We start from the raw sequence: 56,910 nt of genomic DNA, 5'->3' as shown, positions 1-56,910 counted from the left end.
GCTGGTTCCGGATGCCGCGGCCGCCGGTGTGACGCTCGCGATCGAGCCGCTGCATCCGATGTACGCCTCCGACCGCTGCGTCGTCTCGACGCTCGGCCAGGCGCTCGACATCGCGGCGGACTTCGACCCCGCCGTCGTGGGAGCGACGGTCGACACGTTCCACATCTGGTGGGACCCGGACGTGCTCCCGTCGATCGAGCGCGCGGGCCGCGAGGGCCGCATCGCCACGTACCAGGTCTGCGACTGGAAGACGCCGCTCCCCGCGGACGTGCTCCTCGGCCGCCACTACCCGGGCGACGGCGTCATCGACTTCGCATCGCTCACGCGCGCGGTCGAGGCCACCGGCTACGACCGCGACATCGAGGTCGAGATCTTCAACGAGGAGATCTGGGCCACCGACCCGCTCGTCGCCGTGCAGCGCACGGCCGCCGGGTTCGCGGCATCCGTCACTCCTCACCTGCGCGCTCGCGTCGCGCACTGACGCGCCGCATGGGCACCGGAGCGCTCGCGGGGTACGCCGATTGGCCGGCCTACCTCGCGGGCGCTTCCGTGCTCTCGCCGGCCGATCCGCGCCGTCGGGCGCTGGCCGAGGTGCTCGGAGTGCGGGTCGCGCCCGCCCGCGACGTCCGTGTCGAGCGGACCTGGACCGCCGCGGGTGTGGAGGGACGCGAGCTCACGTGGTGGCTCGGGTTCGGCCCGCGCACGCGTGCGTTCCTGCTGACTCCCGTCGGGGCGCATGGGCCGCTCCCCGGGGTGCTGACTCTTCACGCGCACGGCGGGGTCCGCTCCACCGGAGCCGAGCAGCTCGTCGACACGGGGCACGCTCCGAGCCCGTCGGCCGCGCGCATGCGTGCGCGCTGCTACGCCGGCCGCACCCCCGCGAACGATCTCGCTCGTGACGGCTTCGCGGTGCTCGCGCCCGACGCCTTCTCGTGGGCGAGCCGGGCATTCGACCTGTCGTCGCCTCCCGCCGTGCTCGCGCGTCTCGGTGAGGCACTGGACGCGCTACACCGCGAGCGGGGCGAGACCCTCTCCCCCGACGAGCGCTTCGACGAGCTGTCGTCGCTGCACGAGTACGGCCTGGCCAAGGCCGCGGGTGCGCTCGGCACGAGCTTCGCGGGAGCCGTCGCCACCGACGACCTGGCTGCGGCCGGGGTGCTCGCCGGGCTCCCCGAGGTCGACGCGTCGCGGCTGGGCGTCGTCGGGTTCTCAGGAGGCGGCGGTCGTGCGCTGTTCACCGCCGCGCTGGACGACAGGTTCGCGGTGACGGCGATCGCCGGCATGATGGCGACGTCGGCGTCGCTCGTGCCCGATTATCTGGAGACCCACTCGTGGCTGCTGCACAGTCCGGGACTGGCCGCACGCTTCGACCTGCCCGACATCGCCGCGCTCGGGCAGCGTGTGCTCGTGCAGTACGGCGCACGTGACGAGCTGTTCCCCCGTGAGGGGATGACGGATGCCGACACCCGCCTGCGCGCTCTGCTCGGGTCGCGCTACACCGGCGCGTGGCATGACGCACCGCACGAGTTCACGGCTGCGATGCAGGACGAGGCGCGGGGGTTCCTGCGGTCCGCTCTCGCGGTCTGACGCCTACCCGGCGACGGCCCGCGCGGTGATCCGCTCACCGGGCGCACCGTGATCGGCGGGTCGCGTCTTCGGTGATCGCGGGCGGCCGCGTGGCTGTGCGGCCGCTGCGGTCAGCGGTCCGACGCCGCGGCGAGCGCGCGGAGCTCGGTCAGACGCGGGGTGGCCGAGCCCGCCGCCTCGATGCGCACCGGCAGATCCAACGCGCCGGTCGCGTCGCCGAGCGGCACCTCGCGCGTCCCGTCGCTCGACGACGCCGGCACGACCTCGTCGAGCACCACCGCGCCGCCCACGACGACACACACGCGGGAGTCCTCGTCGCCGCCGAGCCACGACAGTCGCAGCGTGTCGGCCGTGCCGCTCCAGTCGCGTAGCGTCACCGCGATCGTGCCGCGGGTCCGACGCCAGCGGGTGTCGCCGCGCACGCCGATCTCCTCGTCGGTGGCCGAGAGGGCGTGGTCGGACTCCGGCTGCTGCTCACCGAATGCGACGACGTCCCGGGTGCGGGCTTCGAGACCGAGCGAGGCGGTGTCGATCCGCTCGAGCGCCGCCCGCCGGGCCGGCACGTCCCGGGGGTCGGCGGCGAGCGGCCACGCCACGATGTAGCGGGCGTCATGGACCCCGGCGAACGGCTCGAGATCGACGCTGCCGCCGTCCGCGGTGGGCACGCGCACCGAGCCCGGGCCGAGCCGGACGGCGTGCTCGAGGGCGTCGGCTGTCAGCACCGGTGCGCCGGCGAGCGGGCGGAGCGGGCCGACCGCGATGTGCCCCATGCGTGCGCCGGTGCCGCGGTAGGCGACCGCGTCGTCGGGCACGCGGTGCGCGAGCACATCGGGGCCGTCGACGATCCACGCCCAGTCCGACCCGTCCGCCGCGCGCTCCCAGCGCAGGCAGCGCGCGAGCGACAGCTGCACGACCGTCTCGCCCTCCGCCGCGTCGAACTGCAGCCGCGAGCCGGCGGGCGCGCGCCGCGGGGCGGCATCCGTCATCCCCTCGGCGATGGTCGCGAACGCGTCGCCGTCGACCCAGCCGGGGACCAGCACGGCCACGCGGGTGGGGCGGGCGGCCCGCACGCGGAGCGTGACGTCCACGGCCGCGGCGTCGGAGCGGTCGTCGACGGCGATCACGACCTCGGCCCCGTCGGACTCGAACCGCGACGGCACGAGCGCGTTGACGCGCACCTCGTCCGGTGCGGCGGAGTAGACCAGCGCGGCGTGGCGCGACTGCGCCTCGAAGCCCGAGCCCATGCAGCACCAGAATCCCTCGGCCTCGGGCGAGTAGACGCGGTAGTGCGCGGGCCGCTGCGGCGTGAAGTACACGAGTCCGCCGTGGACCGGATGCTGCGCTGAGCGCAGGTGGTTCACGCGGGCCCGCTCCGCCCACAGCACGTATGCGTCGTCGCCGGTGAGCTGATGCAGCTCGGCGGCGAGCTTGACCATGTTGTGCGTGTTGCACGTCTCCGGCCCCTCGCGCGCCGTGAGCATGCTGGAGAGGTCCTGCGGGAAGTGCTCGCGCACGCTGTTGCCGCCGATTGCGGCGCTGCGACGGCGGGCGACGCGCTCGAAGAAGAAGCGGGCCGCGGCACCCTCGCGCGCCTCGATTACGGTCAGGAGCTCCGGCGCGAGCTCGCGGGCCGCACGCTCGATGGTGGCGAATCCGACGACCACCGGGATCTGCGTGTTGGCATGCAGCCCGTCGAGCTCGTCGCGTCCCGCAGCCAGCGGCTCGACCAGCCCGCGACGCACGAAGCGGCGGGCGAGATGCAGATGGGCGGGCTCGCGCGTGAGCAGCGCCAGCCGCGCGAAGGCCTCGGTCATGCCCCCGAACTCGCAGTCGAGGATGCGCTCGAACGTGTCGTCCCCGAGCTCGCCGGTCACGCGGAGCCACCACGCACCGAGGTCGTCGAGCGTCGCCCGCGCGTCGGGGTCGCCGGTCAGCTCGGCGGCGTCGATGAGCCCGGCGAGGGTCTTGTGGAGGTTGTACAGCGGCACCCACCGCCCGTTGAGGTGGAAGGCGCCCGCCTCCACCCGGCCGGCGCGCAGCTCGTCCCACAGCGCCTCTCCGTCCGGCACGCCGCCGACGTAGCCGCTGCCGCGCGCGAGCTGACAGTGACGGATGCCGCGCACCAGCGTTCGTGCGAGCTGTGCGGGGGCCTCATCCCCCGCGGCGGCCAGCGTGCTCGCGGCCGACAGGACGTGGCCGGCGGTGTGGCCGTCGAGCCCATCGGACTCCCACCCTCCGTACGGCTCGGCGTGCTGGGCGAGGCCGGCCTCCCGACGGAACGGGGCGAGGAGCCGCTCGGGATCCAGTCGCTGCAGCGTCGCGCTCGCGGTGCGCTGCGCGTCGAGGTCGAGGCCGGGCGCGAGGCGCACGCGCGCGGGTGGTGCGAAGGGAACGGTGGCGGGCGGCGCGACGCTCGATGCGGCGGGTCGTGTCATGGTGCTCCTCGGGGACCACGCTGTTGCCGAGAGGATCTCGAGCCGGATTGGGAAACCGCTTCCCAATCTAGTGCTCGAACCGGACACAGGGCCTAGACTCTGGCTCGTGAGCGACATCATCGCGCCGACCCGAGGCGCCGCCACCCTTCACGACGTCGCGCGCGAGGCCGGAGTCTCGCTCGCGACCGCGTCGCGTGTACTCAACGGCTCGACCCGCAAGGTCGCCGAGAGCTACCGCGAGCGCGTCCAGGCCGCCGCCGACAAGCTCGGCTACACGGCGAACCTGTCGGCGCAGGCCACCGCGCGCGGCACGGCCGCGATCGTCGCCCTCCTCGTGGCCGACATCGCCGACCCCTACTTCGGCCAGCTCGCGTCCGGCGTGGCGCGGGGTGCCGACGAGGCCGGCCTCGTGGTGACCATCGCCATCACCGAGCGCGACCCGCAGCGCGAGGTCAAGCTCGTCCGCGCGCTGCGCGGCCAGCGCCCGCGCGGCCTCATCCTCGCGGCCTCCCGCGTGGAGGGCCCCGACGCGGTGGGACTCCAGGGCGAGCTCGACGCCTTCTCGCAGATGGGCGGGCGGGTCGTCGTGGTCGGGCCCGGCGGCGGGTCCGCCCGGTCGGTCGCCGTCGACAACCGCGGCGGCTCGGCCGCGCTCGGCGCCCAGCTGGCGGGCGTCGGCTATCGCGACGCGATCGTGGTCGCAGCATCCGAGGGCATCCGCACCTCGGACGACCGCATCGCCGGCTTCACCGAGGGCTTCACGTCCGCCGGCGGCACCGTGCGTGAGGTGCGCCGCGGGGGCTTCACGCGCGACGCGGGCTATGCCGCCGCCACCGAGCTGCTGCAGGGCGACGTGCCCGCCGGCACCCTGATCTTCGGCATCAGCGACGTCGTGGCCATCGGCGTCATGTCCGCCGTGCGCGACGCCGGGCGCAGAGTCGGCGACGACATCGCCGTCGCCGGCTTCGACGACATCGCGACCGGCCGCGACATCCGCCCCGGGCTCACCACGGTCCGCGTCCCGCTCGAGGACCTCGGCTACCGCGCCCTGCACGCCGCGACCGACGCGGACTGGGAGGACGACGAGCCGTCCCTGCCCCTCGAGGTGATCCTCCGCGGCAGCACGCCGCCGCGGGCCTGACCCCGCCGGGCGACGCGCCGCCGGGCGCCGCGTCGCCGGTTCGCGGGGCCGCCGGTCGCCGGTTCGCGGGGCCGCCGGGCGCGGGTCGCGGGGTCGCCGGTTCGCGGGGTCGAGGCATCCGTCGCCCGTCTTGCGCCGCTGTGGCGCCTGCGCGCACGATCCGAGATTCGGAGAATCCGCTGGTTCTCGGATCCAGATGCCGCGCGCGATCCGGAAAACGGCGCAAAGTCCGAATTCCGGATCCGCGAAAGGGCACGCGCGCGAGACCCGAGCCCGCGACAGGGCACGCGCACAGCGTCGAGCTTCCGGAAGGGTGTGAGCCCCGAGTCCGCGAACGGCAGGGCCCACAACCCCCAGAGTGCGCGACCCCTCCCCACCGCGGGCGGGGAAACGTTTCCGGGTAGGCTGAGCGCGCCCCGGACCGAAGGAGCACCCGATGCCTCGCCCGCCACGCGCCGACGGATCGCGCGTCACCATCGCCGACGTCGCCGCTCGCGCCGGCGTGTCGCTGTCGACGGTGTCGCGCGCGCTGAACGGCAACCCGACCGTCGATCCGGCTCTCGCGGAGCGGGTGAAGGATGCCGCGGCCGCCCTCGACTACACCGCGAGCCCCGTCGCGCGCAGCCTGGTGCTCGGGCGCACGCAGACGGTGGCGGTGATCGTTCCCGACCTCGGCAACCCCACGTTCCAGGCGATCCTCCGCGGGCTCAGCCGCGCCGCCGCCGCTGACGACTACCACGTGCTCGTCGCCGACTCGGCGGAGTCCGTCGACGAGGAGCGCGTCCTCGCCGGCGCGACGCGGCGCCGCACCGACGGCGTCATCCTGTGCTCGCCGCGCCTGCCGCAGGACGAGCTCGACCGCCTCGTGGGGGGCCTGCGCCCCGTCGTGCTGATCAACCGCGCGTCGGGCGACGTGCCGAGCGTGCGTGCGGACTACCGCAGCGCGCTGGCCGCCGAGCTCGCGCACCTCCACGCACTCGGTCACCGCCGCATCGTGTTCCTGGCGGGCGCCCCGCGCAGCGTGGCGAACGCGGCCCGGCTCGAGGCGATCGCCGGCTTCGTGGCCGCGCACCCCGACACCGACGTCACCGAGATCCCCTGCGGCGTCGACTTCGAGTCGGGCGCCGCCGCCGGCGACGACGTGCTCGCCTCGGGTGCGACGGCCGCGCTCGCCTTCAACGATCTCGTCGCGATGGGTCTCTTGAGCGCCGTGCAGGCCCGCGGATGCCGCGTCCCGGCCGACCTGTCGATCGTGGGCTTCGACGACATCCCGTTCGCCCGGTACACGACTCCGCCCCTGACGACGGCGGCCGTGCCCGCCGCCGAGCTCGGCGCACAGGCATGGGCGCGGATGCGGCAGCTGCTGGAAGGCGCGGAGCCGGGGCATCCGCTCACCCTGCTCCCCGAGGTCACCGTCCGGGGAACGACGGGACCCGCCGCCGCGTGACGCCGGCACCGCGGCACTGATCCGGGTTCCGAGGACGGCCCCACTGGCCCCGTGCTATCCTGAGAAAACGTTTCCTGAAGGAGAGAGATGAGCCACCGCCGGTATGCCCTCGTCGGTGCGGGACACCGCGCTCAGATGTACGTCGACGCGATCATCGGGCGCTACGCGGACGACGCGGCGCTCGTTGCGATCTGCGAGCCCAACCCGGTGCGCGCGCAGTACTACGTCGACCGCGTCACCGAAGCGGGCCTGCCCGCGCCCGCGGTGTACGGCCCGGACGACCTCGAGGCGATGGTCCGCGAGCAGCGGGTGGACCGCGTGGTGATCTGCGCGCGCGACGACCTGCACGCGCCGTTGATCGTCAGGTCGCTGGATGCCGGCGCCGACGTCGTCGTCGAGAAGCCGCTGACCATCGACGGGCCGTCCGCTGCGGCGATCGAGGACGCCATCGACCGCACCGGCCGCGAGGTCGTCATCACCTTCAACTACCGCTACTCCCCGCGCAACTCCGCGCTGCGCCAGGTCATCCAGGACGGCGTCATCGGCGAGGTCACGAGCGTGGACTTCTCGTGGGTGCTGGACACCAAGCACGGGGCGGACTACTTCCGCCGGTGGCACCGCGAGAAGGAGCACTCCGGCGGCCTGCTCGTCCACAAGGCCAGCCACCACTTCGACCTGGTGAACTGGTGGATCCGCTCCGCGCCCCGGCGCGTCTACGCGTCGGGCGGCCTCCGCTTCTACGGGGCCGACAACGCCGCGGCCCGCGGCATCGGGAACCGTCCCGCCCGCGGCACCCACGACGGTGCCGACGCGTTCGAGCTGGACCTGCGCGACGACGAGCGCCTGAAGGCGCTCTACCTGGACGCGGAGCAGCACGACGGCTACCTGCGCGACCGGGACGTGTTCGGCGAGGGCATCACCATCGAGGACAACCTCGCCCTGGTCGTGGACTACGCCTCCGGTGCGACCCTGTCGTACTCGCTGAACGCCCACGCGCCGTGGGAGGGCTACCGGGTCGCGGTCAACGGCACGCTCGGCCGCGCCGAGCTGGAGGTCGTCGAGCGCGGTGCCGTGCTCGCCGACGAGGGGCTGCACCCCGTGCTCGACCCGTCCGCCGTCCACGCCGGCGCATCCGGATCGCTCCGCCCCGAAGGCGAGCGGCTCATCGTGCAGCGGCACTGGGAGGCGGCCCACGAGGTGCCGCTCGAGGGCAACAGCGACGGCCACGGCGGCGGCGACGCCCTGCTCCTGGCCGACGTGTTCGAAGGTCCCGGCGACGACCCGCTGGCCCGCCCCGCCGACTGGCGCGACGGCGTCCGCTCCATCGCCGTCGGCATCGCCGGCAACCGCTCGCTCGAGACCAGGCTCCCCGTCCAGGTCGCCGAGCTCGGCATCCGCCTCCTCACCACGCCCGCCGCCGAAGCGGCCGCGGTCCGCGCATGAGCCGGATCGCCGTCACCGGCGGCGCGGGGCGCCTCGGCCGCAGCCTCGTCGCGGGACTCGCGGCGGCGGGTCATGAGCTGGTGTCGCTCGACCGCGCCGTGTCGGATGCCCCCGAGCTGGGCGACGTCGAGCAGGTCGCCGTGGACCTCACCGAGACGGATGCCGCCGCCCGCGCGATCGCCGGCACGCGGGCGGACGCGCTCATCCACCTCGCCGCCATCGCGGTGCCGTTCAGCGCACCAGAGGATGTGATCCTCCGCACGAACGCGACGATGGCGCTCAACGTGCTCTCGGCCGGAGCGCACGCGGGCATCCGCAGGATCGTGACCGCGTCGAGCCCCACGGTGCTGGGCTACGGCGCGCCCACCGGGTGGCTGCCCGAGCGGCTCCCTCTCGACGAGGGGTCGACGCCGAAGCCCTGGAATGCCTACGCGCTGTCCAAGCACCTCGCCGAGCAGACCATCGCGATGCTCGCCCGCCAGACCGGCGACGCCGTCCGCTTCGCGGCCTTCCGCCCCTGCTACGTCATCGCGCCCGAGGAGTGGCAGGGCGCCCTCACGCAGCAGGGCCACACGGTGCACGAGCGGCTGGCGGATCCGGCGCTGTCGGCGCCCGCCCTCTTCAACTACGTCGATGCCCGCGACGTCGCCACGTTCGTCGACACGCTGCTGCTGGCCCTGCCCGAGATCCCGAACGCCGAGGTGTTCTTCGTCGGCGCCGACGACGCGCTGGCGCGCAGGCCGCTCGCCGAGCTGCTGCCCCGGTTCGTCCCCGGCACCGAGGACCTCGCCGCCGAGCTGACGGGCACGGCCCCCGCGTTCTCCAACGCCAAAGCGCGTCGCGTGCTCGGCTGGCGTCCCGCGCACACCTGGCGCGGCGAGCTCGGCGAGCCCGCGTACGACCCTGCCCCCTCTTCCGACCTCGCCCGAAAGGACGTGCTGGCGTGAACTTCGACGGCATCCTCTTCTTCCCCGTCACGCCGTTCGACGCCCAGGGACGCGTCGACGAGGACCTGCTGCGCACGCACGTCGCCACGACGCTCGAGCACTCCCCCGGCGGCGTGTTCCCGGCGTGCGGCACCGGCGAGTTCCACGCGCTTTCCACCGACGAGGCGACACGCGTCGTGCAGGTCGCGACCGAGACCGTCGCCGGCCGCGTGCCCGTCGTCGCCGGCACCGGCGGCCCGCTCGGCCACGCGACGACGCTCGCCCGCGCGGCCGCCGATGGCGGAGCAGATGCGCTGCTCGTGCTGCCGCCCTACCTCGTCGGCGGCCCGCAGGCGGGACTGGTGGCGTATGTCGAGGCGGTGGCCGCGGCATCCGATCTCCCCGTCGTGATCTACCACCGCGGCAGCGCCCAGTACTCCGTCGACTCGGTGCGCCGCCTGGCGCGCAACCCGAAGGTCGTCGGCTTCAAGGACGGGGTCGGCGATGTCGGCCTCGCGCAGCAGATCGTGCGCGCGGTCGCCGCGGAGGGTCGCGACGACTTCGCCTTCTTCAACGGCCTGCTGACCGCCGAGCTGACGCAGGGGGCGTACCGGGGCATCGGCATCCCGCTGTACTCGTCGGCGGCGTTCGCGATGATCCCCGAGGTCGCGGGGGCGTACTACCGCGCGTACGTCGACGGCGACGAGGTGCGCCGCGCGGAGCTGCTCGACGGCTTCTACTCGCCCCTCGTTCAGCTGCGTGATGAGACCCCGGGCTTCGGCGTCTCGCTCATCAAGACGGGCCTGCGGCTCGGCGGGCTCCCGGTCGGCTCCGTGCGTGCGCCGCTCGTCGACCCGACCCCGGCGCAGGAGGAGCGCCTGGCCGAGATCCTCGAGGCGGGACGGGCGCTGCTGCCATGACCCGCGCTCGCGAGGCCGTGTCGGATGCCGCGGGCGCGGCGTTCGAGGCCGCACCGACGATCGCCGCCTTCGACGCGCGGCTGATCCGGGTCGCCCTGACGCGCCCGTGGGCCGCGGACGTCACGTCGGTGGGCGTCATCGCCACGCACGTGGTGCGGTCGGACGGCGCCGAGGGCTGGGGCTTCGCGTGGACGCCGCAGATCGGCGCCGAGGCGGTCCACGCCCTGCTCGCGAACGACATCGCGGCCTTCGCCATCGGGCGCACCGCCGACCCGGGCGCCGAGTGGCGCACGCTGTGGCAGCACCTCCACGAGGCGGGAGGGGGCGGGATCACGACGATCGCGCAGGCGGGCCTCGACCTCGCACTGTGGGATGCCGCGACCCGCGCCGCCGGGACGTCGCTGACCGGCTTCCTCGGCGCCCAGCGCGAACGGGTGACGGCCTACGGCTCGGGCGTGAACCTGCACTACACGCAGGATGAACTCGTCGCCCAGGCGCGACGCTGGGTCGACGCCGGCTTCGGCGCCGTGAAGGTCAAGGTCGGCAAGCCCGATGTCGCGGAGGACCTCGAGCGCCTGCGGGCCGTCCGCGAGGTGCTCGGACCGGACCGCGCGCTCATGATCGACGCGAACCAGCGATGGGAGCTCGACCGCGCCACGCGCTCGCTGGAGGTGCTCGCCGAGGTGTCGCCGGCGTGGATCGAGGAGCCGCTGCGCGCCGACGACCTGTACGGGCACGTCGAACTGTCCCGGCGCCTCGCCGCCTCGAGCGGGATCCCGATCGCCGTGGGCGAGAACCTGCACAACGTCTATCGCTTCGACGACTTCCTGCGGCTGGGCGCCGCGCAGATCGTGCAGCCCAACGTGGTGCGCGTCGGCGGGATCACGCCGTTCCTCGGCATCGCGGCGATCACCGCCGAGTACGGCGCGGCCCTGCACCCCCATCTGCTGCCGGAGCTCTCGGGCCAGCTCGCGCTGTGCCTGCGCGCCGTGCCCGGCGTCCCCGAGCCCATGGTCGAGGACGTCGAGGACGCCGGTTTCGCCTCCCTCGGCGCCCTCCGCGACGCATCCCCGGTGCGCATCGCCGACGGCACCCTCACCGACGTCCCCCACGCCGGCCTCGGCATCCGATTCTCATGACTCCCGTCTCCCGCCCCCTGGTTCGTTCGCCGCGCCTGTCCGCCGTCACCCGTGATCCGCGTATGCCTGCGACGGACGAGCACGACGGACCGGGCGAGCGATGCGCCGCACGAAAGGAACCCCGATGACCACCGCCGTCACGACCACCTCCACGACCGAGCTCGAGAGCCTCGCCGCCGCGGCAGCCGCAGCCGCTCCGGTGTGGCGCGCGGCGGATGCCGCGACCCGCGCGTCCTGGCTCCGCGCCGCCGCTGACGCGCTCGATGCGCACGTCGACGAGCTGGTCGCGATCGCCGACGAGGAGACCCGGCTCGGCGCGACGCGCCTGCACGGCGAGGTCGGCCGCACCACCGGGCAGCTGCGCCTGTTCGCGAGCGTCGTCGAGGAGGGCTCGTACCTCGAGCTGACGGTCGACGACGCCGACCCGTCCGCCGTGCCGCCGCGCCCGGAGCTGCGGCGCATGCTGGTCGGGGTGGGACCGGTGGCGGTGTTCTCGGCGTCGAACTTCCCGTTCGCGTTCTCGGTCGCCGGTGGCGACACCGCGTCCGCGCTGGCCTCCGGCAACCCCGTCATCGTCAAGGCGCACTCCGGACACCCGCGGCTCTCGCGGCGCACCGCCGAGATCGTCGCGGCCGCCCTCATCGCCGCGGGTGCGCCCGAAGGCTCGCTCGCTCTCGTCGAAGGCCGCGAGGCCGGCAACGCACTGGTGCAGCATCCGGTCATCCAAGCCGCAGGGTTCACCGGATCGCTCGGCGGCGGACGCGCGCTCTTCGACCTCGCCGCCGGACGCCCCGACCCCATCCCGTTCTACGGCGAGCTGGGATCGGTGAACCCGGTGGTCATCACCGAAGCGGCGATCGCAGAGCGTGGCGAGACGCTCGCGCAGGGCCTCGTGGGCTCGTTCACGCTCGGCGTCGGCCAGTTCTGCACCAAGCCGGGCGTCGTGTTCGTCCCGGAGGGCGCCGGCTTCGAGGACCTGGTGGCGGGCTTCGCCACCGGCGCCTCCGGCGGACCCCTGCTCACCGATCGCATCACCGAGGCCTTCCCGTCGGGCATCGAGCACCTCGAGTCCGACCCGTCCGTGGCGGTCGTCGCCGAGGGCCGGCCCGCAGAGCCGGGGTCTGCGCGCCCGATCGTGCTGTCGACGGATGCCGCGGCCGTCGCCGCTCGCCCCGAGACGCTGCTCGAGGAGTGCTTCGGACCGGTCACGCTCCTCGTGCGCTACTCCTCGGCCGCCGACCTGCGCGCTGCGCTGGAGGCGGTTCCCGGATCGCTGACGGCGACGCTGCACTCGCAGGCGTCCGACGAGGTGGCCGAGGTGCTCGAGGTGCTCACCCGCAAGGCCGGACGCGTGCTGTTCTCCGGCTGGCCCACCGGTGTCGCCGTGACCTGGTCGCAGCAGCACGGCGGCCCGTGGCCGGCGACGACGTCGCTGCACACGTCGGTCGGCGCGACGGCGATCCGCCGGTTCCTGCGGCCTGTGGTTTTCCAGGACGCCCCGGCCGCGCTCCTCCCCGAGGTGCTGCGGGATGAGGCCCTCGCCACGCTGCCGCACCGCCGCAACGGCGCTCTGCTCGTGCCCTGAACCTCGCTGCAACCGGCGCCCCTCCAGGGCATACACCGCGTTCGCGACGAGACACCGCGCCAGGCCGGGGTGTTCCAGGGCATACACCGCGTTCGCGACGAGACACCGCGCCAGGCCGGGGTGTCTCGTCGCGGACGCGGTGTTCACGCGCGACGTCCGGCCGGGAGCGTCAGGTGAGGGAACCTGCCAGCGTTGCGCCGGCGCGCTCGAGCCAGTGCGCGGCGTCGGCCATCGCCGCCTCCCCCGACCCAGCGAGGTCGGTCAGCGAGGCGGTGGCGGCGAACCCCGAGACGTCGGCGTCCGGAGCGATGCGCCCCGCGACCAGCGCGACCGGCGCACCGACGGCGCGGGCGACCGCGGCCACGTGGGCGGGGACCTTTCCGGCGGCGGACTGCCCGTCGTAGGACCCCTCACCGGTGACGACGACGGATGCCGCGGCCACCGCCGCATCGAGTCCCACGAGCTCCGCGACGGCGGCCGAGCCGGGCACGAGCTCCGCGCCCCAGGCCAGCAGGCCGAACCCGGTGCCGCCGGCGGCACCGGCGCCCGGCGTCTCGGGGTCGGTAGTCGCGAAGGCGTCCAGCCCGGCGAGCCGCGAGAGCGCGGCGTCGAGCCCGGCGACGTCGTCGGGGCTCGCGCCCTTCTGCGGGCCGAACACCGCCGCCGCGCCGCGGGCACCCAGCAGCGGGTTCGTCACGTCACTGAGCACGGTCACACCGTGCGGCGGAAGCGGTGCGAGCCCCGACAGGTCGGCCGACGACGCCGTGGCGAGCCCGCGCGCGCCGTCGGCGATCGGCGCGCCCGAGGCATCCGTGATCCGCGCGCCGAGCACTGCGAGCAGGCCGGCACCGCCGTCGGTCGACGAGCTCGACCCGATGCCGAGCACGAGCCGCGACACGCCGTGAGCCAGCGCGGCGGCGATCCCCTCGCCGAAGCCTCGTGTGTGCGCGTCGAACGGTCGCAGCCGTGGCGGCGTCCCGAGCAGCTCGATGCCGCTGGTGTTCGCGAGCTCGACCACGCCGGTTCCGTTCGGAGCGTCCGCGCTCGGCGGGAGCAGGACCCAGGATGCCTCGACAGGCGTCCCCTCGGGCCCCGTCACCGTCACCGGCATCCGGCGCGCGCCCGGCACGGCGGCGGCGAACGCGTCGACGGTGCCCTCGCCGCCGTCGGCCATCGGCATGAGCCGCACCCGATCGTGGGGTCGCTCGCGTCGCCAGCCCGCCCCGAGGGCGTCGGCGGCTGCCGCTGCGCCGATGGTCCCCTTGAACGAATCGGGGGCGATCACGACGGTGTGGGTCATGCGGCCATTCTCCTCGCGCGGCGATGCGTTGCACCGGCGGGTACCGGTTCGGAAAGCGTTATCCTGCTGATCATGGTATCCATGGACCCGCGTCAGGCCCAGCCCGCGTCCCCGCGCGCCGTCGTCGCCACCGGCACCGGCCGCTACGGCGATCCGTGGCATCCGTTCTCCGAGACCTCGGCGCGCATCGCCGCGCTGCTGCGTGACGACGGGTGGGACGTCACCGTGGACGACGACGTCGATCACGCGCTCGGGCACCTGGACGGCTTCGATCTGCTGGTCGTCAACGCCGGCGACCCGTGGCGGAACGGCGACACCGAGCTCGAGCACTACCCCGACCCCGCCGCCGACGCCGGTCTCACCGCCGCGATCACGCGCGGCATCGGGATCATCGCGGTGCATGCCGCGCTCTCGACGCTCCGCGACCACCCGGCGTGGCGCCGCGCGATCGGCGGGGAGTGGGAGCCGGGACGCTCGTGGCACCCGCCGATCGCCGACGCGCACGTGCGGATCGTCGACGCGGGTCACCCGATCACCGATCGGATGCCGGGCATCGACGTCTTCGACGAGCGCTACAGCGACCTCGCGGTCGACGACGGCGCCCGCGTGCTGGCCGAGCACGAGGTGGACGGCACCGCCCACCCGGCGGTGTGGATCCGCGAAGACCCGACGCGGGCGGTCGTGTCGTCGCTCGGCCACGACGCGCGGGCGTACGACTCCCCCGAGCACGTGCGGCTGCTGCAGCGCGCCGCGCGCTGGGCCGCTCGCGCCTGAGCCGCGGCGCGCGGCGCACCGCGCGCCGCGCACAGAATCGGAGCATGTGGCCGACACGCCGGGAGACGGATGCCGCAGCCCGGCGTGCCGCCCTGGTTCTCCGATTCTGTGCCCGGGCGCGAGCCCCGTGGCCGTGGGCATCCGGCCGGAGCGGGCACAATGGAGGACGGCGCCGCTCGGCGACCCCGACCCCCGGAGTGACATGACCTGGCTCGTGACCGGAGGCGCCGGCTATATCGGCGCCCACATCGTCCGCGCTCTCGGCGACGCGGGCCTCGCGCCCGTCGTCGTCGACGACCTCTCGAGCGGCCACGCCGAGTTCGTGCCTGACGGCGTGCCCTTCGTGCAGGGTTCGATCCTCGACCGGGAACTCGTCGATCGCGCGCTGCGCGACCACGGCGTCGAGGGCGTGATCCATCTGGCGGGGTTCAAGTACGCGGGCGTCTCCGTCCAGCGGCCGCTCCACACCTATGCCCAGAACGTCGAGGGCACCCGGGTGCTCCTCGAGGCGATGCAGGCCGCCGAGGTCGCGAACCTGGTGTTCTCGTCCTCCGCGGCGGTGTACGGCACCCCCGACGTGCCGCTGGTCACCGAGGATCTGCCCAAGCGGCCCGCGTCGCCGTACGGCGAGTCCAAGCTGATCGGCGAGTGGCTCATCCGCGACCAGGCCGTCGCGACCGCCGAGTCGAAGCATCCGCTCCGCCACACCGCGCTCCGCTACTTCAACGTTGTCGGCTCCGGCGATCCCGCCGTGTACGACACCAGCCCGCACAATCTGTTCCCGCTGGTGTTCGAGGCGCTCCTCGAGGGACGCACGCCCCGCATCTACGGCGACGACTACGACACCCCCGACGGCACCAACGTGCGCGACTACGTGCACGTCGCCGACATCGCCGCCGCCCACGTCGCCGCCGCGCAGCGGCTGCTCACGGGCGCGCCGATCGAGCCCGCGTACAACCTCGGGTCGCAGAACGGCCTGAGCGTCCGCGAGATCATGGACGCCATGGCGCGCGTCACGGGCATCGACTTCACGCCCGAGGTCGCGCCGCGCCGCCCGGGCGACCCCGATCGGATCGTGGCGACGGGCGAGCTCGCCGCGCGCGACCTCGACTGGAGGAACCGCTACACCGTCGACGAGATGGTGCAGAGCGCATGGGAGGCCCGCCGGGCCGCCCACGGCTGACGCCCGCCCCCATCCCGCGGATCCGGAAATCGGACTTCCGCACGCTTTCCGGACCCCCGGGCACCGAACCCTCCGGAAACCCTCGCGAAGTCCGAAATCCGGAGCGCCCGCCACGGCGGCCGTCAAGCCTGCCACGCAGCCCACAGCCGACGCCCCCCGCTTCGCGGATCCGGTATTCGGACTTCCGTACGCTTTCCGGACCCCCCGGGCACCGAAGCCTCCGGAAACCCTCACGAAGTCCGAAATCCGGAGCCGCGCCACCCGCGACCCGGAGCCGCGCGACCCGCAACCCGAATGCGGCGCCACCCGCAGCCCGAAAGCGGCGCCACCCGCCACCCGAAAGCGGCGCCTCCCACGACCCGGACCCGCCCCTCAGCGGGCGGGCGGCGCGGTGCTGGCGCGCACGACGAGGCGCGTCGACACGGTCAGGAAGGCCGCGGCCGCGCCGGCCTCGATGCCGTCGACGAGCGCGGCCACCGCGAGCGAGCCGAGCGCGTCGAAGTCCTGGTGCACCGTGGTGAGCGGCGGGCGGTAGTCGGCGGCATCCGCCACGTCGTCGAACCCGACCACGCTGACGTCCCCCGGCACGGCACGCCCCGCGTCGGCGAAGGCCCGCAGCAGCCCGAGCGACATCTGGTCGTTCGCGGCGAAGACGGCGGTCGCGCCGGCATCGACGAGAGCGGATGCCGCAGCCGACCCCGACGCGGACGTCCAGTCGCCGCGCACGACCGGGGGCACCGCCGCGCCCGCCTGCAGGAGCGCCTCGCGCCAGCCGCGCTCCCGCTCGGCCGCGGCGAACGAGCCCGCCGGTCCGGCGAGGTGGTGCACCGTCCGGTGCCCGAGGTCCAGCAGGTGCCGGACGGCCTGGCCCGCGCCGCCGGCGTGATCCGTCTCGACGACGCCGAAGCGGTCGTCTCGCGGCGAGTCGACCACCACGAGCTGCAGCCCCGCCGCGCGCAGGTCCGCCTCCCGCACGCGCTCGGTGGCCTCGTTCAGCACGATCGCGCCGTCCACGGCCTGGTCGACGAGCCGCCCGAACGCGGCGTCGACGTCGCCCTCGGCGCCGAGCGTGACGACCGTGAGGGCGTAGCCGCGGGCGGCCGCGGCATCCGCCACCGCCTGAAGCATGCGGAAGTTGCCCACCGACGCGAGCGTCGACACGACCAGCCCGATCGTCTGCGTGCGGCCGGTCCGCAGCGCCCGGGCGGCGCGGTGCGGGCGGTAGCCCAGCTCGGCCATCGCCGCCTCGATGCGCGCGCGCGTCTCGGGGTCGACGCGGGGGCTGGCGTTGACGACGCGCGACACGGTCTGCCCCGACACGCCGGCGCGGGCGGCGACGTCCGCCATCGAGACGCGTCTCGTCGTCATCCTCGAACTCCTCGCTCCCCGGCCCGTGCGCTCGCCACCGCAGCGCGAATCCCGAAACCGTGTTGACGCTAACATAGCGCTATGGCTAGCATGTTGACGTGAACACACCGGACTTGGACCCCATGGTCGCCGCCTCGACGGCAGAGCTGGCCGTGCAGGCGCTGAGCGCCGGCGTCGTCAAGCGCGCAACGCGACTGGCCGACGGCCGGGAGCTCATCTACTACGACGACCCGGGCACGACCCTCGGGCCCGAGCGCGCCGTCGACGCACGTGAGCTCGCACCGCGGCCCGAGACCGCGACGATGCGGCGCGACGTGCTGACCGGCGACTGGGTCTCGATCGCCGCGGCGCGCCAGAACCGTGCGTTCCTGCCTCCCGCTCACCTGGACCCGCTCGCTCCGCAGACGCCGACGAACCCGTCCGAGATCCCGTCCAGCTACGACGTCGCCGTCTTCGAGAACAAGTCGCCATCGTTCGGGCCTGCCCTGGCGGTCGCGCACGGCGACGCGCCGGCAGGCGTCGACGCGCCCCGCGACCTCGACGACCTCGTCGCCCCCGGGCTCGGCCGCACGCGCACGAGCGTGGGACGCTGCGAGGTCGTGTGCTTCAGCCCCGAGCACGCCGGATCGTTCGGCTCGCTCACGGCGACACGGGCGCGCACCGTCATCGAGGCGTGGGCCGACCGGACCGCGGCCCTGTCGGCGCTTCCCGGCATCGAGCAGGTCTTCCCGTTCGAGAACCGCGGCGAGGCGATCGGCGTCACGCTCCCCCACCCGCACGGGCAGATCTACGCGTACCCCTACATCACGCCCCGCACGACGAGCCTCCTCGCGTCGATCGATCGCGAGGGCCCCGACCTGTTCGAGCGCATCCTCGCCTTCGAGCGTGCGGGCGAGCGCGTGATCCTCGAGGGCGAGCACTGGACGGCGTTCGTGCCGTTCGCCGCGCGCTGGCCGATCGAGATCCATCTGCTGCCGCACCGTCACGTCGCGGACTTCGCCGAGACGACGGATGCCGAGCGCGACGAGCTCGCGCCCCTCTATCTGCGGCTGCTCCGCGGCGTCGACGCCCTGTACGACTCGGCGACGCCGTACATCGCCGCCTGGCACCAGGCGCCCGTGCACCGTGGCCGCGACACCGCCCGACTGCACCTGCAGCTGACGTCGCCGCGTCGCGCCGCGGACAAGCTCAAGTTCCTCGCCGGTTCCGAGGCCGCCATGGGCGCCTGGATCGGCGACATCCCGCCCGAGACGGCCGCCGCAAGGCTGCGCGAAGCCGTCGCCGCCGTCCCCGAGGAGACCCCGTGACCGCCACCGACACCCGCACCGCCGACGCCGCGATCGCCCTGTTCGCCGAGCGCTTCGCCGCCGATCCGACGGGGACGTGGTCTGCTCCGGGCCGCGTGAACCTGATCGGCGAGCACACCGACTACAACGACGGGTTCGTGCTGCCCTTCGCGATCCAGCACCGGACGCACGTCGCGCTGGGCCTCCGCGACGACCATCGCATCCGTGTCGTCTCGACCTTCGACGGCAGCGCCGTCGAAGCGGGCCTCGCCGAGCTGCACACGCTGTTCCCCGAACGGCGCGACGAGGTCCCCGAGTGGGCGCGCTACCCGCTGGGCGTCGCGTGGGCGCTGCTCGCGGCATCCGGAATCGATCCGTCCCGCGTGCCGGGCGTCGACCTCGCCTTCGCGTCCGACGTGCCGGTCGGCGCCGGCCTCTCGTCGTCGGCCGCGATCGAGGGGGCGACCGCCGTCGCCCTGGCCGAGACCTGGGCCGTCGACCTCGACCGCGTCGCCCTCGCCAAGGTCGGCCGCCGCGCCGAGAACGAGGCCGTGGGGGCGCCCACCGGGATCATGGACCAGATGGCGTCGCTGCTCGGCCGTGCCGACGCTGCGATCTTCCTGGACTGCCGCTCGCTCGAGGCGCAGATCATCGACCTCGGCTTCGCGGACGCGGGGCTCGAGCTGGTCGTGATCGACACCGGCGTGAAGCACTCCCACGCCACGGGGGGTTACGGCGAGCGCCGCGCCGCCTGCGAGCGGGGCGCGGCCGCGCTGGGCGTTCCGGCGCTGCGCGACGTCACTCCCGCCGACCTGCCGCGCCTCGCCGGTCTCGTCGACGACGTGACCCTCCGCCGCGTGCGCCACGTCGTGACCGAGAACCAGCGCGTGCTCGACACCGTCCGCACGCTCCGCGAGCAGGGGCCGACCGCGATCGGCGACCTGCTGGTGGCGTCACACGCGTCGATGCGCGACGACTTCGAGATCTCGGTTCCCGAGCTCGACACCGCAGTCGAGGCGGCGCTGTCGGCCGGCGCGGTCGGCGCGCGCATGACCGGCGGCGGCTTCGGCGGTGCGGCGATCGCCCTGGTCGCCCGCGATCGGGTGCAGGCCGTGACGGATGCCGCAACCGCCGCCTTCGCGTCCGCCGGCTTCGCCGCCCCCACGATCTTCACCGTGGCCCCGTCCGCCGGCGCCGCCCGCGACTGACTCGCCCCCCACAGCCTCATGCTTCACTTGCGCTGAACGTACGCCGATGCCGCGTGGACGCGTGCATCCAGCGCAGGTGAACACCGGGGGAAGGGGCGCCGGCGAGCCGGCGCAAGACCTGGCGGGAATGGATCGGGGACGCTTAGCGTCGAACCTGGTGCGCGGGCATCCGGTCCGCGCCTGTAAGGGAGCGATCGTGGCGTACATCACCGTCGGAACCGAGAACTCGGTCGACATCGACATCTACTACACCGATCAGGGACCGGCCGATGCGCAGCCGGTCGTGCTGATCCACGGATTCCCGCTCAACGGCGAGTCGTGGGGCAAGCAGCAGGCGGCGCTCCTGGACGCCGGCTACCGCGTCATCGCCTACGACCGGCGCGGCTTCGGCGCGTCGACCAAGGCCGGGTCCGGCTACGACTACGACACGTTCGCGTCCGACCTGCACGCCCTCGTCGAGGACCTCGACCTCCGCGACGCGGTCCTGGTGGGCTTCTCGATGGGCACCGGCGAGATCGCACGCTACCTGTCGCGGTACGGCAGCGGCCGCGTGGCGAAGGCGGCCTTCCTCGGCTCGCTCGAGCCGTACCTGCTGAAGACCGACGACAACCCGGGCGGCGCCGGCCCCCAGGAGTTCTTCGACGGCATCGCGCAGTCGGTGCGCGAGGACCGCTACGCGTTCATCGCCGGGTTCTACAAGGACTTCTACAACCTCGACGACAACCTCGGCACCCGCATCTCGCAGGAGGCTCTCGACGCGAGCGTCCAGGTCGCGAGCTACGCGGGGAACGCCGCGATCGCCGCGGCGCCGCTGACGTGGCCGACCGACTTCCGCGGCGACATCGGATCGATCGACGTGCCGGCGCTCATCCTCCACGGCACGGCCGACAACATCCTGCCGATCGACGTGACCGCCCGGCGCTTCAAGGAGCTCCTCCCCGCCGCGACCTACGTCGAGCTCGAAGGCGCGCCGCACGGCCTGCTGTGGACGCACGGCGCCGAGGTGAACGAGGCGCTGCTCGCCTTCCTGAAGAGCTGACGACGACGGATGCCTCGGCCCTCGGTCCCCGCGACCGCCCGGGCCGAGGCATCCGACCCGGCAGCCGGTCCGTGACGAGCCCCGCCGGAGAAATCGAGCACCGTTCGGGTTTACTGTGAGCTATGGCAGAGAACGGCACGGGGCGGCGGGGCTCCTACGCCAAGGGGGTGGCCAAGCGCGAGGAGATCCTCACGCGCGCGCTGGAGGTCATCGCCCGTGAGGGGTACCGAGGCGCGTCGGTGAAAGAGCTGGCGGATGCCGTCGGCCTCAGCCAGGCGGGACTCCTCCACTACTTCGAGGGCAAGGAGGAGCTGTTCACCGAGATCCTCCGCAAGCGCGACGAACGGGACTCGGCCGACATGGGGCTCGACGCCGCGACGGCCTCACCGGAGGCCGCGCCGGCCGACCTCCGCGAGCTCCGGGACGGGTACGTCGGGATCGTCCGTCACAACGCCGAGGTCCCGGGGCTCGTGCAGCTCTTCGCGCGGCTGTCGGTCGACGCCGCCGATCCGGAGCATCCCGCCCACCGGTTCTTCGTGGAGCGCGGCGAGACCCTGCGCGGGTACTTCGCCGCAGCGATCGCCGCCGGGCAGGAGTCGGGCGAGATCACGGACCGGATCGACCCCGCGACGCTCGCGAGGATCTTCCAGGCCGTCGCCGACGGACTGCAGCTGCAGTGGATGCAGCAGCCCGACGTCGACATGGCCGCAACGATCGACGCCCTGTTCGAACTGCTCACCACGGAGAAGCGATGACCGACACCACCACGACCATCCGGTACGCCGAGGCACGCACGACGACCGGACGGGTCCGCGGCGCCTGGCGCGGCGAGCCCGGCGCCGGCGGGTCGGCGGCGTTCCTCGGCATCCCGTTCGCCAAGGCTCCCGTCGGCGACCTCCGGTTCGCCGCTCCCGTGCCGGTCGACCCGTGGGAGGGGGTTCGCGACGCCCTCGAGTTCGGCGCGACCGCGCAGCGCGGCGACACCGGGATCACGCTCATCCCCGAGCCGTCGGTGCCGGGCGAGTCGACGCTCAACGTCAACGTCTTCACGCCGGCACCCGGCGCGACCGGGACGCCGCTGCCGGTGCTCGTGTGGATCCACGGGGGCGGCTACGTCTCCGGCTCACCGGCGAGTCGCTGGTACGACGGCCGCGCCTTCAACCGCGACGGCGTCGTCACCGTGACGATCTCGTACCGCCTCGGCTTCGACGGATTCGGCCGCATCGACGGCGCCCCGTCCAATCGAGGCGTGCGCGACTGGCTCGCGGCGCTGCAGTGGGTGCAGGACGACATCGCGAACTTCGGGGGCGACCCCTCGCGTGTGACGATCGCCGGCCAGTCCGCCGGCGGAGGCGCGGTGCTGCGGCTGCTCGCGCTGCCGGCCGCCCAGCACCTGTTCCACTCGGCGTGGGCGCTGTCCGCCGCCCTGGCGGACGTGCCGCCTGACCGCGCCGAGGCCGCCTCGGCCCGGCTCGCGGCGCTCGCGGGCGTCGCCCCGACGCGCGACGGCTTCGCCTCGGTGCCGGAGGCGACGCTGCACGGGCTGCAGTCGAAGGCGAGCCAGGCCCCCTCGCGCGACCGCCTCGCCGGCGTCCGCGCCATGCTGGACGACGGGCTCTCGTGGGGCCCCGCCGTCGACGGAGACCTCGTGCCGCAGCCGACGGTCGCCGCGCTGCGGGACGGCGTCGGCGCCGACAAGCCGCTCGTGCTGGGTTCGACGGACGACGAGTTCACGATGGTCCTGGACGGGGCGGCGCGCGCGCTGCGCCTGGTCCCGGCCGGTCTCGCGCTCTCGAGGCTGGGCGTGCCGCGCGATCGCCGCCGCGAGTACCTCGCCGACAACGCGGCGCAGCGGCGCAAGGGCACGGCCGCCGTGCTCGGCCGCTATGTCACCGACGCGATCTTCCGCTCCACGGTGGCGAGGGTCGCCGAGGCGCGGGGCGCAGCGCCCACCTGGGTGTATCGCTTCTCGTGGCCCTCGCCGACGAGGCGGTGGGCCCTGCACTGCCTCGACGTGCCGTTCTGGTTCGACTGCCTCGACGAGCCCGGCGTCGCCGCGATCGCGGGAGACGCGCCCCCGCGGCGGATCGCCGCCGCGCTCCACGGCGCCGCGGTGGCGCTGGTGCGCGGCGACGACCCCGGCTGGCCGGCCTGGTCGAGCACGCCGGGGACGACGCGCGTCTTCGGCGGCGAGGCATCCGCCTCCGACGTCATCGGCGACGGCTACCGCAGCGTCCGCGCGCTCGTCTGAACGAAGCGTCGATCAGCGCAGCGCCGGAACGACCTCGCGCTCGAACAGCTCCATGCCCGACACGTCGTAGGCCGCCTCGGGGAAGTAGTGGATCGCATAGGCGATGCCGTGCCGCTCGCGCTCGGCGAGCTGCTCGACGACCTGCTCCACCGAGCCGAACCCGGGCGACGCGAGGTACTCGTGCTCGATGTGGTCGGCCCGCTCCTGCCCGACGTGCGGGAGCAGCCGCTCCTTGACGACGGCGAGCCGCTCGCGGGCCTCGCCCTCGGTCGCCCCGACGATCGTGTTGAAGTTCGAGCTGCGAGTGATCTCGGAGAAGTCGCGTCCCAGCGCGTCGCAGTGTTCACGCAGCACGGCGCTCTTGCGGTCGATGTCCTCGAGCGATCCCGAGAAGTTCGTGTACGACGCGTACTTCGCGGCGATCTTGAGCGTGACCTTCTCGCCGCCGCCGGCGATCCAGAACGGGATGCCGCCGTCCTGCAGCGGCAGCGGCTGCACGATCGCGCCGTCGACCTGGTAGTGCCGGCCGTCGAGCGTCGCCCGGCCGGTGGTCCACGCCTGCTGCATGATGTCGACGCCTTCGCGGAGCATCCGCAGCCGCTCGGGGACCGGCGGGAACCCGTAGCCGTACGCGTTCCACTCGTGCTCGTACCAGCCGCCGCCGATGCCCATCTCGGTGCGGCCGCCCGACACGATGTCGACCGTCGCGGCGACCTTCGCGAGGTACGCGGGGTTGCGGTAGCCCATGCACGTGCACATCTGGCCGAGACGGATGCGGCTGGTCGAGGCCGCGAAGGCGGCCATCAGCGTCCACGCCTCGTGCGTCGCCTCGTCCGAGTGCACCGGGGTCGTGTGGAAGTGGTCGTACACCCACAGCGACTCCCACGGGCCTGCATCCGCGCGCTGCGCGAGGCCGTTCATCACCTCCCAGTGGGCGGAGGGGTCGATGCCCACGAGATCGAATCGCCAGCCTTGGGGGATGAAGGTTCCGAAGCGCATGGCTCCCACCCTAGAGCGGGTGACGGATGCCGCGCCCCGGCGCCGCGGAGGCTCGACGACCGCCTCGCGGAGAGGTATATTCCGCCGGTCGCCCGGCCCGCCGGCCGCCCGGTCAGTCCGCGACCACGCGGGCGCGCGGCATCCGCTGTCGCATGACCGCGATCGCCTCGGGGTTGTGGTCCACGAGCACCGCGTCGCGGCCGAGTGACGACGCGACGGCGCCGGTGGTGCCGCTCCCCGCGAAGAAGTCGAGCACACGGTCGCCGGGGCGCGAGGACGCCTGCACGATGCGGCGCAGGATGCCCTCGGGCTTCTGGGTGGGATACCCGGTCTTCTCACGCCCGGTCGTCGGCACGATCGTGTGCCACCAGACGTCGGTGGGCAGCTTGCCCCGCTCGGCCTTCTCCGCCGTGACGAGCCCCGGCGCCATGTAGGGCTCGCGGTCGACGGCGTCGGAGTCGAACCAGTACGCCCGCGGATCCTTCACGTACACCAGGATCGTGTCGTGCTTGGTCGGCCAGCGCTTGCGCGTCTTGGCGCCGAAGTCGTACGCCCAGATGAGCTCGTTGAGGAACCGCTCCCGCCCCACGAGGGCGTCCATGAGCACCTTGGCGTAGTGCGCCTCGCGGTAGTCGAGGTGGAGGTAGAGGGTGCCGTCCTCGGTGAGAAGCCGCCACGCCTCGAGCAGTCGCGGCTCGAGGAAGCCCCAGTAGTCGTCGAACCGGTCGTCGTAGGCGCGAAGGTCGCCGCGGATCCGCTCGTACTCGCGCCCGTGGAACCCGCGTCGCACGATCCCGGCGGGTTCCGCCGCCTGCTCGACGGGGGACGGATGCCGCGTCCGCGCCGTCTCGACGGCCCGCTCCTGCGTGCGGCCGGTGTTGAACGGCGGGTCGAGGTAGATGAGCGTGAAGGAGGCGTCGGCGAAGCCGCGGACGACGTCGAGGTTGTCGCCCTCGTGGATCTCGACGGCCCCCTCGGCGGGCGCGGGGGCCGGCCCGTCGTCGGTCACGGCACCCGGCGCAGCCACGCGTCGGTGGCGAACTTGGACTCCACGAGCGCCTCCGCCTCGGCGTACTCGTCCTCGGCGATGCGCCCGGGCACGGCGCCGTAGAGCTTCGTGAACGTCTGCTCGAGCTTGGCGATGATCGCCTCGCGCGGCAGCCCGGTCTGGCGACGCAGCGGATCGACGCGCTTCGCGGCCGAGGTCGTGCCCTTGTCGCTCAGCTTCTCGCGCCCGATGCGGAGCACCTCGGTCATCATCTGGCCGTCCATGTCGTAGCTGAGCGTCGCGTGGTGCAGCACTCCCCCGTTCGCCAGTCGCTTCTGCGCGGCGCCGCCGATCTTGCCCTGCGGCGAGGCGATGTCGTTGAGCGGCTGGTAGGTGGCGTCGACGCCCAGGGCGCGCAGCCCCTGCAGCACCCAGTCGTCGAGGAACGCGTACGAGTCCGCGAACGTGAGACCGGCGACGAGCGATGCCGGGACGTAGAGCGAGTACGTGATGATCGAGTTCGCGCCCATGAGCATGGCGCCCCCGCCCGAGATGCGGCGCACGACGTCGAAGCCGTGGCGCGCGGCACCCTCGGGATCCACCTCGTTGCGCAGCGACTGGAACGACCCGATGACCACGGCGTTCTCGTTCCACTCCCAGATGCGCAGCGTCGGGCGCCGCCGGCCGTCGCCGACCCGGGCGGTGAGCACTTCGTCGAGCGCCAGGTTCATGCGCGGCGAGACCGGGCGCTCGTGCACGATCTCCCAGTCGAAGTCCCGCCAGCCGGGCGCGGTGACCAAGGCCCGGCGCACCGCCGTGCCCACCGCCTCGGGCGTGAAGCCGAGCAGCTGGGCGCCCTCGGGGAGCGCGGAGCGCACGGCCGCGGCGATCGCGGCGACGTCCGCCTCGACCGGGAGGCCGTTGACCGCCGCGTCGATGTCGTCGAGCGCGTCGTCCGGCTCGAGGAAGAAGTCGCCCGCGAGGTGGAAGTCCGCGATGCGGCCATCGCGCTCCTCGAGGTCGACGACGACGAGCTTCCCGCCGGGCACCTTGTATTCGCCGTGCATCCGCTCAGCCTATTGCCGAGCCGGGGCGATCAGCCCTTCGCCGGGAACCGCCGGTCGAGCCACGCGAGGAGATCGGCGCGCACATCCTTCTGCATGACCTCGTTGAAGATCTCGTGGCGGGCGCCGGGGTAGACGAGGGTCGTGACGTCGGTGAACCCCGAGCGCGTCCGGTACGCGTCGGCGAGCCGGTGGACGCTGCGCGGGCCGCCGACCCGGTCGTCGCGACCCACCATGAGCAGGGTGGGCAGGTCGCGCGGCGAGTCGCGCAGCGGAAGACCGTACATCCGGAGGGAGTCCGGGATCCCGATGAGCTTGAGCGGGTCCTCGCTGGTCGTCAAGGGGTCGTCCAGGAACGCTCGCCCCACGGCGAGATCGCTCGAGAGCCACTCCGTGCCCATCGCACCGGGCCCGTCCCACGGTTTGTTGAGCGCGGTCGTGCGGATCCAGCGCGGCATCCGCAGGGCCGAGCCGGTGAGGACGAGACCGTCATACGCGTCGGGGTGGGCGTTGACCAGCATCTGCGCGAGGATCGATCCGCCCGAATGCCCCAGCAGCACGAGCGGCAGCTCCTGATTCTCGGCGCGGATGTGCTCGGTGAACTGCCACATGGCGGCCAGTGCGGCGCGCAGGCCCCCGGGACCCAGGTGGCCGAGCCGAGAGGCATCGCCACCGTGCTGCGCCATTCCGGTGCGGCCGTGGCCGCGGTGGTCGGCCGCGTAGACGGTGCAGCCCTGTCCGGTGAGTGCCTCGATGAGGGCGGCGTACCTCCCGGCGTGCTCACCGATGCCGTGCAGGAGCTGCACGACAGCCCGCGGCTCGGTCTTCGCCGGGTGGACATCGAAGAAGATCGTGATGCCGTGGGCATCGATGAACTCGGGCATGCGCAGGAGTCTATGCGGACGGATGCCGCCGCCCGCCGCATGCGGTGCGCGCCGGGGCGCGGCATCCGCTTTCCGACTTTGTTTAGCAAGACTAATGAGCTAAGCTAACTAACCGTATGAGCAGCGACGAGACCACCACGACAGCGACCGGCCCGAGCGCCGTCGACCAGCCGGACCTCTCCCCTGCCGCCTCCCGCCTCCGGATCGCGATCTTCCGTCTCGCGCGGCGCATGCGCACGCAGCGCGCCGTCGACTCGATGAGCGACGGCCAGTTCGCCGTCCTCGCCGCCCTCAAGGTGCACGGTCCCCACACGCTCGGCGAGCTCGCCGAGCGGGAGCGGGTCTCGGCTCCCTCGATGAACCGCACCGTCAACTGCCTCCAGGAGTCGGGTTACATCGTGCGCGGCGCCGACGAGCGGGACGGCCGCAAGGTCGTCATCTCGCTCACGCCCGAGGGCGAGGCGGTCGTCGAAGAGACCGCGCGCCGCCGCGACGCGTGGGTCGAGGCATCCCTCGCCCAGCTCACCGCGCGCGAGCGCGAGACGCTCGAGGCCGCCGCCGAGATCATGCAGCGGATGGTCGATCGATGAGCGCGATGTTCCGGTCCTTCTCCGCCTTCAACTACCGCGTCTGGTTCATCGGCGCGCTGGTGTCGAACATCGGCGCGTGGATGCAGGCGACGGCCATCAGCTGGGTCGTGCTCACCGAGCTCACCGACAACGACGCCGCCGCGATGGGCGTCACGATGGCGCTGCAGTTCGCGCCGCCGCTGCTGCTGGTCGGCGTGACGGGCCTCGTCGCGGACCGGTTCGACCGCCGCCGGCTCCTGCTGGTGACGCAGAGCCTGCTGCTGATCCTCGGACTCGGCATCGGCGCGCTGATCTTCGCGGGCGTCATGAACCTGCTGATCATGTACGCATTCGCACTCGCCCTCGGCGTCGTGGCCGCGTTCGACAACCCGGCGCGCCAGGCGTTCGTGTCGGACCTCGTGGCACGCGAGAACGCCTCCAACGCCGTCGCGCTGAACGCCGCGTCGTTCAACGGCGCCCGCATGATCGGCCCGGCCGTCGCCGGCATCGTCATCGTGGCGGTCGGAACCGGGTGGGTGTTCGTCGCCAACGCCGTCACCTTCCTCGCGATGCTCGCCGCGCTCGTGCTCATCCGCACCCACGAGCTCATCCCGCGCGTGAAGGCGCCCCAGTCGTCGCGGCTCGCCGACGGCTTCCGCTACGTGGCCGGGCGACCCGACCTGATCGTCACCTTCGCGATGGTGTTCCTCATCGGCGCGTTCGGCATGAACTTCCCGATCCTGGCCTCGACGATGGCGGTCGAGTTCGGCAAGGAGGCCGACGGCTTCGGACTGCTGAGCTCGATCCTCGCCATCGGCTCGGTCGCCGGAGCCCTCATGGCGGCACGGCGCGATCGCGCGCGGCTGCGGGTGCTCATCGCCGGCACGGCGATGTTCGGATTCGCCGCCCTCGTGTCGGCCTTCATGCCCTCGTACTGGCTGTATGCCGTCACGCTCATGTTCACCGGCTTCGCCGTGGTGACGATGATGACGACCGCCAACGGCTACGTGCAGACCACGACCGATCCCGTGCTGCGCGGCCGGGTGCTGGCCCTGTACATGGCGATCCTCATGGGCGGCACGCCGATCGGCGCACCCATCGTCGGATGGGTGGCGGCGGAGTGGGGTCCGCGCGTGGCGATCCTCCTCGGCGCGGCAGCGGCCTTCGTGGCTTTCGCGATCGGTGCGACCTGGCTCTTCGTCTCGGGCCGGCTCCACCGCCACGAGCACAGGCGGTTCCGCCTGACGCTCGACGAGACGCGCCCCCTCTCGGTCATCGCTCCCGAGGAGTTCAGCGACGAGGTCGCCGGCACCACCCCGATCCGCGTCGTGCCCGAGGACAAGGGCGACGTGCGCGTCCGCCGCGCGAGCTGACGTCGCCGCGCGGCACCGCGGTCCGCGTCAGGAGACGGTGAGGGTGACGGATGCCGCGGCCAGGCCGTCGGCCGCCACCGTCACCGTCGCCCGTCCCGGCCCCGTCGCCCGCACGATCGCGAGCGCCCGCCCGTCGTGCGTCGTGACGGCGGGGCCCGCGAAGGACTCCTCGGTGCGGATGCGCCCGGTGCCGAGGCCGACGAGCTCGGCATCGCCCTCGACCGTCACGGTGACCGCGCGATCGGCGTCGCACGCGACGACCCCGTTCGCATCGGCGAGGAGGATCCGGACGAAGCCGAGGCCGTCCGTCGTGATCTCGTCGCGCTCGGCCATCGCCACGAGGGCGGTGTCCGCCGCGGTGCGCAGCGTCGTGCGGCCGACCTCGCGACCGCCGGAGCGCGCGACGGCGACCAGCTCGCCCGGCCGGTACTCCGTCTCGAAGCGCGCACGGAACGCCTTCTCCGCGCCGACCGGAGCCACGCCCAGCGAGACGCCGTCGAGCTGCAGCTCGACCTCCTCCGCGGGCGCGTAGACGTCGACGGTGACCGGGGCGCCGGGCGCGGCATCCCATGTCCATGACGACACCGAGTCGTCCCACGACCACGGCGTGGTCGCCGTGGGCCGGCCGTGGTGCCGGGGCGGATGCACCGCCAGGTACGGCTCGGTGCGCAGCCCGAAGACGATCTCGCGGTAGAACGACGCGGGGCGGCGGTGGCCGGTGATGTCGAGGTCGCCGCAGCCGGCGAGCAGATGCGGGAACGGTCCGGCGGTCCCGGTCGGCTGATAGCCGGGCTCATCGGTGTAGTCGACGCGGCCGATGCCGGCCTCCCCCAGGTAGTCCCACCCCGTCCAGGTGAAGTCGCCGATGACGTGCGGCAGGCGCTGGACCAGCTCCCACATCTTCTCGATCCGCGAGGGGAAGGTCTCGGAGCCCACGATGACCCGGTTCGGGAACAGCTCGGCATCCAGCTCGTAGCGGGACTCCGCGTAGTTGAACCCCACGACGTCGAGCACCGATGCCGACTCCTCGGTCGACGCCGTCACGAGCTCCGACGCGTTGGCGCGGGCCATCACGTCGCCCATCGTCGCCATCATGGTGTTCGGATCGGAGGCCTCGCCCTCGCCCTCCGGCCCGGCATCGGCCTCCCGCATGCGGTCGAGGTTGGCGATGATGCCGTTGATGCCGTTGGTGACCAGACGGGTGTCGTCGCGCTCGCGGATCCGCTCGGCCAGGCGCCTGCTCCACGCCGACCCGGCGGGCGACGCGAGCTCGAGGATCTCGTTGCCGATCGAGTACATGATGACGCTCGGGTGGTTGAGGTCCTTCGCGACGAGGGCGTCGACGTCGCGCCGCCATCGCTCGGCGAACCCCGGCGCGGCGTCGAAGGCCACCTTCGACCGTGTCCAGGTGTCGGTGAGCTCGTCCATGACGAATACGCCGTGCCGGTCGCACGCGTCCAGCATCGCGCGGCTCATCGGGTTGTGCGCGCTGCGCAGGGCGTTGAAGCCCGCCTCCTTGAGGAGCCGCACCCGCCGGTCCTCCGCGTCGGCGAAGGTGGCGGCGCCGAGCGGCCCGCCGTCGTGGTGGACGCAGGCGCCCCGGAGCGTCACGGGCTCGCCGTTGATCCGCAGGCCGCGCCGCGCGTCCACTTGGAGGCGACGGATGCCGAAGCTCGCGGCATCCGTGTCCAGCTCGGTTCCGTCCTCGGCCGTGAGGGCGGTGCGCACCCGGTGCAGCGCGGGCGACGCCTCGCTCCACAGCGCCGGCGCCTCGACCGCGAGGCGGAGCCGTGCGACGGCCTCGCTCCCGGGGAGCACGGTCACGGGCGCTGACCCGGTCGCGACCTGCGCGCCGTCGGGTCCCGCGACCGTCCACGTGAGCCGCAGCGTGCGCGTGTGGCGCGAGCCGTTCCGCACGGTCGTCGCCACGTTCACGATCGCACGGTCGGCGTCGATGTCGGGGGTCGTGACGACGGTGCCGTCGAGCGGGATGTGCACCGGATCGGCGACGACGAGGTGCACGGGACGATAGATGCCCGCGCCGGAGTACCATCGGCTGTCGCGGTGCGCGCGGGCTTCGACGGTGATGCGGTTCGCCTCCCCGTGGCGCAGATACGGGTCCAGCACCGCCTCGAAGGCGTTGTAGCCGTTCGGCTCGTGCACGACTGCGTCGCCGTTGACGAAGACGACCGCGTCACGGTAGACACCCTCGAACTCGAGCCGCACCGTCTTGTCGCGCCACGAAGCGGGTACGTCGATCGTCTTCGCGTACTCGAACACCCCGCCCTGCACGTAGCCGGTGTGCACGCCCTGGTCGCTGCCGGAGGACCGCGGCAGGTCGCGCACGGCGTCGTGCGGCAGCCGGACGGGCCGCGGGACCGACTCGGGCGTGGGCGCCTCGAAGGCACCGAGCTTGGGACCGACGGTCCAGCCCTCGAGGAACGGCTGCCGGATCACGCGCCGACCTCGCGGGAGCCGTCGGCCTCCGCGGGTCCCGGGTCCGCCCCGGCGCCGTCCGCGGGTTCAGCGCCGCCCGATCTCGCATCGAGCACCGCTTCGATCCCCGCGAGGTCGTAGCCGCTGATCATGCCGCGGAAGAACTCCGCCAGCGCCTCGGCCATGTCCGTCGACGACGGGTCGAGGAGCCATTGCACCTGGAGGCCGTCCATGAGCGCGATCGTCGCGACCGCCGCACGTCGCGGGTCGACCCCCGGCAGCAGCCGATCGGCGGAGGCGATGCGCGCGAAGGCGCGGGTGGTGCTCTCCCGCACGTATTCGTATCGCTGCACGAAGTACCCGTGGGCGGGATGATCGGACGACGTCGCCTCTGCCGAAAGCGTGCAGTAGAGCTCGACGACCCCCGGGATGGACGCATTGTGCCGCGCGAGCGCGACGAGGCCGCGCAGGGCCTCGACGCCGTCGGGCACGTCGAAGTCGACGAGTTCGCGCGCCAGGTCGTCTCGGTGGTCGAGCACCGCCTGAAGCAGTGCGCTCTTGCTTCGGAAGTGGTGAAGCAGCCCGGCCTCGCTCATGCCCACGCGCTCGGCGACCTCCCGCAGGGATCCGGCTCGATATCCGGATTCGGCGAACACCTCGAGGGCTGCATCCAGGATCGCCGTCCGCGTCGCCGCCGACTTCGCATACTCGCCGCGCGGCTTGCGCGTCCGCGTGGGAGCGGTCCCCTTCCGCGCTGCGGCGGAGGTGGTCTCGGTCATCGTCTCACCGTATCCCCGGGTCGTCTCGCGCACCTACATCGGTGGCCGCCGGGTTCCTTCCCCTCCGTTCTATAACGAAATTCGAGCGCCCGCTAGATTTTTGCGTCAAAAACCTAGCGTTGACTAGGAATTGGTGTTAGCGTCTCCCGCCAGAAGGCGATCCGCAGGGGCATCGCCACCTATGAAGGGACCAAGGATGTTCCGTTGGAAGGCCACAGCAGCCACCATCGCGATCGCCGCTCTCGCCCTCACCGGCTGCGCCGGTGCCGGGGACGACGGGTCGGGCGCAGGCGAATCCGGCCGGGCAGACCGGCTCACGCTCACCGCGATCATCGGGCCCACGAGCTACGACATCGGCCAGGGCGCCGAATACGGCAACCGCAGCCCGTTCTTCCAGGCGGTGTTCGACACGCTGCTGCAGAAGAACGCCGCCGGTGAGATCGAGCCGTGGCTCGCCACCGAGTGGGAGTACAACGACGACAACACCGTGCTGACCCTGACCCTGCGCGACGACGTCGAGTTCACCGACGGCACGCCGCTGGACGCCGACGCCGTCGTCGCCAGCCTCGAGCGCTTCCGCGACGGCACCGCCCCGCAGGCCGCCACCCTCGCCGGCAAGGAGTTCGCCGCGGTCGACCCGACGACCGTCACCATCACGCAGCCCACGCCCGACCCCTCGCTCGTGAACCTGCTGTCGATCGCCCCGGGCCTCATCCAGGCGCCGTCGACGTTCGACGACCCGGACTCCGCCACCGAGCCGGTCGGCTCCGGCCCCTACATCCTCGACACCGCGGCGACGGTCACCGGCACCACGTACGTGTACACCGCCAACCCGGACTACTGGAACCCCGACGCCGTCAAGTACGACAACCTCACGATCAACGTCATCGAGGACCCGACGGCGACGCTGAACGCGCTCAAGGCGGGCGAGGCGAACGGCGCGAAGATCGTCAACAACGACACGATCCCCGAGATCGAGGCATCCGGCTGGACGATCGAGTCCAACGAGCTCGACTTCCAGGGCCTCCTGCTCTTCGACCGCGCCGGAACCATGGCCCCCGAGCTGGCCGACGTGCGGGTGCGCCAGGCCATCAACATGGCGTTCGACCGCGAGGCGCTGCTCGACGCTCTGCAGGCCGGCTACGGCACGGTGACCGAGCAGGTCTTCCCCGAGACGTCCGTCGGCTACGACGAGGCGCTCGACAGCACCTACGGATACGACCCCGAGGCCGCCAAGGAGCTGCTCGCCGAGGCCGGCTACCCCGACGGCTTCACGCTCGACATGATGTCCACGCCGGCTTTCCAGACGACGTTCGACCTCGTGGCGCAGCAGCTCGCCGACATCGGGATCACGGTGAACTACACTGACCCCGGCACCGGCAACTTCATCACCGACATGCTCGCGCCGAAGTACCCGGCGACATGGATGGCGCTGGAGCAGAACCCCGACTGGCAGCTGATCAACTTCATGATCGCCCCCCAGGCGACCTTCAACCCGTTCCGCTCGCAGGACCCGCAGGTCGACGAGTACATCGCCACCATCCAGATGGGCGGCGACGACGCCGAGCAGGCCACGAAGGACCTCAACGCGTACATCGTCGAGCAGGCCTGGTTCGCGCCGTTCTTCCGGGTCCAGGGGACCTACGCGGTGGACGCGAACACGAACCTCGAGTTCTGGCCCACCAATGCCTACCCGTCGATCTTCGGGTTCTCGCCGAAGAGCTGAAGCCTCGCCCCGCCCGCGCGGTCACGCGCGGGCGGGGCGACACCACCCACGGGAAGACCTCATGCTTGCATTCATCCTCCGGCGCCTGCTGTCGGGCGTCATCCTGATCGCGGTGATCTCGTTCCTCGCGTTCGTCCTCCTCTTCGCGGGAGGCGGCGACATCGCCCGCCGCATCCTCGGCGAGAACGCCACCGCCGAGACCGTCGCCAAGAAGACCGAGGAGCTGGGCCTGAACCAGCCGCTGCTCGCCCAGTACGGGGAGTGGGTCACGGGCGCCCTCACCGGCAGCCTCGGCCGCAGCTGGTTCACCGGCGAGCTGGTCTCGACCAGCGTCGGCAACCGCCTCGCCGTCACCCTGTCGATCGTGATCGGCGCGACGCTCCTCTCGGCCGTCGTCGCGGTGGTCCTCGGCGTCCTCGCCGCCCGTCGCGGCGGGTGGATCGACGGAAGCGTCCAGGTCGTCTCGCTCGTGGGCTTCGCGATCCCGGGCTTCCTCATCGCGCTCGGCCTGGTGCTCGTCTTCGCGATCAACCTCGGCTGGTTCAAGGCCACCGGCTACATCCCGGTGACCACCTCGTTCGTCGGATGGCTGTCGTCGGTGACGCTGCCGATCATCGCCCTGTCGATCGGCGCCATCGCCGTCGTCGCCCAGCAGGTGCGCGGGTCGGTCATCGACGCCATGTCGCGCGACTACGTCCGCACGCTGCGCGCCCGCGGCCTCGCCACCAATGCCGTCGTCTACCGTCACGTCCTCCGCAACGCCGGAGGCCCGGCGCTCGCCGTCCTCGCGGTGCAGTTCATCGGGCTCCTCGGCGGGGCCGTGATCGTGGAGCAGGTCTTCGCCATCCCCGGCATGGGCCAGCTCACCGTCCGCGCGACGACGCTCGGCGACATCCCCGTCGTCATGGGCGTGGTGATCGCATTCGCGGTCATCGTCGTCATCGTGAACCTCCTCATCGACCTCGCCCAGGCGGCGCTGAACCCGAAGGTGCGACTCTCATGACCGCCATCGACGTCCCCCTCGACGTACCGGTCGCGCCGGTACGCGTCTCGCTCCGGCGGCGCCTGCTGCGCCGTCCGCTCGGCCTCGCCTCGCTGATCTTCCTGGTGCTGCTGGGCGTCATCGCGATCATCGGCCCGGCCATCGCCCCGCAGGACCCCAACTACGCCGACATCCGCAACGTGCTCGCACCGCCCAGCGCCGAGCACATCCTGGGCACCGACGGCAGTGGACGCGACGTGCTGTCGCGCCTGCTCGCAGCCACCCAGACGACCGTCGCCGCCGCGCTCCTCGCCCTCGCCGTCGCGCTGATCCTCGGTGTCATCAGCGGCCTCATCGCCGGCTACTACCAGGGGTGGTTCAACAGCACGGCCACCTGGGTGACCGAGCTGAACATGGCCCTGCCCGGCATCGTCGTGCTGCTCGCGGCGCGGGCGGTGCTCGGACCCTCGGTGTGGATCTCGATGTTCATCTTCGGCATCCTGCTCGCACCGGCGTTCTACCGCCTCGTGTACGCGTCGGTCACCGCGGTGCGCTCGGAGCTGTACGTCGACGCGGCCCGCGTCTCGGGCCTCAGCGACTCGCGCATCATCGCGCGCCACGTGCTGTCGGTCGTGCGGGCGCCCATCATCATCCAGGCGGCGATCATCGCCGGCATCGCGATCGCGATCCAGTCGGGGCTGGAGTTCCTCGGACTCGGCGACGTGGCGGTCCCCACGTGGGGCCAGATGCTCAACGACGGCTTCAAGAACATCTACAAGGAGCCGCTGCTCATGCTGTGGCCGTCGCTTGCGATCGCGCTCACGTGCATCGCGCTGACGCTGCTGGCCAACGTCATGCGCGACGAGCTGGAGCGCACGGTCTCGGTGCGCCGCAAGCGCCGCCGCGCGGTGGCGACCGCGACCGGATCGGTGGCCGCGGTGACGACGTCCGTCGGGCTGAGCGGCGGCGACGTCGTCGACCTCGACGAGCCGCCGATCTTCGAGAGCGCGGGCGTCATCACGCACAAGGACGACGTGCGCAGCAAGGCCTCGGAGAAGGTGCTGGAGGTCCGCGACCTCCGCGTCGGGTACGACCAGCCCGACGGCTCGCACATCGAGGTCGTCCACGGCGTCTCGCTCGACATCCGCCGGGGCGAAGTCCACGGCCTCATCGGCGAATCCGGCTCGGGCAAGACGCAGACGGCATTCGCCGTGCTGGGGCTCCTCCCCCGCGGCGGGCACGTCACGGCCGGCTCGATCCTGTACGAGGGCACCGAGCTCGCGGGCGGCGACGACCGCTCCTACGCGGGGCTGCGGGGCAAGCGCATCGGCTACATCCCGCAGGAGCCGATGTCGAACCTCGACCCCTCGTTCACGATCGGCGGCCAGCTGGTCGAGCCGTTGCGCAAGAACCTCGGGCTGTCGAAGAAGGCGGCGACCGAGCGGTCGCTCGAGCTGCTCGCCCGGGTCGGCATCCCCAACCCGAAGCGCACGTTCGACGCGTATCCGTTCGAGGTGTCGGGCGGCATGGCGCAGCGCGTGCTCATCGCAGGGGCCGTCTCGACCGACCCCGACCTCATCATCGCCGACGAGCCGACGACGGCTCTCGACGTGACGGTGCAGGCCGAGGTGCTGGATCTGCTGCGGGACCTCCAGGCCGAGCGGAACATGGCCATGCTCCTCGTGACCCACAACTTCGGCGTCGTGGCCGACCTCTGCGACCGGGTCTCGGTGATGCAGAGCGGTCGCTTCGTCGAACAGGGCCCCGTGCGCGCGATCTTCAACGACGCGCAGCATCCGTACACGAAGGCGCTGCTGGACGCGATCCTCGACGAGGGTCCCGCCCGCCCGCCGCTCGTCCTGAAGGGAGCGCGAGCATGACCACTCCGCTGACCGCCCCGCCGCGGGAGACGCCGCTGCTGGATGTCAAGGACCTCGTCGTCGAGTACCCCGGCAAGGGGTTCCGTGCGCAGCCGTTCCGGGCCCTCAAGGGCGTGTCGCTCGACATCCTTCCCGGTGAGACGGTGGGCCTCGTCGGCGAGTCGGGGTCCGGGAAGACCACGCTCGGACGCGCCGCGCTGGGGCTCGCACCGGTGACCGAGGGGTCGATCACGTACGACGGCAAGGACATCTCGCATCTCGGGCGCCAGGCGCGCCGGGCGCTGAGCTCCGAGATCCAGGTTGTCTTCCAGGACCCCTACTCGTCGCTGAACCCGTCGATGACGATCGAGCAGATCCTGATCGAGCCGCTGACCGCGGCCGGGGTCGCGACGGCCGAGGCCAAGAGCCGCGTGCGGGATCTGCTCGACCAGGTGGGCCTCCCGTCCGACGCGCGAGGGCGCCTGCCCCGCGAGTTCTCGGGCGGTCAGCGGCAGCGCGTCGCGATCGCGCGGGCGCTCGCGCTGCAGCCCCGGCTCATCGTGTGCGACGAGCCGGTCTCGGCACTCGACCTGTCGACGCAGGCGCGCGTGCTCGACCTCTTCATCGAGATCCAGGACCGCACGGGCGTCGCCTACCTGTTCGTGACGCACGACCTGGCGGTGGTGCGGCACATCTCACACCGCGTCGCCGTGATGTATCGCGGCGAGATCGTCGAGACCGGCGACGGAGACCGCGTCACCTCGCACCCCGAGCACCCCTACACGCAGCGCCTGTTCATGGCCGCGCCGGTGCCCGATCCCGACAGGCAGCAGGAGCGCCGCATCGCGCGGCGCGCTCTCCTGGACGCGGAGGCGGCCGCCGGCGCCGCCTGATGACCCGGATGCCGCGGCCCGGCCCGTCCCGTGGGTGGCGGGCCGCGGCATCCGATCCCTGATCCTCCCTTCGAGAAAGCACCCTCCCCATGACTGACACCGCCCTCCGCCCTGCCTCCGTGGCGCACCTCCAGCCGCTTCTGGAGAGGCTCACGCTCGAGCAGAAGGCCGCGCTCGTGCAGGGCGCGGACTTCTGGACCACCGTCGCCGTCCCCGAGATCGGGTTGCGCGCGATGACCCTGTCGGACGGCCCGGCCGGCGTCCGCGGTCCCCGCTGGGACGAGCGCGAGCCGTCGCTCAACCTCCCGTCGGGGTCGGCACTGGCCGCCGCGTGGGACGTCGATCTGGCGTACCGGTACGGCGCGGCCGCGGCATCCGAAGCCCGCCGCAAGGGCGTCGACGTCGTGCTCGGCCCGACGATCAACCTGCACCGCTCGCCCCTGGGCGGCCGGCACTTCGAGTGCTTCAGCGAGGACCCGGAGCTGTCGGCCGAGCTCGCGGCCGCGTACGTGCGGGGCCTGCAGGACAACGGGGTGGCCGCCACCCCCAAGCACTACGTGGCGAACGACTCCGAGACCGACCGCTTCACGGTCGACGTCCGCGTCGGCGAGCGCGCACTGCGCGAGCTCTACCTCGCCCCGTTCGAGCGCGCCGTCGAAGCGGGCGCGTGGGCGATCATGAGCTCCTACAACGCCGTCGACGGCGTCACGATGACCGAGAACGACCTGCTCGAGACGCCGCTGAACTCGGAGTGGGGCTTCGACGGGGTCGTCATCAGCGACTGGACCGCGGTGCGATCGCTCGACGCGGTGCCGGCGGCGCAGGACCTGGCCATGCCCGGCCCGGCCCCCGCCTGGGCCGATCTCGTCGAGGCGGTCCGCGACGGGCGCGTGGCGGAGGCCGACCTCGACCGCAAGGTGCTGCGCCTGCTGCTGCTCGCCGAGCGGGTCGGGGCGCTGGGCGATGCGACGCCGGTCGAGCCCGCACCCGTGGACGGGCCGGCGTTCGCCCGGCAGGCCGCGATCTCCGGCACCGTGCTGCTGCGCAACGAGGGCGTGCTGCCGTGGGATGCCGCCACCCTCGGCCGCATCGCGGTCATCGGACAGAACGCGCGGGACGCCCGCACGCAGGGCGGCGGCAGCGCGACCGTGATCCCGGAGCGGGTCGTGTCGCCGCTCGACGCCATCCGCGCCGCAGCGCCCGGGGCCGAGGTGCGGTACGAGATCGGCGCCGTCGTCCAGGAGGGCGTCGCCGAGATCCCGCTCGCGCAGCTGCGGAACCCCGCCACGAGCGAGCCCGGGCTGCGCGTCGCCTTCTTCGACGCCGACGGCACGGAGCTGTTCGCCGAGAACCGCCGCTCCACGTCGCTGGTGTGGTTCGGCGGCGATGCGCCGATCGCGGCGAGCGCAACCGTGGTGCTGGAGACGCTGTACACCCCCGAGCACAGCGGCGACATCGAGCTGGGCTTCGCCGGCGCGAATCCCGGCAGGCTCTTCGTGGACGGCCACCTGGTGCTCGACGACGCCCCCGTCATCGAAGGCACCGATCTCGGCGCCGCATTCCTCAACCCGCCCTCGCTCACGTCCACCGTCGCCGTGACGGCCGGGCGCGAGACGGCGATCCGCGTCGAGTTCAGCCGCGCGCCCGGGGGCCCGCTCTCGGGCGCCATGAGCGCGACGCTCGGCATCGCGCCGGAGCGGACCGACGCCGATGACCTCATCGCCCGCGCGGTCGCCGAGGCCGAGGCATCCGATGTCGCCGTCGTCGTCGTCGGCACCAACTCGAAGGTGGAGTCGGAGGGCTACGACCGCACCAGCCTCGAGCTGCCCGGCCGCCAGGACGACCTCGTCCGCGCGGTGGCGGCGACCGGCACGCCCACCGTCGTCGTCGTGAACGCCGGCTCCCCCGTCGTGATGCCGTGGGCAGGTGAGGTCGGGGCCATCGTGCAGGGGTACTTCGGCGGACAGGAGTTCGGCCACGCGGTCGCCGACGTGCTCACCGGCGCCGCCGAGCCCGGCGGTCGCCTCCCCACCACCTGGCCCGCGGCCCTCGCCGACGTGCCGGTGACCGAGGTCGTCCCGACGGACGGTCGACTCGAGTACCGCGAGGGCATCCACATCGGCTATCGCGCCTGGCTGCAGGCGCATGCCGCGCCGGCATTCCCGTTCGGGCACGGCCTGGGCTACACGACCTGGTCGTGGGGTGCCGCTCAGCGCGTCGGCGACGCCCTCGAGATCACGCTCGCCAACACGGGCGACCGCGCCGGGAAGCAGGTCGTGCAGGTCTACGCCGAGCGGGCGGACTCGTCGGTCGAGCGTCCCGAGCGCTGGCTCGTGGGCTTCGCGACGGTGCACGCCGCTCCCGGCGAGACTGTGACCGCGACGATCGCCGTGCCGCCGCGACGTCTCGCCCACTGGGCGGGCGAGTGGGTCGTCGAGCCCGGCGCGTTCACGCTGCGCGCGGGTGCCTCCGTCGCCGACCTCCCGCTCGCGCTGGAGTGGCCGACCGAGGGAGGGGTGGCATGAGCCTGGCGCCGCTGACCACGGACTCCCTCGAGGGCGCGGCGGACCCGCGGCTCGCCGAGATCGTCGAGCGCCTCGACGGCTTCCTGGCGGCCGATCCCGGTCTGTCGTTCCAGGTCGCGGCGTTCCATGACGGCGCACCGGTGCTCGATGCGTGGGGCGGCCCGCATCTCGCCGAGGACGCCGTCATCGTGCCGTACTCGGTGACGAAGAACACCATCGGGCTGGCGGTCGGCCTCCTGGTCGAGCGCGGCGAGCTCGACCTCGACGAGCGCGTCGCGCACTACTGGCCGGAGTTCGCCGCGAAGGGCAAGGCCGGTGTCACCGTGCGCCAGCTGCTCTCGCACCAGGCCGGTCTTCCACAGGCCACGCCGGCGCTCTCGTGGGACGAGCTGCTCGACCACCACGCGGCGGCCGAGCGCCTCGCCGCGAGCCGGCCCTTCTGGCATCCCGGCGGCGCCTTCGGCTATCACGCCATCACGATCGGCAACCTCGGAGACGAGCTGGTGTTCCGGGTGACGGGGCTCACCCTCCACGACTTCTACGAGCGGGAGATCCGCCGCCCGCACGGCATCGACTTCTTCCTCGGGCTTCCGGCCGACCAGGAGCACCGCCGCGCACCCGTGCTGCCGATGATCCAGCCGGTCTCCGACAGGACCGCCCGCGAGTACTCGGCGCTCGGTCCGGTCGTGTTCGGCGCGATGGGGGGCGACGTCGACCTCGGCAACTCGCCGCGCAGCTGGCGCTACGGGCACCCGGCGGGCTCGGGCGCCGGCACCGCCCGGGGCCTCGCCCGACTCATGGCCGCCGCCGTCACGGGCGTCGACGGCTTGCCGCCGTTCCTCGGCGCCGACACCGTCGAGCAGATCGGGCAGCAGCAGATCCGCGGCTACGACGAGGTGCTGCATCAGCATGACCGCGCTCACGCGATCGTGTTCCAGAAGCCGTCGCAGCAGCTCGCCTTCGGCGGCCCGCGCTCGTTCGGACACGACGGCGCCGCGGGCGCCCTGGCGTGCGTCGACCCCGACACCGGCCTCGCCTTCGCGTGGACGATCGCCCGCGGGCCCTGGCCCGGCGGCGCGGACCCCCGCGCCGTCGCGCTGGCCCGCGAGCTCGGCATCCTGCTCTCGTCCTGAACCCCGCACCCGAAAGACCTTCGTGACCACGCTGCACAACCCCCTGATCAACGGCTTCCACCCCGACCCGTCGGTCGTCGAGGTCGACGGCGTCTACTACCTGGCGACCTCGACGTTCGAGTATCTGCCGGGCATTCCCATCCACCGCTCCACCGACTTCGAGACGTGGGAGCTCATCGGTCATGTCGCCACTCGTCGGGGGCAGCTCGACGTCGAGGAGGTGCCGACCGCCGGCGGTGCGTGGGCACCCACGATCCGGCACCGCGACGGCGTGTTCCACCTCGTGATCACCGACGCGATGGGACGCGGGATGCTGCACTTCACCGCACCCGACGCCGCAGGTCCGTGGAGCGACGGGGACCTGCTGCGGAAGGCCGACGGCTCGGCGAGCCTCGACGGCATCGACCCCGACATCGCGTGGGATGCCGACGGCAGCGCGTACATCACGTACTCAGGGCTCCTCCTGAGCGGCGCGGAGATCGGGACGCACCTCGGCATCCAGCAGGTGAGAGTCGACCTCACCACCCACCGTGCACTCGAGGAGCCGCGGTCGCTCTGGTCGGGTACCGGTGGCGGATTCCCGGAGGCACCCCATCTCTACGAGGTCGGCGGGCGCTGGTACCTCATGATCGCCGAGGGCGGCACCGAGCGCGGTCACGGCATCTCGATCGCGCGGGGCGACTCGCCGGCAGGCCCGTTCGAGGCGGCACCGCAGAACCCGCTCGTGTCGGCGCGCTCCACCACTAGGCCGATCCAGAACACCGGCCACGGCGACCTGGTCGTGGGCCCCGGCGGGCAGTGGCTGTGCGTGCTGCTCGGCGTACGCCCCCGGAGCATGACGCGGGCGTTCTCGGCCCTGGGCCGCGAGACGTTCGTCACGCCCGTGCGGTGGGGGTCCGACGGCTGGCCGGTGATCGACCCGGTGCTGCTGAACCCCCGTCCCGGCTCGCGGACGGAGGTGAGGTTCTCGCCGGGCGCCGAGCTCGACGGCGAGTGGATCGCGGTGCGGGCGCTGCCCTCCGACCACGGTGATCTCCGGTCCCGCCCCGGCTGGCTCACTCTTCGCGGCGTCGGCTCGACGCTCGACGACCCTCGCCCGGTGTTCATCGGACGCCGCCAGGAGCACCTCACCAGCACGATCACGGTCCGGATGGACGCCTCATCCGGCGTGGGCGGCCTCGCGGTGCGCTACGACGAACGGTTCCATGTCGAGCTCGAGGCGGCATCCGACACCATCACGGCACGCGCGGTCGTCGGTGGGCTGGTCCAGACGTGGGTGCAGCCCTACTCCGGCGGTGTCGTCGAGCTGCATCTGGACTCGCTTCCGCCCACCCACGCACCCGGGCAGACGGAGCAGCTGCTCGGCGACGAGGCGGGCGGCGGTCTGCCCCGCACGAGCGATGTCATCCATCTCGGGGCGACCATCGACGGCGAGCGCGTGCAGCTGGCCGAGGTCGACGGGCGCTTCCTGTCGTCGGAGACGACGGAGTCGTTCACGGGCAGGGTCGTCGGCGTCTATGCCGTCGACGGCGTCGTGGCCGTGTCGAGCTGGACCGCCGAGGGACACGACGACTGATCGCACGCACCTGCGCGGAGTGATCAGCGGACGGTGAGGATCACCCGCTGGAAGGCCTTCAGCGGCGCCGGGGCGTCGTCCACCGCTTCGGCGATGACGTGGATGGTGTCGCCGGGTCGCGCGTCGGCCGGGATCGACACCTCTGCGGTCGCCCCCCGCGGGGCGACCGCCGCCTCGTGGTCGCAGGTCCCGGCCTCGTCGTAGACCCACCACCGCACGGTCACGCCGTCCCCGTCGGGGTCCGCGACGGATGCCGTGAGCGTCAGCTGCTCGCCGGGCGCGACGTCACGGTCGATCCCGCCGTCGACCGACAGTCGAGGGTGATGGTTCGCCTCGTCGTAGGTCGAGACGGTCCACCGCAGCCGGGCGGCGAAGTCGGCCTGGGCGTCGGCGAACCAGCGCACCACCGACCCCTCGTCTCCCGAGGGGCCGCTCGACGCCCAGTCTCCGGATCCCGGCGTGAACGCGGCATCCACCAGGCCCCAGGTGTCGGTTCCCTCGCCGGTGCGGACATATCGACCGCCCCACCCGCCGTACGACGGATGCTCGTGCGCCCGCAGGCCCGGGACGAGGAGGTTCAGCATGTTCGTGGTGTCGCCCTCGGAGATCCACTCCCCGGCCGCCTGCGGCTCCATCCACACCTGGTATCCCTGAGCGCGCAGCTCGTCGGCCGACAGCCCCGAGAGGTGGAAGTAGTCGGTCATGTCGCCGGGCACCATCTGCCGACCGTCGCCCCACACGCGGTAGAGCCCGCCGAGCGGGCCGACGCCGGCGACGTTCTCGCGCATCCACTCGGCGCTCAGCAGGCGCTGGTCGTCGGGGCGGATGGTCTTGCGGGCCATGTAGCCCCACGCCAGCGTCGCCACCTCGATCACCCGGATGCCTGGCCACACGGGCGCGATGTACTCGTCGTAGGTTCCGTCCTGCGACGCGAACTTCGTGATGACGGCCTTGGCCGAGACGGCCGCATGCACGGCCTCCCACTCATCGGTGCCGCGGAACCGCTCCTCGATCGACATGAGGGCCCGCGCGACGGTGCTCGGCCCCGCCCACAGCTGCAGATACACCGGGCCCGGCCGGTCGTCCAGCAGAACGTCGGCGATCAACTGCGACCCCGGCGTTTCGGCCGACGTGTCCCCCTCGAAGTCGATGTTCCCGTCGCGGATCACCGCGCGCAGCGCCTCGGGTGCGGGGTAGCGCGGATCGTGCTGTCGCAGGTTCTCGTACACCTCGGCGTAGGCGTCGACGGCATCGTCGATGAAGCGCTCGCCGGGCGCCCAGCGCCAGGAGGTCTGCGGCTGGTCGTACTCCCGATCGGGGAGGAAGAACTCGGTCCCCCGCCCGTCTCCTCGCCAGTGGAAGCGGCTGGAGGCGTAGACGAGTCCCTCGACCTCCACCTCGTTGCTGTACAGCAGGAAGCGGATCATCGAGTTGAGATCGTCGAGTTCGGGATCGGCCGTGACGATGGTGCGCGGGCGCGGGATGGTCGAGACGACCGGCTCGAGGGCGGTCATGCGGTCACCTCCGCGGCATCCGACCCCGCCTGCCACCGGCTGAACTCCGCGAGCTTGAGGAAGAAGTCCTCGAACATCAGTCGCGTGTCCACCCACGTGTACACGCGCATGGGACGCGCGCCGGGCACGTCGATGTACGCGCCGTCGTCGCCGATCCGCGGCGTGGGCCGTGCGACGTACCGGCTCGACGCGGGGTCGGGTTCGAAGACGGACTGCAGCGCGCTCAGCAGCACGAGCGGCGAGTCGCCCAGGGCGTACGTCTCGGCGGCGCCGCCCGCGAACGAGCCCACCATGCGCATCACGTGGGCGACCTCGTCGTAGAGGTGGCGGCCGAGCGGTCCGGTCGCCGCGACGCGCAGCCGCAGCTCGGCGTCGGACACCAGGCACTGGCGGTACACGTCGCGCGGCACCTGCCAGACCGGGATCCCGGAGTCGCCGAACACGACCTGCGCCGCGGTCACGTCGATGAGCAGGTTGTACTCGATCGGCATCGCGCCCGGGGGCGGCACGGCGAGGCCGTCGTGCTCGGCGCCGCCGATCCACACGAGGGTCAGCCGATCGGCGATCCGCGGTTCGCGCAGCCACGCCGAGGCGAGGTCGGTGAGGCCGCCGCCGGCGAGATAGAACAGCGGCGAGTCGACGTCCTCGCGCAGCGCCTCGGCGATGATCGCATCGACCGCGGGAGCGGGCTGCGGCGTGCCGCCGTCGGTCAGCGGCACGTTCGAACCCTGCACGATGACGTCGACGGATTCCAGTCCCATGCGCGCGAAGACGTCGCGTGCCACGGCCACGGCGTTGCGGGCCTGCTCGGCGCTGGGGTCGAACGGATCGTCCGGCCGCAGGTGCGACGCCACGACGAGGCGGACCTCGGCGCTCGGCGACAGCAGGTGGTGCACGAGCTGGTAGAGGTCGTCGGGGTCCCCCGAGAAATCGTTGTCGAGGATCACCCTCGCGCGCGGCGCGCCGAGCGGAGGGATCGCCTGCCACGGCGTCTCGCCGAGTCGCCAGGAGAGGCGCGCACGGGCGGCCTCGGTGTCGGCCGGTGTCGGCACCTTCGTCATCGTCGACTCCTCATCGCGGGCGCGGGAACGGCGAAATCGTACCACCGGTTGACCAATTACCTTGTTCCGCGTCCGTCATCATGGCTGCACGGGATATCGGCCCTGCGGCGACGGCGAACGAGGTCAACCCAGCCCGCCGGTGGCGGCGGCGGTCACCACGACGGCGAGCGCGACGCACCCGCTGAGGCCGACGAAGACAGCCAGGAACGCCAGCAGTCCGCCGCCCGGCAGCGGGGCGCGGTCGCCTCGAGCGAGGAGTAGCTGGACCGTTCGCCGGCCCCGCCGCCGCGACACGACCCAGAGGGCCCCCGCGAAGACGAGGCCGGCTGCGCCCACCAGGATCCACCACGGGTCGGAGAACGCCACGGGAAGCAGCCGCATCGCCACGAGCGACCCCACGCCGACCGCGAGGGCCGTCCGCCGCCAGGCGAGCTCGGTGCGCTCCGGCTGCAGACCGGGGTCGAAGAGTCCCGTCATCGCAGCAGGATGGCCAGCAGCACGAGGAGGCCGGCGGCGGTCACCGCGATGGCCAGCACGACGCCCAGCAGCGAGCTGGGAAGCGGACGACCCGTCCGCAGCGCCCGCTCGGCGCGAGACCATCCCACCCACGCCAGCGCGGGCGTGAGCACTCCCGCGACCACCAGCACGAGCGACGCCGCCAGGCGCAGCCCGGGGTGCAGCTCCAGCCCGAGCAGCTCGAGGGCGACGCCGCCCGCGATCAGCGCGAGAGCCGTGCGGATCCACGCCAGGAAGGTGCGCTCGTTGGCGAGGGTGAACCGGGCGTCCGGCTCGGATCCCTGCCCGAAGACGGATGCCGGGAACCGGCGCTCCCCGCTCATGCGGCGACCGTCCGGAAGCCGGCATTGCCCATCGAGGAGTCGGGGGTGTTCTGCGAGCGTGCCGAGTTGCGGTAGCGGTTGCAGTACGAGATGTGGCACAGGTAGCTGCCGCCGCGGAGCACCCGCGCGCCGCCGCGGTCGGGGCCGCGCGGATCGACTGCCGCGGCCTCGGTGTACGTGCGCGGCGAGAACCAGTCGGCGCACCACTCCCACACGTTGCCCACAGGCTGCCACAGCCCGTATCCGTTGCGATCGAAGGTCTTCGCGGGCGCCGTCGCGAGGTAGCCGTCGTCCAGGGTGTTGACCCTGGGGAACTCGCCCTGCCAGATGTTCGCGCGCCAGCCGCCCGCGTCGACCTCCTCGTCCCCCCAGGGATACTTCGCGCCGTCGAGGCCGCCGCGGGCCGCGTACTCCCACTCCGCCTCGGTCGGCAGCCTGCGTCCCGCCCAGGCGCAGTACGCCTGCGCGTCGTTCCAGCTGACGTGCACGACGGGGTGATCGCCGAGGCCGTCGAGCGTCGAGCCGCTGCCGCCCGGATGCGCCCAGTCGGCCCCGCGCACGCCGAGCCACCACGGCGTGCCTGCCGCCGACCCCATCACGTCCGACGCCGGCGCCTGCACGGCGAGGTGGAACACCGCACTGAACCCGAACGTCTCCGCCTCGGTGCGGTACCCGGTGTCGTCGACGAACCGCGCGAAGTCGTCGTTGGTGACGGTCGTGGCGTCGATCGCGAACGCGCGCAGCGCGACGCGATGGAGCGGCACCTCGCCGTCACCGGGGTTACGATCCCCCGACGAGTCGCCCATCGTGAACTCTCCCGCCGGGACGGCGACCTGTTCGACGGCGTGACGTGCCGGGTTCACGGCCGCCGCGGGCGCGGCATCCGTCCGCCCGATCCGCACGAACTGGGCACGCGCCGGAGCCCCGCACGCGCACGACGGTCCGCAGTCGCCCTGATCGCCTTCCATGTCCCCATTCTTCCGTCAGCGGGCGAAGACCCGCTTCACCCGCTCGCGTCGGGCCGGCTCATCGCCGAAGCGGACCGTCAGGGCGAGGCTTCGGCGGCGAGCCGCTGGGAGGCGGTCGCCATATGGGTCGCCATGGCCGAGGCCGCGGCATCCTCGTCGCCCGCTTCGATGGCGCGGAACACGGCGCCGTGCTCGTCGATGGCCGCGCGGGCCTCGGCCTCGTCGTGCACCGCCCGGTCGGCGTAGACCTGGAGCAGCGACCGCACGACGTGCAGCAGGTCCACGAGCGTGTCGTTGCCCGCCGCGGTGGCCAGCGCGTTGTGGAACTCCAGGTCGGCGCGGGCGAAGGCCTTGAGATCGCCGGTGCCGCGCCGCATGCGCTCCAGTGAGCCCGACAGCGCGCGCAGATCGGATGCCGCGGCTCTGCCGGCCGCGAGCCGGGCGACGTAGATCTCCAGCCCGGAGCGCAGCTCCAGCAGCTCGGCGGTGTTCTTGCGGCCGATGAGGAGCCCCCAGCGCAGCGTCTGCGGCAGGAGTTCGCTCGCGGTGCCGCGCAGGTAGGTCCCGGAGCCCGGGCGGACGTCGACGATGCCGAGGATCTCCAGAGCGGCCAGCGCCTCGCGCACCGCCGACCTCCCCACCCCCAGGGTCGCAGCGAGCTGGCGCTCCGGAGGAAGGCGGGTGCCGGCCTCGAGGTCGCCGGTGGTGAAGAGGTCCATCAGACGCCGCGCCACCTCCGACACCGGCGTGCCGCTCGGAAGCGCGCCGAGCGCGGCGGTGATCTCCGCGGAGCGGTCGTCGGGGTACGCGGGCATGCGAACAACTTACGGCAGTCCGCGCAGGTCCGACATTGCATTCGGTCAACCGGTTTGCCAGACTAGCCCCGGGCGACGCAGGTCGCCCTTCTCGCGACCACGTGAGAAAACGTTTCCTGAATGCTCGACGACGAGAGGCTATGACGATGGAGTTCCGGAACAGGAAGCTGGCGGCGGCAACGGCGGGAGTGGGGCTGGCCGCCCTGATCGGACTGACGGGGTGTGCGTCCTCGGCGGCGCCCTCCAGCGCCGACCCCACCCTCGACCCCGACGAGGAGGTGTCGATCTCGTTCACCTTCTGGGGCAACGACGTCCGCGCCGAGCTCTACAACGAGGCGATCGAGGTGTTCGAGGACCAGCACCCCAACATCGACGTCCAGATCCTTTTCCTCTCGCCGAACGACTACTGGGAGAAGCGCCAGATCGAGGCCAGCGGCAACGGGCTCCCCGACGTGGTGACGATGGATCTCGCCTACATCCGCCAGTACTCGCAGGGCGGCTCGCTGCTCGACCTCGAGCCGTACCTCGGCACCATCATCCAGACCGACCCGATCGAGCCGTCCGTGCTCGGCGCCGGGGTGGTCGACGGGGTCACCACCGCCGTGCCGATCTCGACGAACGCCTGGTCGATGTTCATGAACACGACGGTCCTCGACGAGATCGGCGTCGACCCGTTCGCCGGCGGCACGTGGGGCGAGTACTACGAATGGGTCGCCGAGGTGAGCGACGCGGCGAAGGCGGCCGGCGTGGAGGACGTGTGGGGCGGCGTGGACCCGAGCTCGCGCTTCGTGAACTTCGAGATGCAGCTGCGCGCCGAGGGCGAGGACCTCTTCGACGACGAGGGCAACCCGGGCTTCGACGAGGAGCGGCTCACGGAGTACTGGGAAGAGGGGGCCGAGGTGCGCGACAACGGCCAGTTCGTCCCGCAGCAGCGGATCGCCGAGGTGCAGCCGATGACCGCGTTCGACAGCGGTCTGAGCGCGAGCGACACGCAGACCGACAACTTCCTCGCCGGCTACCTCGCGAACCTCGGTGAGGGCAACGAGGTGACCTTGCAGGCTCCGCCGCTGTCGGTCGAGGGCGCGAAGGACCTCTACCTCAAGGCATCGCAGATGTACTCGATCGCCGCGAACTCCGAGCACCCCGCCGCAGCCGCCACGCTCATCGACTTCCTCATCAACTCGCCGGAGTCGGGCGAGATCTTCGGCACCAACCGAGGCCTGCCGGCCTCGGCGACGGCACGCGAAGCCGCCGAGCTCGACCCGGTCAGCCAGGACATCGTGGACTACGAGGCGTCGATCGCCGACCGCCTCGGCGACGCCCCGCCGGCGCCGATCGTCGGCTACGGCTCGCTGCACGAGAAGTTCCGCGAGCTGACCGAGGAGCTGAACTTCGGCACGCTGACGGTCGACCAGGCCGTCGACCAGTTCTTCGCCGAGATGGACGTCGTGCTGGGCCAGTAGCACGCGTGCGGGCCGGCGACCTCGGTCGCCGGCCCGCCGTCCTGTCCGCACCGTCCACCGGAGGAGCTCCCGCCCATGTCCTCAACCTCACCGCAGAGCGGAACGGCCGATCCCGGCCGCTCCGACGCCCGCCCGAGCCTCGGCATCCAGGGTCCGGTCGTCGCCTTCCACGACCCGTGGGCGGGGCCGGCCTCCGACGAGATCATGCGCACCGGGACCGGCATCCCGATCCCGTCGCAGGATCCCCCTCCGACACCGCAGGAGTTCGTGTCGGCGCTCGAGGACCTCGGCGCGGAGTTCTACGTGCATCACGTCATCCCGACGAAGCACGACCACGACGCGCTGTTCGGCGATCTCGCGGCGGCCGGGATCGATATCGTGCTCGGCAACGAGTACGGCAACATCAACGGTCCGTACGCCGAGGGCACGAACCGCTACGACGTGCCGGCGGCGGTGATCCGCGCGGCGGCCGAGACCGGTCGGCTGGCCGGCGTGCTGTACGACGAGCCGGAGCACCTCCAGATCCACGCGGACCAGTACCGCCGAGACGACCACCTCCCCCACTTCGGCCGGACCGACGGGCTCACCGCGGAGGAGTCGGTCGCGGTGATCGACCGCACCGTGCGCGGGCTGGTGCGCGACGTCCGGGAGGCCTCGGAGTCCGGCGGCCGTGCGGTGCCGGTCCTCGCCGAGCAGGTCTTCCCGGTGATGTTCCACACGCTCGCCCGGGCCGGGATGACGCCGGCCCCGAAGGTGATGAAGGAATCGTTCCAGCCGCTCCAGCTCGGAACCGCCCTCGGAGCGGCCCTGCAGTACGGCCGCGACCTGTGGGTGTGCGCCGACCTGTGGGGGCCGGACGTCGGCCCCTGGCCCACGCGCGCCCCCGGCTTCCCCGGCCATTCACCCGCGGAGTTCGCGTCCGCGCTGCGACTGGCCTACTTCTTCGCCCCGACGAGGCTGTTCGTGGAGAACATCGACGTGCTCGTGCGGCACCGGGGCGGCGGCCGCTTCGAGCGGACCGCGCACGGCGAGGTGTGGCGCGAGTTCGTGCGCGACTTCGTGCCGCGGCATCCGCTGCGCTGGAGCCACCGCGACGCCCGCGCCGACATCGCCCTCGTGCACGCCGACGACAGCGACTTCGGGCGCGGCGAGCGACCCTTCGGCAATCGCGCGGCCACCGCGCCGGCGACCTCGCGCAGCGTCTTCGCCGCATGGCATGCGCTCAGTCATGGGCAGATCCCCGACCACGGCAGCTGCCTCCACATCCCCGGCTACGACTTTCCCCGCCACCGGCTGAACGGCATCCCGCGATCGGAGTTCCCCCTCCCCAGCGGCGCGCCCGAGCAGACGCACATGCACGGCCTCTTCCAGGCGGCGCGCGGCGTCCTCGTGTTCGACGAGAACGTCCGCGCGGACCAGCTCGCCGACGCGCGGCTCGTGGTGGTCGCGGGGAGCCGCCTGCCCGGCGCCACGCTCGACGCGCTTTCGGTCCGGGCGCGGGCCGGCGCGACGGTGCTCATCGCCGCATGGCTGTGCGATCCCGCGCGGTCCGGCTCGATGCGGATGGGCGACGGGCAGTGGCTCGTCTACGACGCCCTGGACGACCCCGCCGCCCAGGCGGCCATCGCGGCGCATGCCGGGCCGCCGGACCTGTGGACGCAGCGCTTCGCCGACATCGAGCTGCGGATCCGTCCCGGGAGCCCCGACGGGGAGACGCTCGAGTTCGAGATCGCGGACGCCGGAGCCGGCCGGTCCTGACGTCGTGGCATCCGCCGTTTGCAATTGGTCAACCGGTTTGCCACAATGGACGCCGAGTAACCTCGATCATCGTCGATAGCAGGAGTCACTGTGGACCAGACCCAGACCACCACCGACGCGCCACCGGTGGCGCGGTCAGCCATCCGCAAGGTGTCGATGCGCCTCGTGCCGTTCGTGGCGCTGATGTTCTTCATCAACTACCTCGACCGCACCGCCATCGGCTTCGCCGCCCCCAACGGCATGAACGAGGACCTCGCGCTCAGCGCCGCGCAGTTCGGCTTCGCGTCGGGCGTCTTCTTCATCGGCTACATCCTGCTCGAGGTGCCCTCGAACCTGGCGCTGCACAGGTTCGGCGCCCGCCGCTGGCTCTCGCGCATCATGGTGAGCTGGGGCATCGTCGCGCTGCTGTTCACGTGGGTGCAGAACTTCGAGCAGCTCGTGGTGCTGCGGTTCCTGCTGGGTGTCGCCGAGGCGGGATTCTTCCCGGGCGCGATCCTCTTCCTCAGCCTGTGGGTGCCCGCGCAGTACCGCGGCCGCGTCCTCATGCTCTTCTACCTGGCCCAGCCGCTGACCACGGTGATCGGCGCCCCGCTCGCCGGCTGGCTCATCCAGCAGCACGAGGTCTTCTTCGGGCTCGAGGGCTGGCGCTTCATGTTCTTCGGCGTCGCGATCCCGGCGATCGTGGTCGGCGTCATCGCGTGGTTCTACCTCAAGGACAAGCCGGCCGACGCGAAGTGGCTGACCCGTGAGGAGCAGGTCTGGCTCACCGACGCACTCGACCGCGAGAAGGCCGCGACCCAGAAGAAGGAGCACGGCCACGTGTCGGCGCGCTTCGCCTTCAAGAGCGGTCGCGTGTGGGTGCTGTCGTTCATCTACTTCGGGTTCATCTACGGCCTGTACGCGCTGGCCTTCTTCCTGCCCACGATCATCGAGGGCTTCCAGGCGCAGACCGGCCAGACCTTCGACACGCTCCAGAAGGGCCTCATCACCGCGATCCCGTACCTGCCGGCGGCGATCGTCATGTACTTCTGGTCGCGGGACGCCTCGCGGCGCGGCCTGAAGACCTGGCACATCGCAGGTCCCGCGATCGCCGGTGCGGTCAGCATCCCGCTCGCCCTGTTCGCCGGCTCGCCCGCTGCCACGATCGCGGTCATCACCGTCACCGCGTGCGCGATCTTCGCCGCCCTCCCCAACTTCTGGACCCTGCCGACGCGCTTCCTCACCGGCGCCGCGGCCGCTGCCGGCGTCGCCCTCATCAACACGATCGGCAACCTGGCCGGCTTCTCGGCGCCGTTCGTCACCGGTGCCGTGCGCGACTGGACCGGCAGCTACGAGGTCCCGATGTTCATCGTGGGCTTCGTCATGCTCGTGTCGGCCGTGCTCATGGTGCTGCTCTCCCGCAGCAACCGCATCACCCCGGCCACGGTGGACGACGAGGACGACACCGTCTCCGGCGCCGACACCGTCGGCGTCGGCGGGACCGCGAAGGGCGACGTGCGATGACGCGTCTGTGGAACGAGCCGGCGGACTTCGCCGACGAGATGATCGACGGCTTCGTCGCGGCCAACGGCCGCCACGTGCGCCGCGTGCCCGGCGGAGTGGTGCGCAGCACGACGTCGCCGGCCGGCCAGGTCGCGGTCGTCGTCGGCGGCGGCTCGGGCCACTACCCCGCGTTCGGGGGGCTCGTCGGTCCGGGGCTCGCGCACGGCGCGGCGATGGGCAACCTGTTCGCCTCGCCCTCGACGCAGCAGGTGTACGCGGTGGCCAAGGCCGCCGAGGCCGGCGGCGGCGTGCTCTTCAGCTACGGCAACTACGCCGGAGACGTGCTGAACTTCGACGCGGCTCAGGAGCGGCTGCGCTCGGAGGGCATCGCGTGCGAGACGGTCACCGTCACCGACGACATCTTCAGCGCGACCCCGGACGAGAAGCACAAGCGGCGCGGCATCGCGGGCGACCTGACCGTGTTCCGCATCGCGGCGGCGGCGGCCGAGGCGGGCGCGGACCTCGCCGAGGTGACGCGGCTGGCCCGGCTGGCCAATGAGCGCACGCGCTCGTTCGGCGTCGCGTTCACCGGCTGCACGCTGCCCGGCGCCGAGCAGCCGCTGTTCACCGTCCCGGAGGGGCGGATGGCGGTCGGCCTGGGCATCCACGGCGAGCCGGGCATCGACGAGACCGACATCCCCACCGCCGACGGCCTGGCAGAGCTCCTGGTCGAGAAGCTGCTGGCCGAGGTGCCCGACGGCGTCGAGGTCGACGGCGCCCGCGTGGTGCCGATCCTCAACGGCCTGGGGTCGCTGAAGTACGAGGAGATGTTCGTCGTCTACCGGCGCGTCGCCCAGCTGCTCGAGGGTGCCGGCCTGGAGCTGGTCGACCCGCACGTCGGCGAGTACTGCACGAGCTTCGACATGGCGGGCACGTCGCTGACCCTGTTCTGGCTGGACGACGAGCTGGCGCAGCTGTGGGAGACCGCGGTGGACACGCCCGCGTACCGTCGCGGCTCCGTCGCCCCGCAGGAGCGGGCAGCGGTGACGGATGCCGCGGCCGACGCCGCCGAGATCCCCGACGCCGACGAGCCGTCGCGCGCCGTCGCCCGGACGGTGCTGGCCGCGGTGCGCACCATCGCCCAGACCGTCGACGCGCACGTCGACGAGCTCGGCCGCCTCGACGCGATCGCCGGCGACGGCGACCACGGCATCGGCATGCAGCGCGGCTCGCACGCCGCGCTTGCTGCGGCGACCGCCGCGGTCGAGGCCGGCGCCGGCGCGCAGACGACCCTCGCCCACGCCGCCGACGCATGGTCCGATCGGGCCGGAGGCACCTCCGGCGCGCTGTGGGGCCTCATCCTCAACGCGGTCGCCCGGGCGCTCGGCGACCAGGGCCGGCCTGACCCCGCCGCGATCGCCGCCGGTGTGGCCGCCGGCTCGGGCGGGGTCACCGACTACGGCAAGGCCGAGGTCGGCGACAAGACGCTCGTCGACGCGCTCGTGCCCTTCAGCTCGACGCTGAGCCAGGCCGTCGACGCCGGCGCCTCCCTGACCGACGCGTGGCGGACGGCAGCGGATGCCGCGACCCGCGCCGCGCAGGCGACGGCGGACCTCCTCCCCCGCATGGGCCGCGCTCGCACGCACGGCCAGAACAGCGTGGGAACCCCCGACCCGGGCGCGATCTCGCTCGCGCTCATCGTGACCGCCGTGGGCGAAATGCTCGCGGACCAGAACTCAGTGAAGGAGAACGCCAATGGCTGAGCCCCTGCGCATCGTGATCGGCTGCGACGACGCCGGTTACGACTACAAGGAGATCCTCAAGAAGGACCTCGAGAACAACCCCGGCGTCGCCCTGGTGACCGATGTGGGCGTGGACGCCGACGGGCACACGCCCTACCCGACGGTCGCCATCGAGGCCGCCCAGCAGGTCGCGAACGGCGACGCCGACCGCGCGCTGCTGATCTGCGGCACGGGCCTGGGCGTCGCGATCGCCGCGAACAAGGTGCCGGGCATCCGGGCCGTCACCGCCCACGACTCGTACTCGGTCGAGCGGGGCGTGCTGTCCAACAACGCGCAGGTGCTCACCATGGGCCAGCGGGTCGTCGGCATCGAGCTCGCCCGCCGCCTGGTGCGCGAATGGCTGACCTACCGCTTCGACACCACGTCGGCCTCGGCCGACAAGGTGGCCGTCATCGACCGGTTCGAGACCACGGGCTCCTGCTGATGCCGCAGGTCACGGTCGGGGTGAGCCTGAAGACGTACTTCGGGCACGAGCGGGCGCGCGCGTGGTTCGCCGACGTGGCGCAGCGCGCGGCCGCCCACCCCGCCGTGGCCGCGGGCGACGTGCGGTTCTTCGTCATCCCGACCTACGTGCAGATCCCCGCCGCCCTCGCCGCGTTCTCCGACACCCCGGTGCTGGTGGGCGCACAGGACGTCTCGGAGTTCCCGTCCGGCCCCTACACCGGCGAGGTGACCGCCGCCGAGCTCGCCGAGGTCGGCGTGGCCGTCGCCGAGATCGGTCACGCCGAACGGCGCCGGCTGTTCGACGAGACCGACACCGTCACGGCCGCCAAGGCCGCCGCCGCGCTCAGCCACGGCATCACCCCGGTGCTGTGCATCGGAGAGGCCGAGCGCCTGGGCAGCCCCGCCGCCGCGCTCGCGAACGTCGAACAGCTCGCCGCGAACCTCGAGGACGTGCCCGCCGGACCCGTCATCGTGGCCTACGAGCCGGTGTGGGCGATCGGGGCTGCGGAGCCAGCGCCCGACGAGCACATCGCCACCGTCACCCGCGCCCTCCGCGGCGCGCTCGACGCCGATCCCGCCCGGGCGGGCAGCGTCGTCATCTACGGCGGCTCCGCCGGTCCCGGCCTGCTCACCCGCCTCGCGGGCAGTGTCGACGGCCTGTTCCTCGGCCGCTTCGCGCATGACCCCGACGCGCTCGTCGCGGTGCTCGACGAGGCATCCGCCCTCGCCGCCTCGCGGTCGCGGTCGGAGGGCGACGCATGATCGGGCTGGGCACGTACGCGTTCTTCTGGCAGCACTCCGACCGGGTGCCCCGCCCGCTGTCGCTCGTCGGTGCGTTCGAGGCGACCAGACAGCTCGGCGTCGGCCTGTTCCAGATCTGCGACTACGCGCCGCTGGAGCAGATGGACGACGCGGAGCTGACGGATGCCGCAGCCGCCGCCCGCGACCTCGGCATCGCGATCGAGCTCGGCACGAAGGGCATCGAGCCCGACCGGCTCGCCCGCTTCCTCGACCTCGCCGGCGTCTTCGACGCCCGCCTCGTACGCAGCATGCTCTACTCGCCCGACACCCGCCCGACCCTGCCCCAGGCCGAGGAGTGGCTGCGTGCGGCACTGCCGGCGTACGAGGCATCCGCCGTCGATCTCGCCCTCGAGACGTACGAGCAGGTCTCGACCGCCGACCTGGTGGATCTCGTCGCCGGCATCGGCAGCGAACGGCTCGGGATCTGCCTCGACCCGGCCAACGTCGTCGCGCGCCTCGAGCTGCCGCGCGACTGCGTCGAGCGGACGGCGGCGCACGTCAAGAACGTGCACGTGAAGGACTTCGCGTTCGCCCGCCAGCCCGGCTGGGTCGGCTTCACCTACGGCGGCGCGCCCATGGGCGAGGGGCTGCACGACTACCTCCACCTGCTCGAGACCGTCCGCCCGCGAGAGCGCGGCGTCAACGAGATCGTCGAGCACTGGCTGTCCTGGCAGACGGACGCCGAGACCACCATCCGGATCGAGCGGGAATGGACCCGCCGAACCATCGAACACCTGAGGAGCACGTCATGAGCACGACCGCTGCGAACACCAGCACCGCCACCTACAAGATCGCCGTCGTCGGAGCCGGCGGGAAGATGGGCATGCGCGTGTCAAACAACCTCGTCAAGACCGACCACACCGTCTGGTACGTCGAGAACTCGCCCGCCGGTCGCCAGCGCACGCTGGACGCCGGACGGGAGTTGACGGATGCCGCCACCGCCGTCGCCGACGCCGACATCGTCGTGCTGGCCGTGCCGGACCTCGCCCTGGGCCCGGTCACCGCCGACCTCGTGCCGCAGCTGAAGTCCGGCGCGATCGTGCTGACGCTCGACCCCGCCGCCGCGTACGCGGGCCTGCTCACCACCCGCGACGACGTCGTCCAGGCCGTCGCGCACCCCTGCCACCCCTCGGTGTTCCTCGAGC

The 56,910-nt window shown here is 72.6% G+C and carries 48 protein-coding genes (2 of these 48 cut by a window edge); 33 read left to right on the top strand and 15 right to left on the bottom strand.

Going from position 1 to position 56,910, the window contains the following annotated elements; all coding sequences use genetic code 11:
- Both ACZBH1_RS09260 and ACZBH1_RS09255 read left to right on the top strand, forming a co-directional pair.
- On the top strand, positions 1 to 481 hold the 3' portion of the coding sequence (locus ACZBH1_RS09260; RefSeq protein WP_463646211.1) for a sugar phosphate isomerase/epimerase family protein. 398 nt of this gene lie to the left of the window's left edge; 481 of the gene's 879 nt are visible here — the last part of the coding sequence; the start codon falls outside the window, past its left edge; the stop codon is at positions 479 to 481.
- Positions 482 to 489: 8 nt separating this feature from the next.
- Positions 490 to 1,587, top strand: a complete 1,098-nt coding sequence (locus tag ACZBH1_RS09255; RefSeq protein ID WP_463646210.1) for a dienelactone hydrolase family protein — start codon at positions 490 to 492, stop codon at positions 1,585 to 1,587.
- Positions 1,588 to 1,697: 110 nt separating this feature from the next.
- Here the strand turns inward: ACZBH1_RS09255 and ACZBH1_RS09250 are convergent, their stop codons facing one another.
- Entirely contained in the window at positions 1,698 to 4,022 is a 2,325-nt protein-coding gene (locus ACZBH1_RS09250; protein WP_463646209.1) for a beta-L-arabinofuranosidase domain-containing protein, read from the bottom strand.
- A 106-nt stretch (positions 4,023 to 4,128) separates the two neighbouring features.
- Between ACZBH1_RS09250 and ACZBH1_RS09245 the strand changes: the two genes are divergently transcribed.
- The 7 genes from ACZBH1_RS09245 (at position 4,129) to ACZBH1_RS09215 (ending at position 12,623) form a co-directional block, all read left to right on the top strand.
- On the top strand, positions 4,129 to 5,163 hold the full coding sequence (locus ACZBH1_RS09245; protein ID WP_463646208.1) for a LacI family DNA-binding transcriptional regulator: 1,035 nt from the start codon (positions 4,129 to 4,131) through the stop codon (positions 5,161 to 5,163).
- A gap of 436 nt (positions 5,164 to 5,599) precedes the next feature.
- On the top strand, positions 5,600 to 6,610 hold the full coding sequence (locus tag ACZBH1_RS09240) for a LacI family DNA-binding transcriptional regulator (protein ID WP_463646207.1): 1,011 nt from the start codon (positions 5,600 to 5,602) through the stop codon (positions 6,608 to 6,610).
- Positions 6,611 to 6,697: 87 nt separating this feature from the next.
- Complete coding sequence (locus ACZBH1_RS09235; RefSeq protein ID WP_463646206.1) at positions 6,698 to 8,053, top strand: Gfo/Idh/MocA family protein; 1,356 nt, start codon at positions 6,698 to 6,700, stop codon at positions 8,051 to 8,053.
- Entirely contained in the window at positions 8,050 to 9,000 is a 951-nt protein-coding gene (locus ACZBH1_RS09230; protein ID WP_463646205.1) for an NAD-dependent epimerase/dehydratase family protein, read from the top strand. The genes ACZBH1_RS09235 and ACZBH1_RS09230 overlap by 4 nt, the downstream gene beginning before the upstream one ends.
- On the top strand, positions 8,997 to 9,899 hold the full coding sequence (locus tag ACZBH1_RS09225; protein WP_463646204.1) for a 5-dehydro-4-deoxyglucarate dehydratase: 903 nt from the start codon (positions 8,997 to 8,999) through the stop codon (positions 9,897 to 9,899). Before ACZBH1_RS09230 ends, ACZBH1_RS09225 begins: the two co-directional genes overlap by 4 nt.
- The gene (locus tag ACZBH1_RS09220; protein WP_463646203.1) at positions 9,896 to 11,038 is read left to right on the top strand and encodes a mandelate racemase/muconate lactonizing enzyme family protein; all 1,143 of its coding nucleotides are present in this window, start codon (positions 9,896 to 9,898) and stop codon (positions 11,036 to 11,038) included. Before ACZBH1_RS09225 ends, ACZBH1_RS09220 begins: the two co-directional genes overlap by 4 nt.
- 124 nt (positions 11,039 to 11,162) lie before the next feature.
- Positions 11,163 to 12,623, top strand: a complete 1,461-nt coding sequence (locus tag ACZBH1_RS09215; RefSeq protein ID WP_463646202.1) for an aldehyde dehydrogenase (NADP(+)) — start codon at positions 11,163 to 11,165, stop codon at positions 12,621 to 12,623.
- 169 nt (positions 12,624 to 12,792) lie between these two features.
- Here the strand turns inward: ACZBH1_RS09215 and ACZBH1_RS09210 are convergent, their stop codons facing one another.
- Complete coding sequence (locus ACZBH1_RS09210) at positions 12,793 to 13,923, bottom strand: glycerate kinase (protein ID WP_463646201.1); 1,131 nt, start codon at positions 13,921 to 13,923, stop codon at positions 12,793 to 12,795.
- Positions 13,924 to 13,995: 72 nt separating this feature from the next.
- On the opposite strand from ACZBH1_RS09210, the gene ACZBH1_RS09205 reads away from it, so the two are divergent.
- A complete protein-coding gene (locus tag ACZBH1_RS09205; RefSeq protein ID WP_463646200.1) occupies positions 13,996 to 14,697 on the top strand; it encodes a ThuA domain-containing protein in 702 nt (233 codons plus the stop codon).
- A gap of 202 nt (positions 14,698 to 14,899) precedes the next feature.
- Entirely contained in the window at positions 14,900 to 15,880 is a 981-nt protein-coding gene (gene galE / locus ACZBH1_RS09200) for a UDP-glucose 4-epimerase GalE (protein WP_463646199.1), read from the top strand.
- A gap of 372 nt (positions 15,881 to 16,252) precedes the next feature.
- Here galE and ACZBH1_RS09195 read toward each other — a convergent pair whose 3' ends face one another.
- Positions 16,253 to 17,248 carry a LacI family DNA-binding transcriptional regulator gene (locus ACZBH1_RS09195; protein WP_463646198.1) on the bottom strand — a complete coding sequence of 332 codons (996 nt, stop codon included), beginning with the start codon at positions 17,246 to 17,248 and terminating at the stop codon, positions 16,253 to 16,255.
- A 122-nt stretch (positions 17,249 to 17,370) separates the two neighbouring features.
- On the opposite strand from ACZBH1_RS09195, the gene galT reads away from it, so the two are divergent.
- The 5 genes from galT (at position 17,371) to ACZBH1_RS09170 (ending at position 23,032) form a co-directional block, all read left to right on the top strand.
- Positions 17,371 to 18,555 (top strand): galactose-1-phosphate uridylyltransferase, encoded by a 1,185-nt coding sequence (gene galT, locus ACZBH1_RS09190; protein WP_463646673.1) that lies wholly within the window; start codon positions 17,371 to 17,373, stop codon positions 18,553 to 18,555.
- Complete coding sequence (gene galK, locus ACZBH1_RS09185) at positions 18,552 to 19,742, top strand: galactokinase (RefSeq protein ID WP_463646197.1); 1,191 nt, start codon at positions 18,552 to 18,554, stop codon at positions 19,740 to 19,742. Before galT ends, galK begins: the two co-directional genes overlap by 4 nt.
- Positions 19,743 to 19,938: 196 nt before the next feature.
- Positions 19,939 to 20,781 carry an alpha/beta fold hydrolase gene (locus ACZBH1_RS09180; RefSeq protein WP_463646196.1) on the top strand — a complete coding sequence of 281 codons (843 nt, stop codon included), beginning with the start codon at positions 19,939 to 19,941 and terminating at the stop codon, positions 20,779 to 20,781.
- Positions 20,782 to 20,903: 122 nt separating this feature from the next.
- On the top strand, positions 20,904 to 21,536 hold the full coding sequence (locus tag ACZBH1_RS09175) for a TetR/AcrR family transcriptional regulator (protein WP_336394527.1): 633 nt from the start codon (positions 20,904 to 20,906) through the stop codon (positions 21,534 to 21,536).
- Entirely contained in the window at positions 21,533 to 23,032 is a 1,500-nt protein-coding gene (locus tag ACZBH1_RS09170; protein ID WP_463646195.1) for a carboxylesterase/lipase family protein, read from the top strand. The genes ACZBH1_RS09175 and ACZBH1_RS09170 overlap by 4 nt, the downstream gene beginning before the upstream one ends.
- A 12-nt stretch (positions 23,033 to 23,044) precedes the next feature.
- On the opposite strand, the gene ACZBH1_RS09165 is transcribed toward ACZBH1_RS09170, so the two are convergent.
- From ACZBH1_RS09165 to ACZBH1_RS09150, 4 genes are all read right to left on the bottom strand, one after another.
- Positions 23,045 to 24,031, bottom strand: a complete 987-nt coding sequence (locus ACZBH1_RS09165; RefSeq protein WP_378884945.1) for an LLM class F420-dependent oxidoreductase — start codon at positions 24,029 to 24,031, stop codon at positions 23,045 to 23,047.
- Positions 24,032 to 24,143: 112 nt separating this feature from the next.
- Complete coding sequence (locus ACZBH1_RS09160; RefSeq protein WP_378884942.1) at positions 24,144 to 25,058, bottom strand: DNA-methyltransferase; 915 nt, start codon at positions 25,056 to 25,058, stop codon at positions 24,144 to 24,146.
- Positions 25,037 to 26,086, bottom strand: coding sequence for a lipoate-protein ligase LplAB (lplAB, locus tag ACZBH1_RS09155; protein WP_378884939.1), 1,050 nt, complete (start codon positions 26,084 to 26,086; stop codon positions 25,037 to 25,039). The genes ACZBH1_RS09160 and lplAB overlap by 22 nt, the downstream gene beginning before the upstream one ends.
- Positions 26,087 to 26,115: 29 nt before the next feature.
- Positions 26,116 to 26,967, bottom strand: coding sequence for an alpha/beta hydrolase (locus tag ACZBH1_RS09150; protein WP_336394523.1), 852 nt, complete (start codon positions 26,965 to 26,967; stop codon positions 26,116 to 26,118).
- A gap of 116 nt (positions 26,968 to 27,083) precedes the next feature.
- Here ACZBH1_RS09150 and ACZBH1_RS09145 point away from each other — a divergent pair, with 116 nt between their 5' ends.
- On the top strand, positions 27,084 to 27,557 hold the full coding sequence (locus tag ACZBH1_RS09145) for a MarR family winged helix-turn-helix transcriptional regulator (protein WP_336394522.1): 474 nt from the start codon (positions 27,084 to 27,086) through the stop codon (positions 27,555 to 27,557).
- On the top strand, positions 27,554 to 28,909 hold the full coding sequence (locus tag ACZBH1_RS09140) for an MFS transporter (RefSeq protein ID WP_336394521.1): 1,356 nt from the start codon (positions 27,554 to 27,556) through the stop codon (positions 28,907 to 28,909). Before ACZBH1_RS09145 ends, ACZBH1_RS09140 begins: the two co-directional genes overlap by 4 nt.
- 27 nt (positions 28,910 to 28,936) lie before the next feature.
- Here ACZBH1_RS09140 and ACZBH1_RS09135 read toward each other — a convergent pair whose 3' ends face one another.
- Entirely contained in the window at positions 28,937 to 31,366 is a 2,430-nt protein-coding gene (locus ACZBH1_RS09135) for a glycoside hydrolase family 2 TIM barrel-domain containing protein (protein ID WP_463646194.1), read from the bottom strand.
- Complete coding sequence (locus tag ACZBH1_RS09130; protein ID WP_378884931.1) at positions 31,363 to 32,124, bottom strand: TetR/AcrR family transcriptional regulator; 762 nt, start codon at positions 32,122 to 32,124, stop codon at positions 31,363 to 31,365. The genes ACZBH1_RS09135 and ACZBH1_RS09130 overlap by 4 nt, the downstream gene beginning before the upstream one ends.
- 196 nt (positions 32,125 to 32,320) lie before the next feature.
- Here ACZBH1_RS09130 and ACZBH1_RS09125 point away from each other — a divergent pair, with 196 nt between their 5' ends.
- The 7 genes from ACZBH1_RS09125 (at position 32,321) to ACZBH1_RS09095 (ending at position 42,818) form a co-directional block, all read left to right on the top strand.
- A complete protein-coding gene (locus tag ACZBH1_RS09125; RefSeq protein WP_336394518.1) occupies positions 32,321 to 33,850 on the top strand; it encodes an ABC transporter substrate-binding protein in 1,530 nt (509 codons plus the stop codon).
- A 61-nt stretch (positions 33,851 to 33,911) separates the two neighbouring features.
- Positions 33,912 to 34,853: an ABC transporter permease gene (locus tag ACZBH1_RS09120; RefSeq protein WP_336394517.1), complete on the top strand. Its 942-nt coding sequence runs from the start codon at positions 33,912 to 33,914 to the stop codon at positions 34,851 to 34,853.
- Positions 34,850 to 36,712, top strand: a complete 1,863-nt coding sequence (locus tag ACZBH1_RS09115; RefSeq protein WP_336394516.1) for a dipeptide/oligopeptide/nickel ABC transporter permease/ATP-binding protein — start codon at positions 34,850 to 34,852, stop codon at positions 36,710 to 36,712. Before ACZBH1_RS09120 ends, ACZBH1_RS09115 begins: the two co-directional genes overlap by 4 nt.
- Positions 36,709 to 37,584 carry an ATP-binding cassette domain-containing protein gene (locus ACZBH1_RS09110; RefSeq protein ID WP_378882842.1) on the top strand — a complete coding sequence of 292 codons (876 nt, stop codon included), beginning with the start codon at positions 36,709 to 36,711 and terminating at the stop codon, positions 37,582 to 37,584. Before ACZBH1_RS09115 ends, ACZBH1_RS09110 begins: the two co-directional genes overlap by 4 nt.
- A gap of 89 nt (positions 37,585 to 37,673) precedes the next feature.
- Complete coding sequence (locus ACZBH1_RS09105; protein ID WP_463646193.1) at positions 37,674 to 40,109, top strand: beta-glucosidase; 2,436 nt, start codon at positions 37,674 to 37,676, stop codon at positions 40,107 to 40,109.
- Positions 40,106 to 41,242 (top strand): serine hydrolase domain-containing protein, encoded by a 1,137-nt coding sequence (locus ACZBH1_RS09100; RefSeq protein ID WP_463646192.1) that lies wholly within the window; start codon positions 40,106 to 40,108, stop codon positions 41,240 to 41,242. The genes ACZBH1_RS09105 and ACZBH1_RS09100 overlap by 4 nt, the downstream gene beginning before the upstream one ends.
- A gap of 22 nt (positions 41,243 to 41,264) precedes the next feature.
- Entirely contained in the window at positions 41,265 to 42,818 is a 1,554-nt protein-coding gene (locus tag ACZBH1_RS09095) for a glycoside hydrolase family 43 protein (protein ID WP_463646191.1), read from the top strand.
- A gap of 23 nt (positions 42,819 to 42,841) precedes the next feature.
- On the opposite strand, the gene ACZBH1_RS09090 is transcribed toward ACZBH1_RS09095, so the two are convergent.
- The 6 genes from ACZBH1_RS09090 to ACZBH1_RS09065 form a co-directional block, all read right to left on the bottom strand.
- A complete protein-coding gene (locus ACZBH1_RS09090; RefSeq protein WP_463646190.1) occupies positions 42,842 to 44,332 on the bottom strand; it encodes a DUF1593 domain-containing protein in 1,491 nt (496 codons plus the stop codon).
- Positions 44,329 to 45,393: a nucleoside hydrolase gene (locus tag ACZBH1_RS09085; RefSeq protein ID WP_463646189.1), complete on the bottom strand. Its 1,065-nt coding sequence runs from the start codon at positions 45,391 to 45,393 to the stop codon at positions 44,329 to 44,331. Before ACZBH1_RS09085 ends, ACZBH1_RS09090 begins: the two co-directional genes overlap by 4 nt.
- 123 nt (positions 45,394 to 45,516) lie before the next feature.
- Entirely contained in the window at positions 45,517 to 45,870 is a 354-nt protein-coding gene (locus tag ACZBH1_RS09080; protein WP_336394509.1) for a DUF202 domain-containing protein, read from the bottom strand.
- Positions 45,867 to 46,232, bottom strand: coding sequence for a YidH family protein (locus ACZBH1_RS09075; RefSeq protein ID WP_336394508.1), 366 nt, complete (start codon positions 46,230 to 46,232; stop codon positions 45,867 to 45,869). Before ACZBH1_RS09075 ends, ACZBH1_RS09080 begins: the two co-directional genes overlap by 4 nt.
- Entirely contained in the window at positions 46,229 to 47,200 is a 972-nt protein-coding gene (locus ACZBH1_RS09070; RefSeq protein ID WP_452323480.1) for a formylglycine-generating enzyme family protein, read from the bottom strand. Before ACZBH1_RS09070 ends, ACZBH1_RS09075 begins: the two co-directional genes overlap by 4 nt.
- A gap of 77 nt (positions 47,201 to 47,277) precedes the next feature.
- Positions 47,278 to 48,015, bottom strand: a complete 738-nt coding sequence (locus tag ACZBH1_RS09065; RefSeq protein WP_463646188.1) for a FadR/GntR family transcriptional regulator — start codon at positions 48,013 to 48,015, stop codon at positions 47,278 to 47,280.
- Between the two features lie 146 nt (positions 48,016 to 48,161).
- Here ACZBH1_RS09065 and ACZBH1_RS09060 point away from each other — a divergent pair, with 146 nt between their 5' ends.
- The 8 genes from ACZBH1_RS09060 to ACZBH1_RS09025 form a co-directional block, all read left to right on the top strand.
- Positions 48,162 to 49,478, top strand: coding sequence for an ABC transporter substrate-binding protein (locus ACZBH1_RS09060; RefSeq protein WP_336394505.1), 1,317 nt, complete (start codon positions 48,162 to 48,164; stop codon positions 49,476 to 49,478).
- 75 nt (positions 49,479 to 49,553) lie between these two features.
- Positions 49,554 to 51,236, top strand: a complete 1,683-nt coding sequence (locus tag ACZBH1_RS09055) for a hypothetical protein (protein WP_336394504.1) — start codon at positions 49,554 to 49,556, stop codon at positions 51,234 to 51,236.
- Between the two features lie 90 nt (positions 51,237 to 51,326).
- Entirely contained in the window at positions 51,327 to 52,739 is a 1,413-nt protein-coding gene (locus tag ACZBH1_RS09050) for an MFS transporter (protein WP_463646187.1), read from the top strand.
- Positions 52,736 to 54,481: a dihydroxyacetone kinase family protein gene (locus ACZBH1_RS09045; protein ID WP_463646186.1), complete on the top strand. Its 1,746-nt coding sequence runs from the start codon at positions 52,736 to 52,738 to the stop codon at positions 54,479 to 54,481. Before ACZBH1_RS09050 ends, ACZBH1_RS09045 begins: the two co-directional genes overlap by 4 nt.
- Positions 54,474 to 54,944 (top strand): ribose-5-phosphate isomerase, encoded by a 471-nt coding sequence (locus ACZBH1_RS09040; protein ID WP_463646185.1) that lies wholly within the window; start codon positions 54,474 to 54,476, stop codon positions 54,942 to 54,944. The genes ACZBH1_RS09045 and ACZBH1_RS09040 overlap by 8 nt, the downstream gene beginning before the upstream one ends.
- Positions 54,944 to 55,726: a triose-phosphate isomerase family protein gene (locus ACZBH1_RS09035; protein WP_336394500.1), complete on the top strand. Its 783-nt coding sequence runs from the start codon at positions 54,944 to 54,946 to the stop codon at positions 55,724 to 55,726. The genes ACZBH1_RS09040 and ACZBH1_RS09035 overlap by 1 nt, the downstream gene beginning before the upstream one ends.
- Positions 55,723 to 56,517, top strand: coding sequence for a sugar phosphate isomerase/epimerase family protein (locus ACZBH1_RS09030; protein ID WP_378882880.1), 795 nt, complete (start codon positions 55,723 to 55,725; stop codon positions 56,515 to 56,517). Before ACZBH1_RS09035 ends, ACZBH1_RS09030 begins: the two co-directional genes overlap by 4 nt.
- On the top strand, positions 56,514 to 56,910 hold the 5' end (the start) of the coding sequence (locus ACZBH1_RS09025; protein ID WP_336394498.1) for a phosphogluconate dehydrogenase C-terminal domain-containing protein. 482 nt of this gene lie beyond the right edge of the window; 397 of the gene's 879 nt are visible here — the first part of the coding sequence; it begins with the start codon at positions 56,514 to 56,516; the stop codon falls past the right edge of the window. The genes ACZBH1_RS09030 and ACZBH1_RS09025 overlap by 4 nt, the downstream gene beginning before the upstream one ends.

This window comes from Microbacterium sp. ZXT2-5 (assembly GCF_055329545.1).
Note: the sequence above shows the minus strand (reverse complement) of the source record. Positions and strands in the feature narration are given on the sequence as shown.

Coding starts and splice junctions, on each gene's coding strand:
- ACZBH1_RS09140 (WP_336394521.1), top strand. CDS start 27,554: ATGAGCGCGATGTTCCGGTCCTTCTCCGCCTTCAACTACCGCGTCTGG.
- ACZBH1_RS09060 (WP_336394505.1), top strand. CDS start 48,162: ATGGAGTTCCGGAACAGGAAGCTGGCGGCGGCAACGGCGGGAGTGGGG.
- lplAB (WP_378884939.1), bottom strand. CDS start 26,086: ATGCACGGCGAATACAAGGTGCCCGGCGGGAAGCTCGTCGTCGTCGAC.
- ACZBH1_RS09145 (WP_336394522.1), top strand. CDS start 27,084: ATGAGCAGCGACGAGACCACCACGACAGCGACCGGCCCGAGCGCCGTC.
- ACZBH1_RS09240 (WP_463646207.1), top strand. CDS start 5,600: ATGCCTCGCCCGCCACGCGCCGACGGATCGCGCGTCACCATCGCCGAC.
- ACZBH1_RS09085 (WP_463646189.1), bottom strand. CDS start 45,393: ATGACGAAGGTGCCGACACCGGCCGACACCGAGGCCGCCCGTGCGCGC.
- galT (WP_463646673.1), top strand. CDS start 17,371: ATGGTCGCCGCCTCGACGGCAGAGCTGGCCGTGCAGGCGCTGAGCGCC.
- ACZBH1_RS09030 (WP_378882880.1), top strand. CDS start 55,723: ATGATCGGGCTGGGCACGTACGCGTTCTTCTGGCAGCACTCCGACCGG.
- ACZBH1_RS09230 (WP_463646205.1), top strand. CDS start 8,050: ATGAGCCGGATCGCCGTCACCGGCGGCGCGGGGCGCCTCGGCCGCAGC.
- ACZBH1_RS09205 (WP_463646200.1), top strand. CDS start 13,996: ATGGTATCCATGGACCCGCGTCAGGCCCAGCCCGCGTCCCCGCGCGCC.
- ACZBH1_RS09055 (WP_336394504.1), top strand. CDS start 49,554: ATGTCCTCAACCTCACCGCAGAGCGGAACGGCCGATCCCGGCCGCTCC.
- ACZBH1_RS09165 (WP_378884945.1), bottom strand. CDS start 24,031: ATGCGCTTCGGAACCTTCATCCCCCAAGGCTGGCGATTCGATCTCGTG.
- ACZBH1_RS09080 (WP_336394509.1), bottom strand. CDS start 45,870: ATGACGGGACTCTTCGACCCCGGTCTGCAGCCGGAGCGCACCGAGCTC.
- ACZBH1_RS09120 (WP_336394517.1), top strand. CDS start 33,912: ATGCTTGCATTCATCCTCCGGCGCCTGCTGTCGGGCGTCATCCTGATC.
- ACZBH1_RS09045 (WP_463646186.1), top strand. CDS start 52,736: ATGACGCGTCTGTGGAACGAGCCGGCGGACTTCGCCGACGAGATGATC.
- ACZBH1_RS09195 (WP_463646198.1), bottom strand. CDS start 17,248: ATGACGACGAGACGCGTCTCGATGGCGGACGTCGCCGCCCGCGCCGGC.
- ACZBH1_RS09125 (WP_336394518.1), top strand. CDS start 32,321: ATGTTCCGTTGGAAGGCCACAGCAGCCACCATCGCGATCGCCGCTCTC.
- ACZBH1_RS09065 (WP_463646188.1), bottom strand. CDS start 48,015: ATGCCCGCGTACCCCGACGACCGCTCCGCGGAGATCACCGCCGCGCTC.
- ACZBH1_RS09090 (WP_463646190.1), bottom strand. CDS start 44,332: ATGACCGCCCTCGAGCCGGTCGTCTCGACCATCCCGCGCCCGCGCACC.
- ACZBH1_RS09150 (WP_336394523.1), bottom strand. CDS start 26,967: ATGCCCGAGTTCATCGATGCCCACGGCATCACGATCTTCTTCGATGTC.
- ACZBH1_RS09210 (WP_463646201.1), bottom strand. CDS start 13,923: ATGACCCACACCGTCGTGATCGCCCCCGATTCGTTCAAGGGGACCATC.
- ACZBH1_RS09035 (WP_336394500.1), top strand. CDS start 54,944: ATGCCGCAGGTCACGGTCGGGGTGAGCCTGAAGACGTACTTCGGGCAC.
- ACZBH1_RS09130 (WP_378884931.1), bottom strand. CDS start 32,124: ATGACCGAGACCACCTCCGCCGCAGCGCGGAAGGGGACCGCTCCCACG.
- ACZBH1_RS09110 (WP_378882842.1), top strand. CDS start 36,709: ATGACCACTCCGCTGACCGCCCCGCCGCGGGAGACGCCGCTGCTGGAT.
- ACZBH1_RS09215 (WP_463646202.1), top strand. CDS start 11,163: ATGACCACCGCCGTCACGACCACCTCCACGACCGAGCTCGAGAGCCTC.
- ACZBH1_RS09070 (WP_452323480.1), bottom strand. CDS start 47,200: ATGGAAGGCGATCAGGGCGACTGCGGACCGTCGTGCGCGTGCGGGGCT.
- ACZBH1_RS09175 (WP_336394527.1), top strand. CDS start 20,904: ATGGCAGAGAACGGCACGGGGCGGCGGGGCTCCTACGCCAAGGGGGTG.
- ACZBH1_RS09100 (WP_463646192.1), top strand. CDS start 40,106: ATGAGCCTGGCGCCGCTGACCACGGACTCCCTCGAGGGCGCGGCGGAC.
- ACZBH1_RS09255 (WP_463646210.1), top strand. CDS start 490: ATGGGCACCGGAGCGCTCGCGGGGTACGCCGATTGGCCGGCCTACCTC.
- galE (WP_463646199.1), top strand. CDS start 14,900: ATGACCTGGCTCGTGACCGGAGGCGCCGGCTATATCGGCGCCCACATC.
- ACZBH1_RS09115 (WP_336394516.1), top strand. CDS start 34,850: ATGACCGCCATCGACGTCCCCCTCGACGTACCGGTCGCGCCGGTACGC.
- ACZBH1_RS09170 (WP_463646195.1), top strand. CDS start 21,533: ATGACCGACACCACCACGACCATCCGGTACGCCGAGGCACGCACGACG.
- ACZBH1_RS09220 (WP_463646203.1), top strand. CDS start 9,896: ATGACCCGCGCTCGCGAGGCCGTGTCGGATGCCGCGGGCGCGGCGTTC.
- ACZBH1_RS09105 (WP_463646193.1), top strand. CDS start 37,674: ATGACTGACACCGCCCTCCGCCCTGCCTCCGTGGCGCACCTCCAGCCG.
- ACZBH1_RS09235 (WP_463646206.1), top strand. CDS start 6,698: ATGAGCCACCGCCGGTATGCCCTCGTCGGTGCGGGACACCGCGCTCAG.
- ACZBH1_RS09075 (WP_336394508.1), bottom strand. CDS start 46,232: ATGAGCGGGGAGCGCCGGTTCCCGGCATCCGTCTTCGGGCAGGGATCC.
- ACZBH1_RS09040 (WP_463646185.1), top strand. CDS start 54,474: ATGGCTGAGCCCCTGCGCATCGTGATCGGCTGCGACGACGCCGGTTAC.
- ACZBH1_RS09250 (WP_463646209.1), bottom strand. CDS start 4,022: ATGACACGACCCGCCGCATCGAGCGTCGCGCCGCCCGCCACCGTTCCC.